The sequence below is a fragment of the Bacillus tuaregi genome (assembly GCF_900104575.1).
Classification (GTDB): Bacteria; Bacillota; Bacilli; order Bacillales; family Cytobacillaceae; genus Bacillus_BD; species Bacillus_BD tuaregi.
Window position 1 is genome coordinate 1 of sequence record NZ_LT629731.1, and the last position, 53,564, is coordinate 53,564.

A 53,564-nucleotide genomic window follows, 5' to 3' on the forward strand; every position below is an offset into this window, starting at 1 on the left:
AAAAAACTTTGGTGAGCCATGAAGGACTCGAACCTTCGACCCTCTGATTAAAAGTCAGATGCTCTACCGACTGAGCTAATGGCTCTAAAGAAATTCTGGTGCCGGCCAGAGGACTTGAACCCCCAACCTACTGATTACAAGTCAGTTGCTCTACCAATTGAGCTAGGCCGGCATTTTACAGCTATTAGTTGTTAGCTGTTAGGGTGAAATGTTCCTTCGAAGCCAATCCAAATTCACTTCATAGACTTACGCAAGACACTAACTAACCAACTAACTACTAATCACTAAAATGGTGGAGGATGACGGGCTCGAACCGCCGACCCTCTGCTTGTAAGGCAGATGCTCTCCCAGCTGAGCTAATCCTCCACATATATACAAGCTTGGCGACGTCCTACTCTCACAGGGGCAAAGCCCCAACTACCATCGGCGCTGAGAAGCTTAACTTCCGTGTTCGGGATGGGAACGGGTGTGACCTTCTCGCTATCGTCACCAAACTATTTGGTTTGAGGACTTGTTCCCTCAAAACTAGATAATGCTGAAGAAAAAGGACGAGTAATCAACATTGTTGAATCGAGCTGCGGCGCCTAGGAGCTCGAGGTCTTAAGCCATGCTGTCAAGAAGGTTAAAGAACAACCTTCTCGACAGCCCGACTTAAGCTTGTCGCTCCTGGCAAGGCGCCTCCGCATCTAAATTTGGTTAAGTCCTCGACCGATTAGTATTTGTCAGCTCCACGTGTCACCACGCTTCCACCCCAAACCTATCAACCTGATCANCGGTGTGTACAAGACCCGGGAACGTATTCACCGCGGCATGCTGATCCGCGATTACTAGCGATTCCAGCTTCATGCAGGCGAGTTGCAGCCTGCAATCCGAACTGAGAATGGTTTTATGGGATTCGCTCGACTTCACAGTTTTGCTGCCCTTTGTACCATCCATTGTAGCACGTGTGTAGCCCAGGTCATAAGGGGCATGATGATTTGACGTCATCCCCACCTTCCTCCGGTTTGTCACCGGCAGTCTCCTTAGAGTGCCCAACTAAATGCTGGCAACTAAGGACAAGGGTTGCGCTCGTTGCGGGACTTAACCCAACATCTCACGACACGAGCTGACGACAACCATGCACCACCTGTCACTCTGTCCCCCGAAGGGGAAAATCCTATCTCTAGGAGTGTCAGAGGATGTCAAGACCTGGTAAGGTTCTTCGCGTTGCTTCGAATTAAACCACATGCTCCACCGCTTGTGCGGGTCCCCGTCAATTCCTTTGAGTTTCAGCCTTGCGGCCGTACTCCCCAGGCGGAGTGCTTAATGCGTTTGCTGCAGCACTAAAGGGCGGAAACCCTCTAACACTTAGCACTCATCGTTTACGGCGTGGACTACCAGGGTATCTAATCCTGTTTGCTCCCCACGCTTTCGCGCCTCAGCGTCAGTTACAGACCAAAGAGTCGCCTTCGCCACTGGTGTTCCTCCACATCTCTACGCATTTCACCGCTACACGTGGAATTCCACTCTTCTCTTCTGCACTCAAGTTCCCCAGTTTCCAATGACCCTCCACGGTTGAGCCGTGGGCTTTCACATCAGACTTAAGGAACCGCCTGCGCGCGCTTTACGCCCAATAATTCCGGACAACGCTTGCCACCTACGTATTACCGCGGCTGCTGGCACGTAGTTAGCCGTGGCTTTCTGGTTAGGTACCGTCAAGGTACGAGCAGTTACTCTCGTACTTGTTCTTCCCTAACAACAGAGTTTTACGATCCGAAAACCTTCATCACTCACGCGGCGTTGCTCCGTCAGACTTTCGTCCATTGCGGAAGATTCCCTACTGCTGCCTCCCGTAGGAGTCTGGGCCGTGTCTCAGTCCCAGTGTGGCCGATCACCCTCTCAGGTCGGCTACGCATCGTCGCCTTGGTGAGCCGTTACCTCACCAACTAGCTAATGCGCCGCGGGCCCATCTATAAGTGACAGCCGAAGCCGCCTTTCAGCTTTCCCTCATGAGAGGAAAAGAATTATCCGGTATTAGCTCCGGTTTCCCGAAGTTATCCCAGTCTTATAGGCAGGTTGCCCACGTGTTACTCACCCGTCCGCCGCTAACCTTCGGGAGCAAGCTCCCTCAGATTCGCTCGACTTGCATGTATTAGGCACGCCGCCAGCGTTCGTCCTGAGCCAGGATCAAACTCTCCAAAAGAATCGTTTGACTGCTCATAAGTTGTCTTTATTAAAAAAGACTAAAAGTTAAAACGTTGACGTTTTTGTTTGTTTAGTTTTCAAAGAGCAATTTTTTGTCGATTGCTGACGACTTAGTTATATTATCAAATACAATTTTAAAAGTCAATACTCTTTTTAAAATTATTTTGAATTAAGCAAATTCCTTCAACAGCGACAGTTATTAATATATCACTATAAAAAATTAAATGCAAATGCTTTTTTCCAAAAGATTATGTTTATAACAATAAAAAGCCATTTTCTTTAAAATACCCTTCGAGAGGAAATTTTATAAAGAAAATGGCTTCCATTCTTTATTATTATCTGTGACGCATTAACGGGAATAATAGGACATCACGAATAGATGGTGAATTGGTTAAAAGCATAACCAAACGGTCAATACCAATACCTAAGCCCCCAGTCGGCGGCATTCCATATTCTAAAGCTTCGATAAAATCATCATCCATCATATGCGCTTCATCATTTCCTTGCTCTCGCTCTACTAGCTGAGCTTCAAAACGTTCACGCTGATCAATTGGATCGTTCAACTCTGTGAAGGCATTCGCATGCTCACGACCTACAATAAACAGCTCAAAACGGTCTGTAAAGCGTGGGTCCTCATCATTTTTCTTAGCAAGAGGCGAAATTTCAACAGGATGTCCGAAAATAAAAGTGGGTTGAATTAATTTATCTTCGACCCTTTGCTCAAAGAACTCATTAATGATATGTCCATATTCCATTGTATCTTTGATTTCAATATTATGTTCCTTCGCTAACTGTCTCGCTTCTTCTACAGTTGCTACATTCCAGAAATCTACTCCTGTATATTCCTTAATGGCATCGACCATATGAAGTCTCTTCCATTGTGGCGTTAAATCTACTTCATACTCGCCGTATTGAATCTTTGTAGTTCCTAATACTTCTTGCGCGACATGGGCAACAAGATTTTCAGTTAAAGCCATAATATCACGATAATCTGCATATGCTTCATATAGCTCAATCATTGTAAATTCAGGGTTATGTCTTGTGGAAACACCCTCATTACGGAAAACACGGCCAATTTCATAAACTTTTTCAAGTCCACCAACAATTAGGCGCTTTAAATGTAGCTCAATGGCAATACGCATAAATAGCTGCATATCCAACGCATTATGATGTGTAATAAACGGACGAGCTGCTGCTCCCCCAGCAATCGCATGCATCATCGGTGTTTCCACTTCTAAATAACCATTTTGATCAAGATAGTTGCGGATAGACCGAATGATTCGGCTTCGTGAAACAAAGGTCTCCTTGCTCTCTTCACTCATTATCAAATCTAAATAACGTTGACGATAACGCTGTTCAACATCTTTTAGACCGTGGAACTTATCTGGAAGAGGTCGTAATGATTTTGTAAGCAAATCAAATTGATTGGCTTTAATTGAAAGTTCTCCAACTTTTGTTTTAAATAGCTTACCAGTGATTCCGACAATATCCCCTAGATCAGCAATATTAAAAATTTCATATTGTTCTTCTCCAACAGCATCCTGTCGAACATATATCTGAATTTGTCCACTTAAATCTTGAATATGAGCAAAGCCTGCTTTACCCTTTCCACGCTTTGTCATGATACGACCAGCAATCGTAACTGAAACTTCCTTTTCATCTATTTCTTCTTTTTCAAGCGTCTCATATTGTTCTTTTAATTCCTTTGCAAGATGAGTGCGTTCAAAACGTTTACCGAACGGATCCATACCTTTATCACGTAATTGAGCGAGCTTCTCCCTTCTAACTTGCAACTGGTCATTTAATTCTTCATGACTCATGATTGTTCATCTCCTATATTAAATCTATTTATGTGAGTATTTATTCTGTATCAGCTCATTTTTGCATACTATACCATTTTACACAAACTATGGCTATCGTAAAAGTTTTAATATGAAACTTAATCAAATTCGCCCGTCGAATTTGCGTCCGGGCTTTTATCGAGCTCGCTCGATAAACTACCTTTAAAAAATCCGTTACATCCGCCGGAGGCTTAACTTCATTCAGCCGGGGTTTGCACCCCACTTATAGAGGTGGAGGACTTCTGTACATGTCGCAAGCTTTCGGTACAAAAAGCATTTGCTGAATGAAGTTAAATTAGTGCAGTCAATCGCCTATTGACCCGCTATGTATAAAAAAACTGCCGGTTTTCTATTCCGACAGTTTTCCTGTACTACTCTTTTATACTACTTGTTGTATCTCGACCTCTTCATTAGGAACTAAACTGTTTAATATTGCAACAAGCTCTTCTCTTGTATTACATTCATTAACAGCATTTCTAGCTTTTCCGTTTCCGGGAATTCCCTTTAGATACCACGCGGCATGTTTACGCATTTCTCTGACCGCGATTTTTTCATTCTTCAAATCGATTAGCCGATCAAGATGAAGAATACATACGTCCATTTTCTCACGAGCAGAAGGTTCATTCATTAGTTCTCCTGTCTCAAGATATTTCACTGTACGATAAATCATCCATGGATTCCCTAACGCGGCCCTTCCAATCATGACACCATCGCAGCCTGTTTCATCAAGCATACGCTTAGCATCCTGCGGTGTTTCAACATCACCGTTTCCAATAATCGGGATCCCGACTGATTGTTTTACCTCACGGATGATATCCCAGTTTGAGGTTCCTTCATACATTTGTATACGTGTGCGACCATGTAATGTGACTGCACTGCCACCTGCACGTTCTACTGCCTGTGCATTTTCAACCGCATAAATATGATCTTCATCCCATCCCATACGCATTTTCACTGTTACCGGCTTTTCAACCGCATCCACAACTGCCGCAACCATTTCATAGATTTTATTCGGATCAAGAAGCCATTTAGCCCCTGCATCTACCTTTGTAATCTTTGGAACTGGACAGCCCATATTAATATCAATAATATCAGCATTTGTATTCTCATCCACAAATTTTGCCGCTGCAACCAGTGACTCTTTTTCACCGCCAAAGATTTGCAGGCTAAGCGGCTTTTCAGCTTCATCCATATATAACATATTCATCGTTTTCTCGTTTTTAAATAAAATTCCTTTATCACTTACCATTTCAGCACATACTAATCCCGCACCGAATTCTTTTACCGTTAAGCGAAAAGCGGAATTGCAGACACCAGCCATTGGAGCTAATACAACTGGATTCTTCATAACAATATCGCCTATTTTCAGCATGTAATACCTCCTGATTTCTAAACAGTACGATTTTCCTCGAGCGGCCTTAGTTCATGATTACTTATATCCAGCACAGCGGCTATTCTTTCAATCATATCTTGTGAAGGCATTCGATTCCCTCTCTCAATTTCCCCTAATACTGAAACCGACACACCTAATTCCTTTGCAAAGCTTTCCTGAGTAAACCCCTTTAGTTTTCGAAATGCGCGAATACGTCTTCCCCATTTTTCTCTTTCCATACCCGTACCCCTTCTTTATCAGATAACTGATCTGCTATTTCATATAAAGGCTGTTTCAAAGTTGGAAGCACGATATCGGGAGTGATTTCTAATAAAGGAATGATAACAAATGACCTCTCATGCATTCGAGGATGCGGAACAACTAGCATCTCAGATATAATATTCTCATCATTATATAATAGAATGTCAAGGTCTATTGTCCTCGGACCCCACCGAATTTCCCTCTTTCTCCCAAGCTCTTTCTCCGTTTGCAAACAAGCTTCCAACAACTGATAAGGCGACAGCGCAGTCTGTACTTGTACTACCATATTTAAAAATTGACCCTGCTCCTCATATCCGACCGGATCCGTTTCATAAATTGAAGAAACATTTACCACAGCAATCGGATAGTTATCCTGCAGCATTTTCAATGCATCTACAAGGTTTTTCTTTCTATTTCCCATATTGGACCCTAGGGAAAGATAAGCTGTTTGGTTCATATTATGGTCGTCTCCTTGTAATTTCAACTGCAACAGACTCATAATGTCCTGGAATTGGAGGATTGGGCTTAATGACTTTAACTGTAGCAGCTAATACCTTTTCATATTTCTCCAGTATTTCACCTGCAATCCTTTCTGCTACTGCCTCAATTAATTTAAACGGTTCACCTTCAACAATCGTTTTGCATTCTTCATAGAGGTCAACATAGCTGATGGACTCCTCCAAATTATCATTTTTACCCGCAAGCTGCAGGTCTGTTTCAACCTTTAAATCGACAATAAATATTTGCCCGAGTCTTGTCTCCTCCGGCAAAATTCCATGGTATCCATAGAATTCCATTTTGTTAAGATAAATTGTATCCAACTACCTCTACCTTTCCCATCATGGCATCCATCATTTTTGCCATTCTGCTGATCTCTTTTACATCATGAACACGGAATATTTGACAGCCCTTTTGAATTCCAAAGCAAACAGCCGCACCTGTTCCCTCAACCCTCTCGTCCACAGGTAGATTTAGAACTCCACCAATCATTCGCTTGCGAGATGGTCCCACTAGGACCGGATAGCCTAATGCAACAAGCTTATCTAAATTTCTCATCATCTCCAGGTCCTTTTGCATGTCCTTTGCAAACCCAATGCCAGGATCGATAATGATATTCTCATCCTTCACTCCGGCCTTTTTCGCAATACTAATACTTTCAAAAAGGTCATTCAAGCAATCGCGGAAAAATGATTGGTAGTTTACATCGACTCGGTTATGCTGAAGAATTATTGGAACCTCTAGCTCTGCTGCAACAGCTGCCATATCTGGGTCTGCTTTCGCTCCCCAAATATCATTAATGATATTTGCACCTGCTTTAATAGCCGCTTTAGCTGTCTCTGCTTTAAAGGTGTCAATGGATAATGGTACTTGAACAGATTTCGAAATGGCTTCGATGACCGGAACGACACGGTCCAATTCCTCTTGAATGGAAATGGGGGTATACCCCGGTCGTGTAGATTCACCACCAATATCAATAATGTCAGCCCCATTCGCTACCATTTCCCGGGCCCTTTCCACCGCTCTATCCATCTCATTAAATTTGCCACCATCTGAGAAGGAATCAGGTGTGACATTCAATACGCCCATAATCAAAGTTTTCCTTCCATAATCAAGCGTATAGGAACCGCATTGAATCGTCTGATTCGACATATAAACACCTCTATAATATAAATATTGGCCATTTACTGCTTATTGGTAAAATTAATTATGATAACAATCTTCTCTTTCATTTTATGATATTATAACCGTGAAAAAAAGAAAAATCAGCCTTTTTAAAGAACGAATCAGAATAAACTGTTCTTTTATGTCGCAAAATGGCTAATAGACATAAAAAAGGAGCTTCCTTTAAAGGTAAGCTCCTTTTTTGAATGGTTTATTATTCAGCATCAAATTGGTACAATGCAGTGCTTAAATAGCGTTCTCCGTTGTCAGGAATAATCGCAACAACCTTCTTACCTTTTCCAAGTTTCTTACCAACCTCTAGTGCAGCATGGATAGCAGCTCCAGCAGAAATACCGCCAAGAATTCCTTCTTGTTGGCCTGCACGACGTGCTGCAGAGAAAGCTTCATCGGTTGAAACCTTAATGATTTCATCGTAAACAGCTGTATTTAAAACTTCAGGAACAAAGCCAGCACCAATTCCTTGAATTTTGTGCGGACCTGGTTTTCCTCCAGAAAGAACAGGTGAATCAACCGGCTCTACTGCATAGATTTTGATATCTTTATATTTTTCTTTCAGTACTTCACCAGCACCAGTGATGGTACCGCCCGTTCCGATTCCAGATACAAATGCGTCGAGTTGATCTCCAAACTGTTCAACTAGCTCTTTACCAGTTGTATTTCTGTGGATTTCTGGATTCGCTTCATTTTCAAACTGCTGCGGTAAAAAGTAACCATGCTTTTCAGCTAGTTCATTTGCTTTTCCGATAGCACCCTTCATGCCTTCAGGCCCTGGTGTTAACACAAGCTCTGCTCCATACGCACGAAGAAGGTTACGACGCTCCATGCTCATCGTTTCAGGCATTACAAGAATTGCTTTATAACCCTTCGCTGCCGCTACCCACGCTAAACCAATTCCTGTGTTTCCGCTTGTAGGCTCAATGATAGTATCGCCTTTCTTCAATTTACCACTTGCTTCAGCCGCTTCAATCATAGCCAATGCAATACGATCCTTTACACTGCTTCCTGGATTCATATACTCTAACTTTAGATAGACATCCGCACTATTTTCATCAACGATGTGATTAAGTTTAACAACAGGAGTTTGACCGATTAATTCCGTTACTGAATTTGCAATACGTACCATTCTCATGCACCCTTTCTTATCCCGAGTAGTTTTATTGGATTAATTAATTTAACTGTAAACCTATTTACACTAAATGTCAACTACTTTTATCGGAATTAAATTAATTTTTGCATTATACTGCTTCGTCCTTTAATGCTTCCAGCTCTTCCGCAGTAAATTGGTATTTTTCATTGCAAAAATGGCAATGTGCCTCTGCCTTACCATCCTCTTCAATCATATCCTGTATTTCTGTTTTTCCTAAACCAACGATGGCATCGCCAAATCTCTCCTTTGAGCAAGTGCATGTAAAGGAAACCGGCATTTTCTCAAGAAACTTAATATTATCTTCGCCCAAAAGTTCAATTAACATTTCCTCAGGAGTCAAGCCCTTATCAATTTGCTTGGAAATAGGAGGTATCTCAGTAAGGCGCTTTTCTATCAGACTGATGGTCTCCTCGGAAGTTCCAGGCATTAATTGAATAATAAAACCGCCAGCAGCCAATATGGAGTTATCAGGGTTAACAAGGACACCAACCCCAACAGCTGAGGGAACCTGCTCTGAGGAGGAGAAATAATAGGTAAAGTCCTCACCTAATTCTCCAGAAACAAGTGGAACCTGCCCAGTGAAAAAGTCGCGCATTCCAATATCCTTTACAACAGTCAAAGTACCCGAAGTTCCCACAGCTCGTTTTACATCTAATTTGCCGTGCTCATTTAAATCGAAGTGGGTTTGCGGGTTCAATACATACCCTCTTACTTCCCCTTTGGCATTTGCGTCGACTAAAATATGACCGATAGGGCCGTCTCCTTCAATTTTAACGGTTAATTTTTGCTCATCTGAAAGCATAGCTCCCATCATCACCGATGCCGTCATCGCTCTTCCTAACGCAGCAGAAGCTGTCGGCCATGTGTTATGGCGGCGCTGTCCCTCACTAACCGTTTCTGTACTACGTACTGCATATGCACGAACCTGACCATTGAAGGCAAGTGCTTTTACTAAATAATCGTTCATTAAAATACTCCTTTTTCCTTTAAATTTTACTTAACTATTTTTTAGATTCTCCATATTTCGTTTATAAATAAGTCGCAAACCCTTTAAAGTTAAAAATGGATCGACAATATCAATAACCGTTGATTCCTTAGATATAAGCGAAGCGAGTCCTCCTGTTGCAATAACAGTTGGCGGCTGTTTACTCTCAGCCTTCATTCTGTTGACAATTCCTTCAACCTGACCTACATAGCCATAAACGATGCCTGACTGCATAGCAGAAACCGTATTTTTACCAATTACTCCATCTGGACGGACAAGCTCAATTCTTGGAAGTTTAGCAGCACGTGTATACAATGCTTCTGTCGAAATCCCAATGCCAGGGGCAATGGCGCCACCAAAATACTCCTTATCCTCGTTAACATAGCAGTAGGTTGTGGCTGTCCCGAAATCAACAATGATTAATGGGCTGCCATATTCATGAATTGCACCAACCGCATTAACGATCCGGTCTGCACCGACCTCTCTTGGATTTTCATATTTAATATTTAAGCCTGTCTTTACACCCGGCCCTACGACCAACGGCTTAATATGGAAGTATTTTTGACACATTCTCTCTAAAGCGAACATAATCGGAGGAACAACGGAAGAGATTATGATGCCGTCTATATCAGAAAACTTAAGATTAACGTGGTCAAATAGATTCTTTATGACCATCCCATACTCATCTTCAGTTCGGTTCCGATGGGTTTCTACTCTCCAATGATGGATGAGCTCTTCTCCACTATATACCCCTAATACAGTATTTGTATTTCCAACGTCAAATACGAAAATCATCACTATTCACCACATTTTCTTTATGATCTTTTATTCTGCAAACATCATATCATAATTATTGTCAAAACTGCGTGTATTCGCTCTGTACAGAGTCATAAAACAACTTCTTCAGCAGGGACTGAGCTAGCTTAAAGACAGAAAAAGACGCTCGTCTAGGAGCGCCTTTTTTTGCAACTTTAAGAACGATCATCTGGATTGTTATTCTGCTCAGCAGGTTTTTCAGCTTCCAGATTCTTTTCCTCTGTTGTTGTCACATCATCTTTTTTGTTGATTGTTACTTTTACATTTTCAGTAGAAGCATCAATCACTTTTCTTTCTGGAAGTGTTCCATGATCAGCTAAATGTTTGATTTGCTCAGCATCCAAGGTTTCCACTTCAAGTAAGGTTTCAGCGATGATATTTAATTTATCACGGTTTTCTGTAAGGATCTTTCTGGCCTTCTCATAGCACTCTTTTATTATACGTTGAATTTCAAGGTCAATTTCATAAGCAATCGCATCTGAATAGTTTTGTTCATTATGGAAGTCACGACCTAAGAATACTTGGCCTCCCTGAGATTGTCCAAATTGAAGTGGTCCAAGCTTATCACTCATACCAAACTCTGTTACCATTCGACGTGCTATTCCAGTTGCACGCTGGAAGTCGTTATGAGCTCCCGTACTTACTTCGCCAAAGACAATATCCTCTGAGACACGACCACCAAGAAGTCCGGTAATCTTATCTAGAAGCTCAGGCTTTGTCATAAAGTAGCGATCTTCTTTAGGAAGCATGACGGCATAACCGCCCGCCTGTCCACGAGGAACAATCGTCACTTTTTGAACAATTTCTGCATCATCCAGTATTAATCCAATAACCGTATGTCCAGCTTCATGGAAAGCAACAATATTTCTTTCCTTTTGGGAAATAACCCGACTCTTTTTCGCCGGTCCTGCAATAACTCGGTCTGTCGCTTCATCGATATCTAACATATCGATTTTCTTCTTATCACGACGTGCCGCCACTAACGCAGCTTCGTTTAATAAGTTTTCTAAATCCGCACCTGAGAAACCAGGTGTACGTTGAGCAATTGCCTTTAAATTCACGTCTTCCGCTAGCGGCTTATTTCTAGCATGAACATGCAATACCGCTTCACGACCTTTTACATCGGGGCGGTCAACCGTAATTTGACGGTCAAAACGTCCTGGACGTAGAAGGGCTGGATCGAGAATATCAGCACGGTTTGTTGCAGCAATAATAATTATTCCCTCATTACCACCAAATCCGTCCATTTCAACAAGCAATTGGTTTAATGTCTGCTCACGCTCATCGTGACCGCCACCAAGACCGGCACCACGTTGACGTCCTACAGCATCAATCTCATCAATAAAAATGATACAAGGAGCATTTTTCTTCGCTGTTTCAAATAAATCACGAACACGCGAAGCCCCTACCCCAACGAACATTTCAACAAAGTCCGAACCACTTATAGAGAAGAAAGGAACTCCCGCCTCACCCGCTGTTGCACGAGCAAGCAATGTTTTACCTGTACCTGGAGGTCCGACAAGAAGAACCCCTTTTGGAATTCTGGCACCAAGCTCAACAAACTTTCTTGGGTCCTTTAAAAACTCAACAACTTCAACAAGTTCTTGCTTTTCTTCGTCTGCACCTGCTACATCCTTAAAGCGAACCTTTTTCTTATCTTCACTGTACAGCTTCGCTTTACTCTTACCAAAATTCATTACCCGGCTGCCTCCGCCTTGGGCTTGGTTTAGCAGGAAGAAGAATAAGATGAAAATAATGACAAACGGTATAATCGACGTAAAGAAGGTTACCCATCCGCTTGTTTCTTTAGCAGGCAGCTTTTCAAGCTTTAAGTCCGCGGCCATGCTATTGATTCGTTCAATTTCACTATCTGTATTGGATACATAAGTGATAAAATATTTGCCTTCTTCATACCCCTTCAGTTGTCCACGTACTTCAAGGACTCCACGCTCAGGCTGCGTAGTTAGAGACGTTACATCACCATTCTCAAGGTGCTCAATAAACGTATCATACGTTATATTATCTGTAGGTTGGTTACCACTATTAAAGAAACTTACTACGCCTATAATGACTAGAAAAATTAATAAATAAAAGATGGTATTACGGAAAATCCGATTCATCCCTTGCCTCCTCCCACGGTCAACAAACTATAGTGTATAGTACCATAGAAAATCATGGTAATACAAGAAATTACACTTCTGAAACCATTTACAAGCATTGTTCTTTCAGATGTCTATATAAAAAAATTATTACCGGTTAATTACTGTATACATGCGGTTTCAACACACCTATATACGGTAGGTTGCGATACTTCTCCGCGTAGTCCAAGCCATAGCCGACAACAAACGCATCTGGAACAATAAAACCTACATAATCTGCTTTAATATCTGCTTTCCTTCCAGTTGGCTTATCAAGCAGGGTAACGATTTTTACTGATTTTGCTTTACGATAATGGAATAACTCTACTAAGTAACTCAATGTTAAGCCACTATCAATGATATCCTCAATAATTAATACATCGCGGCCTTCAACAGAGGTATCCAAGTCCTTTAATATTTTTACTTCTCCAGTGGATACCATTGCGTTTCCGTAGCTTGATACATCCATGAAGTCCATTTCAAGGTGATTATCGATTCGTTTTAAAAGGTCACCCATAAACAGAACAGCACCCTTAAGTACACCAATCGCAAGCGGGAATTTATCCTGATAATCCTCCGTTATTTGAGCTCCTAATTCTTTTATCTTGTTTTGAAGCTCTTCTTCGGATATTAATACACTTTCAATGTCATTTTTCATGTTTAGTATGCCCCCTAGATGATTATTACATAATGAAGTTCTCTATTATTAATTGTATTAGTCAGCCTTTATCAAAAGTTTTCTCCATTCAATATTTGTTTATCCCATTCCTTTTGATAAAAACATTATTCATTTTGCCTTTTATATGTTATAAGAAGATAATTCTCATCCTTATTTACTAATGACGCCTCTCTGCTTTCCTTCAATCCCGGCAGCCACAGAACCCGATTTTGTCCATCTGTTATCACGGGCCAGGTATCTCTTTCACCAAGTGGTACCTTCTCATCAATGAAAATTCGTTTGATTTTTTTTGACCCTTCCATTCCTTTCAGACTCATTCGATCCCCTGGTTTTCTCGTCCTAATGATAATTGGAAGCATAACAGCCTTTTTATTTAACAGGATTGAATCCTTAAGAATTTCCTCGCAGGCTGTATATTCTAATAAAACACTATCACCATTTGGAAGAAAATATTCACCAGGCTGGTTAGCCTCTATACAGAATCCTTCCTCCACACTGTCAGCATTGAAGACAAAGTGGCACATTCGGTAAGACCGCTTTACCTTTAGACCATATGGGAAATCCAAACGACCAGAAGGATTATTTCCCTTTATTAGCGAAAAAAATTGTTCAATATGTACAGCAGATAAGGATGCTGGCTTTTTTTCGTATAGATAGTTTAATATTAGATGAATGCCTCTTCTTTGTAAAGGAATTGGCATTGCTTGGAAAGCATCTATATCAATGGTTATTCTATTAGCTTGTTTATCTTTCCATACTGTATTCATTTTTTCTTTCGTTAATTCCTGCAGCAGCTCTTCGTCCTGCAGCAATTCCTCACTAAATCGTTGAAAATGCTCATGTACTTGCTGGTTTTCCTGCTTTAAAAAAGGAACGACATGGTTTCGAAAACGATTGCGAAGATAGACATCCTTTTCATTACTAGGGTCCCGACGAGGATTTAATTCATGCTCGAGACAATACTCCTCAATTTCCCTCCTGCTCAAAACTAAAAAAGGTCTGACAATAAAGACATCTCCAAAGCGTCTGATAAACGGAATACCGGCTCTTGCCGTTCCTGAGCTTCCACGCGTTAATCGCATAAGAATCGTTTCAATTTGGTCATCACCATGATGCGCTAGCGCGATATGTGTTAACCGATGCTCCCTCACTACTTCAGCAAAGAACTCATAGCGACACTCTCTTGAAGAAACCTGAGAGCTTTTCCCTGTCCTTTCTATGTACTCTGGCACATTCACCCGTTTCATTGCAAAGGGGATATGGCGTTCCTGACAAAATTGCTCGACAAATTTTGCTTCATTATAGGATTCCATTCCTCTGAACATATGATCAACATGAGCCACAACTAGGTAAAAATCCTGTTGCTTTTGTTTTTTCCACAACAGGTGTAAAAGCGCTAAAGAATCTGGTCCACCTGATACACCAACAAGAAGTCGTTTACCTGTTAGTGTGAAATGCTTATGCTTTAAAAAACGATCAACTTTTTCTTCTATCATGACAAGTACATCCCTATCACTAATTTCTTCCTGCAAATCTACTATCCTTATTTATTAAGCATACCATTTTCTAAACATGTAACCAAAGGACAAAACTTATAAATTTCATTATTCTTTTTCCGGCTAGAGGCGAAATGCACTCGCCTCTCTTGTTAAATTAATTGACCGAAAATATAGAAAGCATAAAAAACCAGAAACACCACTGTTAATAACAACGTTTCAACAAACCCGCCCTTTCTCTGCCTTCTTTGTTTTCCCTGCCTGCTGGCACCATTCACCCCAGCTTGTGTGTGAAAAGCCTTAGTTTGGCTAGCACGGCTTCTTGTATTTATAGAGGTTTGACGAGCGCCCTTTTCATGACTAATGGCTTTTAATAAATCTTGACGCATTTCCGTTGCCGAATGATAGCGCCCTTCAAGGGCACGAAGAATGACGAATGCGTATTTTTGCAAAGCTTTGCTTTGTTTTAACTGTTCGCTAAGCTGCGTAATCCCACCAGTCGTTTTCGAGAATCGTTTTGGATAGGCTGTGTGTAACATAATCATCGCTACCGCAAAAAGGTCGTATCCTTCGTCTGCCTTTCTTGAACCAAGACCCCAATATCCACGGTCATAAAATTCAGTAAATTCCTTTATCGCTCTTCCCTTTAACGTTGTCCCACCAACATCAATACATCGTATACGTGGAGATGGACCGGTTACGATTAGATTCTCCGGCTTTAGATCACCAAATATCCAGCCATTCCGGTGAAGCTTCTCCAAATCGGATAGGAGCTGCAGAATTAATACAGGAAGCCAGGAATGGCCTTTCTGTGCTATAAAGGACATAAAATCAGGTCCTTGTATATACTCCATTACATAAAAGGAAATTTGACCAGTCCCCTGCTCCCAATCATCTACATCATACAAAGAAGGTCCTAAGGCAGAGCCCTGGACCTTTGCAAAGGATTTGAGAACATTTACTTCAGAGGTAATAGACATTCCGTTATCGCTCATTTTCAGGGCTACATACTCCTGGTTTCGCTTTGCAAGGTATACGATACCGTTGGCCCCAAATCCCAACTCTTTCACTATGGTATAGGTGTGCCGATGCCATTTGCCTTGAATGATCGCCCCAGGGCTGACTTTACACTGATTCTTCATAGAATTCATCATCACCAGAAAGCAGACTCCTTAGTGAACGTTTTTTCTTAAAGTATTGCAACGCCTCACTAATGGCAGGTCCAGTCGGCGTAATTCCGCCCATCGATAATTTAGAAAAAACACTTGTTAATGATTCGAGCCTTGGTGTCCAATCTAGTAACTTATCGACTTCATTCTTTTTCCCGGGAAATACAAACACTGAAAAGCGATTTTCACCAGAGCGGGCATTTAAACTTAGTGATAGGTCAAGTAAGGCTTCTTTAACTGTCGGAAGCTTTTCCTTCATACTTGCACTTGTATCAACTAGAATCAGCACCTCAAGCTCAACTGACTCCCCAAGCTCATCCACTACCTCCATGACCTCTCCTCTTTTTTCCGGTGGAAGGTCCTCTAATGTATGTGTACGACCGAGAATCTGCTGAAGCTCTTTATTTACAACACCCTGCAGAGTCTGTGTCATCGCCTTTCTTGTCACCATCTGAACCGTTTGTGATAGCTTGTGCGCATAGACCACTTGACTAACACCGCCACCAGCCATCGATATGCCTTCAATTTCCTTAAGTCCCTGGTCATCAATCACATCCTGGTCCATCACGCCTATGACATTAACCGTTATTCCCTGTTCCTTCGCTAGTGCCGCCATAGCAATAGGATCTTCACCTTGATTTGAGCAACCGTCCGTTATCAGTAATATTTGCTTTAACGTGCCTGTCTTCATCAAGTTTCCCTCCAAATCTGAAATGTTACCATTTTCGACGATAAGAAGGGAATTTATACATATTCTATATGAATGGACCAGGATAAAAAATGACCGACAGTAACTCTGCATCAGCATGAGTCACTGTCGGTCATGAGCAGACAGCGAATTGCATAAAAAACGCTTATCCATTAATTTGCCTTCTGATTAAACTGGGGTAAAGGAATAGAAGCCCATTTCGGCGTATTGTGTTTGATCTTTGCTACAACTACCGTCATATCATCCTCGATAAAGCCTGATCTCGACCTGATAACCTCCTCCATAATGACGTCTGCAATCCCTTGCGGCTCTTCTGTTTTTAATTCCTTTATTTTCCGTTTCATCCACAAATCATAGTTTTCTACATGCTTTGGACCTTCAAATACTCCATCACTCATCATAATTAAAAGGTCACCTGCTTTTAGCTGCTCACTGACGACATCCACCTCAAAGTCATCTATAATGCCCATCGGCAAATTGCTTGCCTGTATTTTTAGAACCTTATTGCCTCTTTTAATAAAGCTCGGCGTAGAGCCGATTTTTAAGAACTTTGCAGAGGCATTCTGTAAATCTACCATTGCTAAATCCAGTGTAGAGAAGATTTCATCCGTTGTTCGAAGTGACAATACCGAGTTTACGGATTTGATGGCAACTCTTTCTTCAATCCCAGACTGGAGGATTTTCTGCAGCAGCTGAAGGGTTTCCTGACTTTCTATATGGGCTCTTTCTCCATTACCCATACCGTCACTGATAGCAATCGCATATTTCCCACAGCTAAGCTCAGTAGTAGAATAGCTGTCACCTGAAATAAGACCGCCATCCTTTGCGGCATGCGCTACACCGATTTCCACCGAATAAGCCTTAGCGGAGCGGAAGGTTACATGACAGAAATCATTACCGAAGGGGGAATATTCCTCTGAGTTTACAATAATCGTTTCACCTAATATATCTGAAAGGATCGGAGCAATTAGCTTCTCACATTCCCCATGTCCCTGATAATCTGGTATCGTCATATCTATATCTACATTTCCTTGTTCAAGACTGTAGATCTCCACCTGCTCAACCTCAATGCCAAAGTCCTGCATCGCTTCGAGAATAAGTTCCTCCTGTTTATGATGATTTTCCCTCTCCCGCTGAATCTCCTTCGCAAAATTACCCATTATTTCCGACACACCAAGTAATTGGTCGGCCACCAGCTTTCTTGATTCCTTAACTTGCCTTTTCAGCTTTTGATTTGCCTGATAATAGGTTAATTCCTGCTGCATCGCCTCCACAACTTTTTTTGGCTTCACACAGTGGACACCAAACTCGCGGTATAATTTTTGCGAAACCTCTCCTTCTTTTTGCTCCATATCTAGCATAATTTCCTTCATATAATCATATGTTTCATTAAAGTTCCTTGTCCAGCACTGTTCCTTACGATGACAGAGCTGACAAGTCTTTTCCGTTACATTGCTTAAAAAATAATCAAGCTCTCGGTCATTTTCATCCCATTCCGCAGGCTCACTCTGATTTGAGAAGCTATTAGAAAGGGCCTGAAACACATTAGAAAACTGAGCGACTCTTTGCGAGGTCACATCTCTCATTTTTCTCATGTATTGCTGTTGCTCCTGTGAATGCTCCAATGTACCCGGAATATATTTTGCTAGTTTAGATGTGAATGTTTTTGGGGTAAGGAATAATAGCGCTATGGCAACCCCTGATTCTACAAGTGTCTTAAATAAGGCTGCATTGCCATCTCCGTACATACCGATTAATAGGGTCGCAATTAACAGGCCCACGGAGACCCCAATCTTTTTCCCCTCCTTAAGGAGACCTCCCAGCAGGCCTGAAAAAGCTAATAAACTCATGTGGGAAAAGCTGGAGATGCTTGCTAAACTAAAGATAAGACCTGTTACCACTCCAACGGTCGAACCAACTGTTGCACCAGCCACAAAGGCAAATAACAACACAAGATACCTTGCCAATACGTGGTCAACAGAAATATCATAGATTGTCCAGCCAATGGTTCCAGTCATAACAGATGCCAATAATATAATTAAACAGACAATTTCTTCTGTTTTTAACGATTGTCTACGTTTTGATATAGATAATAACGGAAGCCCCTGCAAGAAGATAAGCGTTAAAATAAAACCTAAACTTGATTCCACTCCGGCCATCATAAGTTCATATAGGCTAAATTTACCCGAAACGATATACCCTTCAGTAAGACTGCCGGCGAACAACACAGAAAATACATAAAACGGAATGATCTTGACCTCATTTTTCAGCCATTTTTTCGTAGCCTTGTAGGAAATCAAGAATAGCAATGTCAATGCAAATGTAGAAACAGCATCAACGATGGAAAGGGTAGCCGCACCCCCAATAAGCCCAATTAAGGCTAATGGTGCCCGATCCTTCCTTACAAGATATACAGCAGCAAAGAAAGGAACACTAAATGGTGTTAATTTAGCTAAGATTAGTGAACGTCCAAGTAAAAAACCTATCAATAAGAGGATATAGCCTTTTTTTAGAAAAAGGGTTTCCATCTTTGCTTGAAGATTAGTAAAGGGATTGGCCAACTTTAATTTCGATTTCGCAAGGCTAACATCCCTGATAGGATCCATGAAATTCCGCTCTACCTTTTCCACGCAGCTTCACACTCCCTGCCTAAGTATTTTCATTCATTATATAGACGTTAGCTATAGAAGTTTGTCAAAATGATGGACATGCCCTTTTTTTTCGTTCGACTCATTTCCACTAAAAGTATAAAAATAACAAAAGATATAAGGGTATTAGGCACTAGAATAGTGGATATATTCCAAACAGCAAAAAATCCTGTCACATAATAAGACAGGATTTTTCTCTCAATTCATGTTGCCTGAAATTATCCATAAAAGAATGGTTTAACTCAAAACAAAAGGCAAATCCTTTTATTGGATTTGCCTTATCTAAAGGGAATATAATCGATACCCTGCTATTGTATAGTAAATCAGCAGCAAGTTACCCTCTTCTGGCGCCTCTTCCCCCACGCTTGGATTCAGTGTGACGCTTTAGAGAAGATAACCGATCTTCACTATCCTTTAAGAACCTTGCCATTTTCATTTCAAAGTTTTCTTTAGGAGCCCGATGGCTGTCGTTCGATCTGCCTTGACCATGACGTGGACGTCCAGAGTGTCCTCCTCTTGAATCGCCTCTATCGTTTCTCACCGGTCTTTCCGGTCTCGCAGGTCTTTCTGGTTTATCTACTGCTTTTTTAATTGAAAGACCAATCTTTCCATCCTTTTCCACATTAATAACCTTGACTTCGACTACATCGCCGACTTTCAAATGGTCATTAATATCCTTGACATAGTTATCTGCAACCTCACTAATGTGAACAAGCCCGGTTGAGCCTTCCGGCAGCTCCACAAACGCTCCAAAATTAGTAATTCCTGTTACCTTTCCCTGTAACTTGCTGCCTACTTCGATTGACATAAAAAGAAATTTCCTCCTTAAAAATATGCAAAATCATACTTATATTATATTATACAAAATAGAAAGAAAGAGTGCAATACAACCTCAATCGGATGATTTTTCCACTTCCTGCTTTTTCGTTTCCGGCAGTGTGAAGATAATTTCATTGTCCTCAGAAAGGAAGTATTCACTTCTAGCCAATTTGGCGATGTATTCATCATCCTGTAATTTCGTTATCTCTTCTTTTAGTAGCTCTTCTTCATGTTGATAGGTGGAAAGCTGTTTCTCCAGCTGTTCTTTCTCCTCCGCCTTTTCTGCCAGCACCGAGTTTTGAGAAATGAGTGTCGAGATCATCAAATAGGATATGATAATAGCAAGCCCAAAAAATAAAGTCAACCTTCTGTATAGGACCTTTTTCCGTCTTGCTACACTGATTTGACTCTCCTCTTGCTGCAATGCATAGTTTGTTTGAAGTTTAGCAATATTCCGTTCCTTAACGGCACCCACTTCCGCAACCCTCCTTACTTATTGCCCTTTTTCCATTTTGCGAACACTTTAATTATAGTATTCTTTATTGTTCTAAATTTTCCTGCCAATTCATTATATAACTTCTCGACGGAATTTTTAAGAGGTTTGGGGAATAGTTTCCAAAAAAGTAACAAAATCCACTTTATTGGCTTGATTAAGATACTTATCAGAACTACAGTACATTTCCAGATGGTTTTAAGCAAAGCTAATAGACCCTTGCCAATCATGATAATCGTTGTGATGAGCATGCTGATAAGCGTCAGGATAGGGTTGTATATAAAAATGCGGAATAGCTTCACAATGAAATGACATACAGAAATAACGAACGAAATGAGCCATTCCAAACACTTTAAGTAAAGCTTTTTACATAGGCTTTGATATGCAGCAAAGCCACATAAAAGGGCTAGAAAAATATAGAATCGTAATTCTCCCTGGTTTACATGAAATAATACATAAAAAATGAATAAACCTTGAAAGATCCAAAATAAAATATCATTGATAAAGATAAGCCAGCTCTTTCTTTTTCTTCTCTGTAGAAAGCGATTATAGGTATCCAGAGCGGCTCCAAAATAAGTCCCCATGCCGATCATAGCCAGCATAGTCATGAACTGAGTCGTTAATGTCATCGAAATAACTTGCTAAAGAAGCCTTTAGCCTTATCTCCATGATGTTCATCAATGTAAACCAGATCAAATACCTTTCCCTTGATGGATACAACCCCTTTATCTACATCGAGGTTTTTCATTTGTAGGTTTTCCCCTTTAATAGCTAAAAATCCCATAACCGTTTCTAATAAAAATTCCTCGTTATCAAAGCTTTCCACCTGTTTAACGCCCGTAATATCCAGCAATCTTCTGCCTCTCATAATCACATCATGCTCCTGGACAGTTCCTTTAGCTGTATTATTATCATAAAATTGATTCATTCCCATCCCTCACAATCATTTTGTACAACCTTTTTGTACATGTTTATGAAAGATAAGAGGATTTAGAACATGAACTCTATCGTTAACAAAGGGAAAGCGGTTTGCCTAAATTAGCAAACCGCTTTCTAGCTTAAAATTCCTCAGGAATTCTTTCATCCTTAATCGTCGTGTACATACTAGCTGCTTCTTCTTTCCTTGTTGTTTCCTGTAGCTTTTCAATTTTGACCGTTACAACCCTTTGTCCAAAACGGACCGTAAGCTCATCACCCACTTTGACATTTGTGCTGGCTTTAGCTTGGATGCCGTTAATCGTAATACGTCCCTGATCAGAGACCTCCTTAGCTAAGGTCCGCCGTTTTATTAGTCTTGATACCTTTAAAAATTTGTCTAAACGCATGGTTACACTCCCTTATCATAGTCCGGCTTTTTTCGCTTCTTCCCAGAAACGATCAAGCTCCTCCAACTGGTAATCTGTAAATGGCCTGTTGCTCTCTGACACCTTTTTCTCTATATATTGAAAGCGGCGAATAAATTTCTGATTTGTCATGAATAACGCTTCATCAGGGTTAATATCATAGAAGCGAGCAATATTCACAAATGCAAAGAGAATATCTCCAAATTCCTTGATAGCCTGCTCATCACGGCCTTGATTTATCTCCTCTTCAAATTCGCCGATTTCTTCCTTCAGCTTTTCCCATGCACCGCTGACATCCGGCCAATCAAAGCCCACCTTTGCTGCCTTTCTCTGCAGCTCAAAGGAACGAAGAAGCGTCGGCAGGGAGGTTCCTACCTCGCCCAGGATGGATTGAAGCTGTTCACCCTTTTCCTCCTGTTTAATTTCCTGCCAATTCTTCACGACATCCTCTGCTGTCTCAGCTATTTTATCGCCAAAAACATGTGGATGACGGCGGACCATTTTAGCTGCCAGTCCTTCAATGACATCATCGATGGAAAAATATCCATCATCCTCGCCGATTTGGGCATGTAAAAGGACTTGCAATAGGACATCTCCCAGCTCTTCAATTAAATGGTCAATATCCTTTTCCTGAATCGCCTCAATTACTTCATAAGCTTCTTCTATCAAATACTTCTTCAAGGATTCATGGGTTTGCTTTAAATCCCAAGGACAGCCATTCGGTCCCCTCAATTCAGCAATAATCCCTCGCAGTTTACTAAAATCTTTATATAACATGGCTTCATCGGTCACAGGCGGAATATAGACAGAGGTCAAATTACTTAGCTCTGTTTCACGATCTAGCTCGACAAGTGGAACCTTCCGAATGCTTTCCTCTTTACTTCCGGCTGCGGTCACTATGTAAACATTATAATCATAGGGAAGTCTCTCCATAAAGGTAAGCTTAACATTGGAGGCCATAAAGGAATCATAGACCTGACCGATAAGCATATGTTGCCGAAGCTGAAGCTCCTCCAGCTTTAAATCGGTAGCATCCAATAGCTGAAAGCCTTCAATCGGATCAAGCTGCAGAGCCGCAAAAATATCATCAAGAAAGCTTTGTCCGCCTATTACCTCCATGGCAATACCCGTTTGTTTACCTCTGCTCAGTAATAGCTGAACGGTTCTTTCCGCTACAAGCGGATGACCAGGTACACCATATATCAGTTCTTCATAGCCCTCCATCGAGAGTAAGGTTTCACAAATCTCTTCATAAACCGCTTCAAACTGTTCATTTTTTTCATAGACACTGTCAAAGGACTGATATTGGAATCCCTCTTTTTCTAATTCAGAGACAACAGGATGCTCCTTTGTCCTTAAAAAAACAGGCTTTCCACTTTTAAGCAGTTTATAGACACCTAATGGAAGCTGGTCTAAATCACCGGCACCAAGACCGACAATATACATTTTCTTCATATTTTTATTCTCTCCTTCTTCTCTTAGGTAAGAACAGGGTAAGCTTACTTCCAAACGGTAGTAAGGAAAGCTCATTTACTTTAAATATATTTGACCTAAGAATGATCAGCAAATACAAGAATCCCCCCAGTACGACAGCGCTTAATGCTTGAATACTAGCTGTGAGCCTGTCTGAAGGATTCAGCTGATACGTAAAGTCTGTCAAATATAAATACAGATTCAATACAATCAGCATGCTGAAGCCTGCAGCAATCATCACCATATAGAAGCGTTTATTAATAATGAATTCTCCCATAATTGTATGCAGCTTTATTATAAATACGATTAAAATCACCGATAAAGAGGCAACAGATGCAATGGCTGCTCCCATTGTCCCGAGCTGCGGAACCAGCATGTGGTTTAAGATATATTTACACAAGAATCCCACAAGAATCGTCACGGCTGGAAATATGGTATGACCTAATCCCTGGAGTATGGCTGTAATAGTCATAATAATAGAGCCCAGCAGGATCAAAGTTCCAAGGACAGCCAGTACATCTGAACCCTCTGAATTCTCAAATAGCATCCTATTTGTCGGCTTTATAATGCCCCATAACCCCATTGTTGCCCCTACCCCGATCAATATACTTGATTTAAGGGCCAACTCTATCTTCTCCTTTAGGACTTGGGCATTGTTTAGCAGCCTTTCCTTCGTAATAAGCGGAACTAACGATAAGCTCATCGATGTTGCCACAACCGTCCCAAGCTGGATAAGAGGCTGTCCGCGGTCATACACACCCTTTAATTCCTTTGCCTGCTGACTTCCTGTACCTGCCTCAACCAAAAGGGAGTACAAATTTAATGAATCGGCCAATTGAAGCAGAATGAGCAGCATACTGCTTATACAAATAGGAAGAGCGTATAGAATAAAAGCTTTAATTATTCTACCGCTTTGCTGAAATATGCCCGACTTATGTAATCCTTCTCGATTCCTTATCCGAAGCCAAAATAATATTAAAATAAGCGCTGCAGTTAAACCGCCTGTAATGGAGCCTATCACCGCTCCACTACCGACGGTATAAAGCGAATACTGAAAATGAACAAGGTAAACAGCAGAGACCAATATCGTCATCACTCTAATCAATTGCTCGCCCACCTGCGAAACAGCAGTAGGGAGCATATAGCCAGAGCCTTGAAAGAAGCCTCTAAACAAAGAGATAGCCGGCATGATTAAAAAAACAACCGCATTTAATTGCAATAACCGGGCAAGCTGAGGATCCTTCATATAGTTCGCTAGCCAATTCGCCCCTGAAAAGAGGATCACAAAACAAAGGAATCCAAACCCGCATAAAAATGACAACGAGACAAAGAATAGCTGCCTGAGGTTACCTTGTTCCTTCTTCATGATTTCTTCGGCATATAATTTGGATATGACTACCGGGAATCCATATGTCGACAAGACAACCGCTATTCCATAAAAGGGATAAACCTGCTGGTAAATATAAAACCCAACATCCCCGACAATATTTTGAAAGGGAATTCGATAGAAGGCACTTAGTATTTTTGTAAAAAGTGCACCAACAGTTAAAATAAGTGTTCCTCTAAATAGATATTTTCCTTGGTCCTTGGGCTGCATGGCCCGTCTCCTTCCAAAATCAAATTCGCCTTGGAGAATTTGAGCCCGGACTATTTTCTAGCATGTCCGATAAACTTCCTTCAAAAAATCCGTGGCATCCGCCGGAGGCTCAACTTCATTTACAGAATGAAGTTGAATTCGACAGTAATTATAGCATAATTTCCCTTTAAGGAGCGCTCACATTGATACCATAAAAAAGAAGCAGCTATACGGCTGCCTCTTTTGTAAAACACTTATGTTCATGTTATGATTCCATTTGTCTAGCCAAAAACCCGGCTGCTGTTTCAACAGCCTTTTGCTCCACTTCACCAAGCGACCCTTCCTTTGAGAAGATAATAACAGCCCCAATCGGGTCGCCATTGGCGATAATAGGTCCAATTGTATAGGAGGAAATTTCCTCGTTGTTACCATCTACAAGCGTGGTTTCACCAGCCTGATTCATGAGGACTGAGGTACGCTCCTCCATCGTTTTTTCGACAAGATTGCTTATATTTTTATTTAAGTAGTCCTTCTTAGAACCACCGGCTGTTGCAATAAAACTATCTCTATCACAAATAAGAACAGGATTTCCTAAACTATCGTATAAAGCTTCAGCATACTCTTTTGCAAAGTCACCTAATTCACTAATCGGGGAATATTTCTTCAAAATCACTTCTCCATCACGATCCACAAAGATTTCCAATGGGTCACCTTCACGAATACGTAATGTTCTGCGAATTTCCTTCGGAATAACTACACGACCTAAATCATCGATTCGACGAACAATACCAGTTGCTTTCATCCAACGTTGCCTCTCTTTCATCTGATGATTTTTTGCATGTGGCAATGATTCATATTCCTCAATATGTAACCTTCGCCATATTTGAACTTAGTATCTTTCATCTGGAAAGTTCTATACACTTACAATGACTTTTTCTTGACATGGTAAAACATTCCATACTAAGTTGAAAAATCAGATGAATGTTGGCTTTCGTCTATTTATAACACAGATGGTGCATTATCCTCTTTTATTTCATGCATTCCCTGCAGGATTTCAAAGATCGCATTTAACCACATTTCTAAGGCTGTTTTCTTGACATGAAGGACCATTTTTAACTTATTGCCTTCCATCCCGAGGCCAACCATTCTGCCGTATTGATTGGTGAGCTGAAAGACCTTATGGCCGTCAATAGAACTACTCTTCTCCTCCGATAAAAGGATTGTAACTTCATCTTTGACTTGTTTAATGGATTCTACACCTACTAATAGAGCAAAAACTTTAATTTCTGCAATTAAAAATAGATAGGATACTTCAACCGGATATTCTCCAAAGCGGTCAATCATCTCATCCTGAAGCTCTTTCACATCATCAAGGTCGCTGATGCCGCGGAAGCGTTTATACATTTCAATTTTTTGCTGGCCATCTGCAATATAGGAATCCGGAATATAGGCGTCAATATCCAAATCAATTTCAACTGTCTGACGCTTCACTTCCTCCGTATTGCCTCTTCTTTCTTCGATTGCTTCTTTTAGCATTTGCGAGTAGAGGTCAAAACCTACTGAGTCAATAAAGCCATGCTGCTGGGCACCTAAAAGATTACCTGCTCCACGGATGGATAAATCACGCATCGCAATTTTAAAGCCTGAACCAAGCTCTGTAAATTCCTTAATTGCCTGCAGACGACGTTCCGCCACTTCCGTAAGAACCTTATCCTTCCGATACGTGAAATATGCATAGGCTACCCGGTTTGAACGGCCTACTCGTCCCCTGAGCTGATAAAGCTGAGAAAGTCCCATTTTATCGGCATCATTGACAATCAACGTATTCACATTCGGAATATCTACCCCTGTTTCAATAATGGTCGTGCTAACAAGTACGTCGCTTTCGCCCTCTAAAAAGCTGAGCATGACAGATTCCAGCTCGTTCTCACTCATTTGGCCATGAGCATAGGTTACCTTAGCATCCGGCACAAGCATAGAAATTTCCTCTGCCTTCCTCTCGATATCTTCGACTCGATTATATAGAAAATACACCTGTCCATCCCTTGCAAGCTCACGCTCAATTGCTTCTCTAACCAAGGCACCATTGTATTCCATTACATAGGTTTGGACTGGAAAGCGATTTTCCGGCGGTGTCTCAATAACCGACAAATCCCTAACACCAAGCATCGACATATGAAGGGTTCTTGGAATTGGTGTTGCGGTTAACGTCAGAACATCTACATTCGTCTTCAGCTTTTTTATCTTTTCTTTATGGCTGACACCAAAACGCTGTTCTTCATCAATAATTAGCAAGCCTAAATCATGGTATTGGACTTCCTTCGATAATAGTCGATGGGTTCCTACTACGACATCAACGGTTCCATTTTTTAGCCCTTTAATCGTTTCCGTTTGCTGCTTTCTAGTCCTAAAGCGGCTCAGAAGACCAATTTTCACAGGATAATCCTGAAACCTTTCCAGCATGGTTTGATAATGCTGCTGGGCTAAAATCGTGGTTGGTACAAGAATAGCCACCTGTTTGCCATCTGCAACTGCCTTAAAGGCAGCACGAATCGCTACTTCTGTTTTCCCATAGCCAACGTCACCGCAAAGAAGACGGTCCATCGGCCGTTCCTTTTCCATATCCTTTTTAATTTCCAGAATCGAACGAAGTTGGTCCTCTGTCTCCTGATATGGGAAGGATGATTCAAATTCACGCTGTAAATCACCATCAGGACTAAAAGCATAGCCAACAGCGGCTTCACGCTCTGCATAGAGCTTGATTAAATCCTCGGCAATATCTTCAACAGAGGATTGAACCTTTTTCTTCACCTTTTTCCAGTCACTGCCGCCTAATTTATAGATCTTCGGCTCTTTTCCCTCTGAGCCAACATACTTTTGCACCAGGTTGATTTGGTCAACAGGCACATAGAGCTTATCACTGCCTTGATAACGGATATGCAAATAGTCTTTATGAACGCCATTAATCACAAGGGTCTCTATACCTAAGTATTTTCCAATTCCATGATTAACATGGACAACATGATCGCCTACCTTTAATTCAGAGTAGCTTTTAATTCTTTCTGCGTTAGAAAGCTTTTGGCGGCGCGCTGTTCGCTTTGCCCGTTTTGTAAAGAGCTCTTCCTCAGTTACAACGGCTACCTTTTGCAGGGGCAGCTCAAAGCCTGTGAGAAGATCCCCCCGTACAATCTGAATCTTACCACTTTGAAATCGATCATCCGGATTGGAAACGACTGCATCAATCTCATAATCTGACAGGATTCTTTCAAGCCTGTTAACCCGCTCTTCATCTGAGCCCAAAAAAACGACTGAGTAATGATTTTTCACCCAGCGCTCAGCTTCGCCCTTTAATACATTCATTTGCCCATGAAAGTTTTGCATCTGCTTACAGGTCATATTCATAATGTTTTGTGGGTTTGTATTTGGCACATGGCGTAGAAAAAGGGATAAATAGACAATCGAGTGCCTAGATCGAGACGTTAATTCTGCTAATTGATGAGACATTTTAATACCATGAATGATATTTCCCTCACTTAGGAGACCTGTATACCATTCTGCCTCTTCCTTTTCCAGCGACTCATTCATTTCCTGAACTCTACTGATTTCATCGATAAAGAAAATAGCATTAGGATCGCAATAGTCTACTAGACTACTAGCATAGTCATAGACAAGCGAAGAATATTTAAAAAGCTGTTCAGGCTTTTGTTTATTTCTCAGTCTTTCAAGCTCGTAGCCAATATTCTGGACAAGCTGCGTCTTGACCTTTTCATCTTTAACCTTTTTTATACTGTCCTTTAAGCCATTCTCAAGCTTTTCGACTAAATTGGCATATTGTGTATCCTGCAGTGGAATTTCTGTTGCAGGTCCAATCGTTACCTCCGCCAGTTTATCAATCGAGCGTTGATCCTCTAAGGAAAAAGTACGGATGGAATCAACTTCGGTATCAAATAGCTCGAACCGGATTGGGTTCGCTTCTGTTAATGGAAAAATATCAATAATTCCGCCTCTTACGCTAAATTCACCCGGAGCCGCAATCATATCCGTTCGTACATAGCCCATTTCAACAAACTGAATAAGCTGTTCATCAATATTGATTTCGTCACCGACTCGAACATTTAATTGATACTGCTTCCATATGCCAGGTGGCGGGACAAGCTTCCGCAGCCCGGCGATTGGAACAATAACAATACTCTTCTTCTTATTACTTAATTGATTTAGGACCTCTATCCGTTGTGCGCGTAATTCCGGGCTGGCGACACTAATCTCTGCTCCAATGAGTTCGTTTGCAGGATATAAAAATACCTCCTCTTCACCAACCACCGAAACAAGATCATCAAACAGCTTTTGGGCCTGTAATAAATTATGAGTGGCAATAAGGATTTGCCTTTTCGTCTTTTCATAAACAGAAGCAATAAACAACGTTCTAGCTGAACCAGACAGCCCTGCAACCAGCTGCTCATGGAGGCCCGCATCGATACCTTCAATGACGTTTCCTATATCCTCCTGTTGATTAAAAAGCCTCTTTAGTCCTAACATCGCAGCCCCTCCCTCCAATTTTGATCCCGTTCACACCCTCCGAATTTTTCGTTTGGCCTGATTAGATCTTTTATTGATACTATATTTTTATTTCAAAGCTATTTTTTTGTGATTTAAGTAAATAGAAAAATGCTTTGGAGTATGTTCCAAAGCTTTTAATGGATTAAGAAGTCATTTTGATAATATTCGGGGTTTTTTTCAAGTGATTCTTGACAATCTTCACAAATGGATTTGATTTGGATATCACCTTTTGAATTATAGGTTACCATATCCTGTCTTTCCTCGTCAGATAGTGTATGTAAACCGAGCCGCTGTGAATCAACAGCCACTTGATCAAGAGACCCAAGCTTGACTCCACAATGTCGACAATGGTAATGAATAGCCATTCCTTACCTCCTAATAACGTTCTATTACTTATTTATCCTAGTCGTTATTATTGCCAAATATTGCAGAAATCATTCGATTAATTATACGTATTCATCACTTGTAAAAAAGGCTTCTTAATCCATTCCCGACAGGCAGCAACACTTTGCTCTACTGCCTCCTGAACCTGCTCTTGCTCCTCCTTTGTAAAACGACCAAGAACATAATCAGTAATGGACATTCCATTGGATGGGCGGTTAATCCCTACCCGGATTCGATTAAATTCCTGTGTTCCGAGATGAGCAATAGTTGACTTAATCCCATTATGGCCGCCGGCACTTCCCTTTTGACGAAGACGTATTTTGCCAACTGGCAGGTCCATGTCATCGTATATCACAAGAAGGTCATCTATATCGATTTGAAAATAGTCCATCATCGCACCGATTGATTCACCTGATAGATTCATGTAGGTTAAGGGTTTTAATAAGAAGACCTTCTCACCATCTATCATGGCCTTACCGTATATCCCCTTAAACTTAGCCTGGTCAAGAGAAATATGCAGGCTCTCTGCTAAGGCATCCATTACCTCAAAGCCAATATTATGCCTCGTTTTGTCATACTGTTTCCCCGGGTTGCCTAAACCGACAATCAGCTTCATATTTCCCACCCTCTGCACAAAATAATTACAGCAAACCTTATTTATTATAGTAGAGTTACTTAAAAAAAGTGATGATTATAGGATATGAAGGAAGATACAGATGAATAAAAGCGTGGTGTAATCTTTAGGAGAGTATAGAGAGGCTGTCCAAAGGGGCAGTCAGCCTCCATAAAGAAGCCCCCCTTCAATTCCAACAACCTCTGAATATTTCAATAGACAAAGATATTGTCCAATAGTTCTCCTTTATTCTTCAGCGCTATTTGCTGGAGTTTCCTCCAAATTATCATGCGGCGCATCACTCTGCTTTTCACCTGTATCAATAACCTCTTCCTGACGCGGAGCAAGAATAGAACAAATTACCTCGTCCTCTTCATGATTAAAGGTAATCGAAGCATAAGCTCCCTTTATATCCGCGATGGTCACCTTTTCTTCAACCTGTAAATTGGTTACATCGACATCAATAGACTGTGGAATATTGGTTGGAGTGGCTGTCACGGAAACCTCATGTAAGGATTGCTGCATGACACCGCCTTCCTTTACACCAGCAGCATCGCCTATTAATGTCACTCTTACATTCGCATTCAACTCTGTTGCCATATCAACAGCACGAAAATCAACATGAACCAAAACGTTTTTTAACGGGTCTGCCTGATAATCTGTCAATATAACATTTTGTTTGTTCCCGTCAACATCTAAAGAAATAATTCCGTTTCTTCCTACATCCCTGATTGTCTTAATGAGATCCTTTTCACTTAAATAGATAGACTTATTCTCCGTTTTCGACCCATAAATCACACCCGGAATATTCCCTTCCTTCCGAATGCTTTTTAAAACGGAATGACGAAGAACCTTTCGTTCCTTTGCTTGTAAAACTGAACTCATATTGATTGTCCCCTTCCAATGTTTTAGATCTTTTAGTTCTTTAATAAAAATTCCCTAAAACAGGAAGGTCTAAACATGAAAATAGAAAAGAAATAGGCTATTGATTTTACCTATTACTAAATAGTTTAAATTTTCAAAACAAAACATTCAAGCAAAACCTGCTGCATCTGCCGAAAATTACATATAAGGCTTGCCGAATAGCAAGCCTTATAGCTAGTTATTAGTCAAATAAAATACTTACAGATTGTTCTTCATGAACACGAATGATTGCTTCTGCTAGTAAGGACGCAACAGAAAGGTTTTGGATTTTGCTAATTCTTTTTTCTTCTGGAAGAGAAATAGAATTTGTCACAACAAGCTCTTTAATCTTTGAATTCTCAATTCTTTCAATTGCTGGACCAGATAGTACCGGATGCGTACAGCAGGCATATACTTCTGTAGCGCCGCTTTCCACTAAGGCGTTAGCTGCTAGCGTAATCGTACCAGCTGTATCAATAATATCATCAATTAAGATACAAACCTTGCCTTCAACATTACCGACAATGTTCATAACCTCTGCCACATTCGGTCTTGGACGACGTTTATCGATAATAGCAATCGGCGCTTTTAGACGGTCAGCTAATTTTCTAGCCCGTACCACGCCGCCGTGGTCTGGAGATACAACAACAACGTCACCGTTGTATTCACGATTTTGGAAATGCTCAGCTAAAATCGGTACACCCATTAAGTGATCAATTGGAATATCAAAAAATCCTTGAATTTGCGGTGCATGAAGGTCTAAAGTGATGACACGTGTTGCACCTGCAGTTTCAATCAGGTTTGCTACTAATTTAGCCGTAATGGGCTCACGTGCACGTGCTTTACGATCCTGACGGGCATATCCATAATATGGCATCACAACATTAATCGTTTTAGCTGATGCTCGCTTTAAAGCATCAATCATGATTAATAGCTCCATTAAGTGCTCATTAATTGGCGTGTTTGTTGATTGAATCACAAACACATCACAGCCGCGAATACTCTCTTCAATGTTGATCTGGATCTCTCCGTCACTGAATCGGGAAACCGAACATTTTCCAAGTTCAACGCCAATTACCTCTGCAATTTGACTAGCAAGCTCCCGATTTGAGTTTAAAGAAAATACTTTTAAATTAGGGTCCAAATACTGATTAGACATGGCAACCTCCAATGGTTATTTATTTACATTAAGCTTTTGCACATAATTCTCTTTATTGACTTGACGCGAGCGGGCTACTGCAAGTGCTTCGCTAGGTACATCTTTTGTAATGGTTGAGCCTGCTGCTACATAAGCACCCTTCCCAACCGATACAGGGGCGACAAGGTTTGAGTTACAGCCAATAAATACGCCATCCTCTATCTTTGTCAAATATTTATTTTTTCCATCATAATTAACTGTTATGGATCCGCAGCCAATATTAACATCTCTTCCTACCTCTGCATCACCAATATAGCTTAAGTGTGAAGCCTTGCTGCCTTTTCCAAATACCGCCTTTTTGATTTCCACAAAATTCCCTATCTTCACGTCATCATTGATAGCTGAATCAGGTCGAATATGGGCAAAAGGACCAATATTGACATGAGAGCCAATTTGGCTGTCATGTGCAACAGATTGTCTGATGACTGTAGCTTCACCAATTTGACAGTCCTTTATTTCACTATTTGGACCGATTACACTATTAGAGCCAATAATTGTTTTACCGCTAATCATGGTACCCGGTAAAATCACCGTGTCAGAACCGATTTCAACATCTGCTCCAATGTAAGTGTTTAATGGGTCGATTATCGTGACACCATTTCTCATATGCTGACGATTGATTCGTTGTTTCATGATTTGTTCTGCTTCTGCAAGGGCAACGCGATCATTAACGCCAAGAGTTTCAGCAAAATCTGCTGTTTTGAAGGCAGTCACCACTTCACCTTTGCCTTTAAGAATTTCTATCACATCTGGTAAATAATATTCACCTTGAACATTATCATTTGTGACTTCATTTAAAGCCTCGAACAGTGACTGATTATCAAAGCAATACGTGCCTGTGTTAATCTCGGCAATTAATCGCTCCTCATCAGAGGCATCTTTATGCTCGACAATTTTTTCAACTAGACCTGCTTCATTTCTCACAATTCGGCCATAGCCGGTTGGATCATTTGCTTGAGCCGTTAATACTGTGACCTTCGCTCCTTTTTCCTCATGATGCTTAAATAGAGCTTCCATTGTTTCAGCTTTAATTAGAGGAGTGTCACCACATACAACAAGAGTAATTCCTTGTTTCCCGCTTAGTAATTCCTTTGCCTGCATAACAGCATGCCCGGTTCCAAGCTGTTCCTCCTGCAGAACATAATCGCTTTGATTCCCGAGCTGTGCCTTTACCATCTCCGCTCCATGGCCAATAATCGTAACAGTTTTATCTATATGAAGCTTCGATATTTGATCAACGACATGTTGAACCATAGGTTTGCCGCAAACAGGGTGAAGAACCTTATATAGCTTCGATTTCATTCTAGTCCCTTGACCTGCGGCTAATATGATTGCATAACGAGTAAGCATGAACAGGCCTCCAATTACCTTTTTATCCATTTAAAAATATATCTTAAATATCGCATCATTTCAAGGTAAGAAATATTAGATCGTTTCTTTTTATGAACAAAAGGAAGAATTGCTGCTTGAGGGAGAGAAATAGGACTAATTAAAATGTATCAGGAGAGCGGTGATAAAAGGACCATTTTGAAGGGAACAAAAAAAAGAGCCTCTTATTATGAAGAAGGCTCTAGATGTTTAATTATTCTTACTTTCTATGAAGCTCCAGCTTCTTCAAATTCTACTTCCACTTCGCCTAAGCGATGATACTCAGCTAAAACAGCTTCCTGTATCTTACCACGTGTTCCCGAGTTGATTGGGTGGGCGATATCGCGAAATTCTCCATCTGGTGTACGTTTACTTGGCATGGCTACAAATAATCCATTGTTTCCATCAATGACGCGGATATCATGAACAACAAACTCGTTATCCAACGTAATAGATGCGATCGCTCTCATGCGTCCATCCGTATTAACACGGCGTAATCTTACGTCAGTTACTTCCATTTTGTTCACCACCTTTGCACAAAGATAAATTAACTAAGATATAGATTCAACAGAATTTTCTTAATTCCTGCTAAGTTAATTATTTTTTTGAAAAAAAGAGGAAAATATTTCAACTTATCATAAAAATTCCATCTTTTGCTGTGATGAAGTTAACATTACAAGAAAAAACGCCCGTCTTATTTGACGAGCGCTATCACTTCGATTTCTACTAATGCATCCTTCGGTAAACGCGCAACCTCCACACAAGAACGTGCCGGCTTGTGGGTGTTGAAATATTCACCATATACCTCGTTTACAGAACCAAAGTCATTCATATCCTTAATAAAAACGGTTGTTTTTACAACTGTTTCTAGCGAAGCTCCCGCCTCTTTCAAGACTGCCTGCAGGTTTTTGAATACTTGATGTGTTTGTTCCTTAACATCACCAGTAATCATTTCACCGGCAGCGGTTAATGGAATTTGTCCTGAGCTGTAAAAAACATTATTAACCATAATCCCCTGTGAATAGGGTCCAATTGCTGCTGGTGCTTCATTTGTGCTTATTACCTTCATTTGTCATCCTCCTAAATTGGTTCTAATCTAGTCTTTATTTCGAAAATAATTTCCTTCAATTACCTTAATTTGCCTTTGCTTTAAATCCACCTCAGACAGCTTAATGAGCGAAAGATAATTATCAACTAAACGTTCGTCTGCTTGCTCTGCTTCAACTAGCACAGCAATTCCAGCGACATTGGCGCGAAATTCTTCCAGCATGGAAATCATTCCATTCACTGTACCGCCAGCCTTCATAAAATCATCAATGATCAATACATTTGATCCTTCCGCAAGACTTCGCTTCGAAAGAACCATTGTCTGAATTCGCTTCGATGAACCAGAGACATAGTTAATGCTGACTGTCGGGCCTTCCGTTACGATACTATCTCTTCTGACAATCACTACTGGTACATTTAAATAATTCGCCACTGCATAGGCGAGCGGAATCCCTTTTGTGGCAACGGTCATGACAACATCAATCGTTGTATTCACATAGGCTGAGGCAATCATTCTCCCTACCTTTTGTACAACAGCGGGATTTCCCAATATGTCTGTCATAAACAAATAACCGCCTGGAAGAAGCCGGCCTGGGTCCGTCATAAGATCACACAGCTCCCTGATAAATTGCTGTGCTTCCTCCTGATTAACTTGAACTTGAAACTTGACTCCTCCAGCTGCGCCTGCAACCGTTTGCAAAGTTCCAATTCCTCTTTCTTCGAACACCTCTTTAATAATGGCTAAATCCTCACTAATGGAGGATTTTGCCGAGCTGTAACGTTCTGCAAAAACAGTAAGAGGAACTAACTGGCGAGGATGAGTTAATAAATAATCCGTCATATCAATTAGTCGCTCACTTCGACGAAACTTCATCCCGAATACCCCCTTAAAAAATCCGAATAATTTAATGTTAATATAACACTAATATACGGATTTAATCAAGGGTATGTTGTTCCCCAAGCATTCGAACAGCAAAAACCTGATCACAAAATCCTCTTAACCCGTTATATACCCGCTGCATTCTTGAATCATGCTGAACCAGTCCAAAAACAGTCGGACCGCTTCCGCTCATTAATACGGCATCAGCACCAAACCGCTTCATTTGGTCCTTTATTAAGGCTACCTCTGGGTGAAGCTTTAAGGTTACATCCTCAAGTACATTCCCTAGGTTTGCACAGACACCTGAAAAATCATTTGCTTCAATTGCCTGAATCATAGCCTTTGTATCGGGATGGGTAATTTTAGGCAGTTCTAAGCGGCGATATACATCTGCTGTTGAGACTCCGATAAAGGGCTTAGCCAAAACAACCCAACAGGTAGGCGGTGATGGTAAAGGCGTAATCACTTCTCCTCTTCCTCGTGCTAATGCTGTTCCTCCGTACACGCAAAAGGATACATCTGAACCAATTTCCGCTCCCAGCTCTGCCAGCTCCTTCATCGTCAGACCTAAGTCCCAGAGCTTATTTAGGCCTCTTAGAGCCGCTGCTGCATCACTGCTGCCGCCTGCTAAGCCAGCTGCAACCGGAATGGTCTTTTCAATTGCAATCGCTACTCCTTTTCGAATAGAAAAGCGTTCCTTCAACAAGCGGGCTGCCTGATAGGCTAAGTTTCTTTGGTCATCTGGAACAAATCGATTGTGTGAAATGATACTGATTTCATCACGCTCTAATAGCGATAATTCCAAACGGTCCGCTAAATCAATCGTGGTCATAATCATTTCAACCTCATGATAGCCATCGGAACGCTTATGTAAAACATCTAATGACAAATTAATTTTTGCCGGCGCCTTTACTAAAAGCTTCAAAAACTCCACCAACCTTTATGTAGAAAGCTACCATCAGCTGCTATATGTAGACAGGCAAAAATTCCTGCCTTATGCTAGTTAGTCAGCTATGGTTAGACGAATTTTATACAGACAAAATTCGACGTCTTCAGTTTTTGTCCTATTTTACCATAAAATAAGGAATGTAAGAAATTACATCCATATATTCTTTTCATAATAGTGAAGTTTCTGTGATATAAAGGTGAAAAAGCTGGAGTACCTTTCTACTCCAGCTAACCGCGATGAATCCATTTTAGTTAAAATGTCCGTTACTGAATTACTGTAACCTATGGCATTGAAAAGAGTTAACGTCGATTGTTTAAAAGATTCTGTTCGGCTATTTCAATAGCTCTTTTGACCATATTGCCTGCATCACGGGCTTTAATGCCTCCCCAGCCTTCCTTTTGAACGACATCATAGAAGCCAAGCTCTTTCGCAAGCTCCTCTTTTAATCCCTCTGACATAATTCCTCTTCTTCTGCCCAACCTTAACAGCTCCTTTCATCATCCCGGCATTTGTAGTATAAGCCGCACTATGGCAATTATAAATGCCTTTTTTTGAAAGAAGGCAAAAATAAGATGAGCCGATGAGAAGAAAAAAAATAAAGCCTTCTCATCGGCTCATCTTACGCTTACCGAAATATAACACTGCCATCACTTTACTAGATTAACTTAAAGCGGCGTGTCCTGATGTATCTTCATAAAACGTAATTTGTACCGTTTCTGTTAGTACATCCGCATAACTATATGAAACACGTTCAAAAGCATTCTCTTCCTGATCAAGTTCAATAACAAACACAGAAGGATATGTTTCCGCTAAAACTCCCGAACGCTCAATTGTTTTCCGTCTTCCACCGTTTGCCTTGAGCAAAAGTCTTTTTCCTAGATTTGAATCAAGAGCCTTTTTTATATCCGTTAAAGTTTTTGCCATTTCGGTCCACCTCACTATGGAAAATTATACAACAAAGCAGATAAAAAGTCAACCAAAAATATAAATTATAACAGTCTTTAAAAATAAATGTCAATAACTATTGTTAGACAAATTACTTTTTTTTCTACAATAGTATCGTTCCCCATTTAGAACCAATTATGTATCGGCCTGAAAATGCATTTCTAGCTGTTTTTCTGGTTATATTATAAGGTTATCTCGTTTTCGCTTGGCTAAGGGTGCATATATAGTTCAAGCTTTTATGTTATTGTAAATTCAATTATATCTGCCTGTTTATTATCGTAGACACTTCACTTTCTGCCTATTCTCCGCAAGAATCTATTGAGTTGGAACAAAACTAATGTATGAATCCAAAAAATGAATAAGCCGTTTTCTAGCTAAGAACGGCTTATTCGACTTGATCGACACTCCCGTTAAACGGCATTCCAGTCCTTAAAATCCCTCTTGTTTCAATACCGCCAAGCCCCTTTTCACCTGTTAATGTATTCCGCAGTACATCCCAGACATTGATTCTTTCCATAAATGGGGTAAAGCTAATTTTTGCAACAATATAAACCGGGTCAAGGGCATGAATATTCACTCTTGAGGGGGAACTGGCAAAGTTTGCACCTGCATGAATTAATGACTCAAAATGTGACTGACATGCACCTGCAAAAATGACGAGCTGGTCTAATGAGGGGATTTTTTTACGAGCTTCCCGAACCGTTTGAACAAAATCCTTAGAATGTCGATAAGAATTTATATTTCCAGGATCGCCCTTTGCTTTCGAATAGGCGTCATGTCCTGTAATAACTAAAATGTCTGGACGATAGTGGTCGATTAATTGACCTACCTTAGCGGACATTTCCTTTTCATTACAATGAATACCATTTACCGGGATACCGATTTTTTCATAAAGAGTTAGACACTTTTTTAAATAAATAGGATCTCCATCTAAATGAAGGACCCTTCCGGGAATTTGGAAATAATTTAGGGTCTTTGCATAGCCTCCTGTTGTCTCATATTCATGCTTTTCTTTTAAAAGATCAATATCTTGACGAAATAGCTCGAAGGATTGCTCCTCCAGTGAGCGAAACTGAATCGACTTTTTCGTCCGTTCAGATTGATTAACCACCACTAAATCCTCAAAAGGAGCGTCAGCAATTAAACGATAATCTTGGCCATAGAGAATGGCAACCTTATTATAGCCGTCTCCTTTAATATCAATGACGCGAAATAAAATATCACAATGATATGATTTCCTGCCAACAATGTCCATTTTATTAATACTCATTGGCATCACTCCATTTGCCAGCATACAGATAAACAGCGTTTGCACTGTTTTTCGAAATGCACTTCTGACATAAAATATGCAGTTATCCTGATATCTGTGATTCAATAAAAAAGAAAAGCTGATAGGTAGGAGGGTTCCACAACAAAAAAACACCCCCAATAGGGTGCTTTAGTTGAAATGAGGATACAGACAATCACTTAGGCGGGCAAATTCTTCAATCGATAGGGATTCGCCCCTTCTCCCAGGCTCAACCCCAGCCTCCTCTAATGCAGACAGAATCATTTCCTTTTTTAATTTTCCATCTGGAAGCTGACTCATTAGATTATTTAAAATCGTCTTTCTTCGCTGGGCAAAGCTTCCTCTTGTAACCGTGAAAAAGAAATCCTCACTGATAACAGGAAATAGAGGCTCTTTTCGTTTCGTTAATCGAATAACGGCAGAATCTACATTCGGCTGCGGAATAAATACAGTCTTCGGTACAATCATGACTGTTTCGGCCTCTGTATAGTACTGTATGGCTATTGATAGGGACCCATAGTCCTTTGTCCCCGGTTTTGCAGAAATCCGATCAGCTACCTCCTTTTGGAGCATGACGACAATACCGCGAATCGGGAGCCGTTCCTCTAGCAGCTTCATAATAATCGGTGTCGTTACATAATATGGCAGGTTCGCTACAACCATAACATCATCAATTCCGGCGAATTCCCGCTCCATAACCTCCTGAACATTGGCCTTCAGAACATCCTGATGGATAATGGTTGTATTATTGTAGGGTTCTAAGGTCTCCTCTAAAATAGGGAGCAGTCGCTGATCAATTTCAAACGCAACAACCTTTTTGCATTTTTTCGCAAGCTGCTCGGTTAAAGCACCTATTCCAGGCCCTACTTCAATCGCTGCGGAATTTTCCGTTAAACCAGCATGATCAACAATATTTCTTAAAATATTCGTATCAATTAAAAAGTTCTGCCCCAGACTTTTCTTAAAGGAAAATCCGTATTTATCTAGGATTTCCTTCGTTCTGCCGGGTGTTGCAACGTCTCTATGCATTTTGTTCCTCCTTGCGGATAACCTCGACGGCTTCAATGAATTTCTGCTTGCTTATCTCAAAGACCATTAGCCGTTTATGAAGTTGTTTTCCATTTGTATAACCGATTTTAAGCAGTCGACCGAGCTTTTCCCTTCTCACCTTTGCGCCGTCCCCGCCAATTAAGCCAGCTGTTATTAAATCCTCGTGCGTTATTTCCTCTTTTGCTTCCTCCTGCATGAGCTGAGCATCCTCTAAAGCCCTTCTGATGGTTTCAGCTGAAGCATGTTCAACCCCTACACCTTTACCACGCTTATGTATCGCCATATCCTTTGGAATAAAGGCATGCTTACAGCCTGGAACCCGCTCCGCGATGATATTGCGGATTTTTTGCCCTGGAAAATCGGGATCTGTTAAAACAATTACGCCTCTCGTTTTCTGAGCCAGCTTTATTTTCTCAATGGTCTCATCATTTATGGCAGATCCATTCGTCTCAATCGTATCGGCATTCACCGCCTGCTGCACCGCAGTCGTATCATCCTTACCCTCAACAACGATAATCTCTTTAATTTTCATTGTGCCTCCAAAAAAATAAAATAAAAATGCAAAAAAAATGAAACATTTTTGTAACTTATACGTCTATATATATAAAGAATCCTGAAATGGAATAAACACAGTCTTTATTATAGCTCAAGTATCACAAAAAAGAAAAAAAGCAGGGGAAGAAATCCCCTGCAAGACTGGTTAATCAAGCACCTTTATTTTCACTGTCTTTCTTCCCCATTGGTAAGCAGCCTGCTTAGAGGAAATGAACACGTCAATTTTATTTCCTTTTATGGCTCCGCCAGTGTCAGCCGCAACTGCATAGCCATAGCCTTCAACATAAACCTTTGAACCAAGCGGAATAACTCTTGGATCAACCGCAATAACCTTTGCACCTGGATTTGCATGCAGATTAACTCCAGTAGCTGTAATACCGGAACAGCCGCTGCAGCTTGCCGTATAGGCAGTTGCCGTCACGTACATCTCTCTGCCGCTCTCTGAGCCGCGTGAAGCAAGTGCCGTGATTTCCTTTGCACCTACAGCCACAACTTGATCCACTTTATCTTTAAGCACAGTCTCGTTTAACACAACACGAGACACCTCTTGACCGTTTTCTTTCGTTACTTCATACTCTCTTGAAACGAGTCCTTCCTGACCAGGTGTCAGGACCTTTTCTGACCCTTTATCTAAATTTTCATCCTTCTGAGTGACTACAGCAAAGCTTAATGGTTCTTCCACTACATCGGTGACTTTTTCTACTCTAATGACATTCACGATGCCATTTTCTGAAACAGTATTCTCTAGACCTGGTTCTACTCGGTCTAATTCAGTTAGTGTTATTCCCTGTTGTTTTAAAAAGTCAGCGACCGTAGTCGAAGTGGACCATACTTCCTTCACGACTCCACCATCGTTAAATGTGAGTGGGAATGCTTTATTGACTACAACATTCATGCCTGTTTTCAGTGCTGCGTCTGATTTAGGCTTCACATGATCAAACTCATTAATTTCGATATTTTGCTCTGCTAGGAACTCATCAACCGTAATGGCTGTCGTCCAAAATGTCTTTTCTTCGTTAACTGTTAAAAGTTTCACCTGTTTTGCCGATTTCCAAACAACTTTTAAATTGTCCGTTATCCCTGTATCCTTTGCGGGCAACAAATAGTCTTTAGATTGCAATGATATATCTGCTTCTTCAAGTAATTCTTGAACGGTAGCTGCATGTGTTTTCATGACTTTTTCTTTCCCCTCAAGGGAGAGAGTCACTGATTTCTTCGTGGTTTCATATGTAACAAATCCTGCTGAAAACAGCAAAACTATGAAACTCGCAATAATAATAGACCAGTTCTTGGTGTTAAGCTTGGAAAACAGGTTTTTCATGTCCAGAATCCCGATGAAAAACGCCTCCTTTTCTCTTCGAGTGATTATATAAACATTCTTACCTGCTGTCAACCCCACTACTTCCTCAAGGTTAGTTCCTATTATGCTGAAGACCTATTGAAAAAGTAAAGCGTGAGTTATCGACATGCTATTCTCTCGAGGGTAAGGAGACGTGTAGAACTTTAAAGAAATTAGTAAAATTTGGACAAGTAATCACCAAAATCGACAGCAAAACGTATCAGTTTATGTCGAATAATTTTTTTGCATTTTCCGTTGTCATTCTTTCAACCTCTTCTACTGAAATTTCCTTCAGTTCGGCGATTTGTTCCGCTACAAGACGGACATATGCAGGTTCATTTCTCTTGCCTCTATAGGGGTGCGGAGCTAAATATGGACAGTCTGTTTCAATCAAAAGCTTATCGATTGGAACCTCTTTTGCAACCTCTTTTGGTTTTTTAGCATTTTTGAAGGTAACCGGGCCGCCAAGGGAAATAAGGAAATTTAATTTAATGCACTCCAATGCTGTTTCAGCACTTCCGCTGAAGCAATGCATAATACCGCCCACCTCCTGGGCTCCTTCTTCCTTCAGGATCGTCATAATATCGGCCGTTGCCTCACGATTATGAATGACAATCGGCAGCTTTACCTTCTTAGCCAATTGAATTTGCCTTCTAAAAACATCCTGTTGTACTTCCCTTGGTGACTTGTCCCAATAATAATCCAAACCCATCTCGCCAAGTGCGACAACCTTTGGATGTGCTGATAATTCCTCAATCCAAAGCAAATCCTCATCTCTCATATCAATTGCATCAACCGGATGCCACCCGATACTCGCGTATAGAAAATCATACTCCTCGACGAGCTCCATTGCCTTTTCAATCGTTGGACGGTCAAAACCAACAACAAGCATCCGTTCAACACCCGTCTGTCTCGCTCTTTCTATTACCTCTATGAGGTCCTCTTCAAATTGCTCTGCATTTAAATGGACATGTGTATCAAATAGCATGATAATCCCTTCCTTATCATTATTATTTTTTCATTACATTTGTATCAAATATGTATCTATATAATAGAAGAAACATGTATAGACAATCTATTCTTATAGAATCTAACAGAATAACTTATAGTTTTATTCAATAAAAACCACGGTGATTAATTGGAAGTTTAAATAAAAAAGGTTTCACAGAATGTTCCACGTGAAACAAAATTCGACAATATTACCATAGCTTTACAAAGATTACAGTTTCTTTGCTTAAATACACGCTCTTTTAAAATGAACAGCGGGGGAAATCCCCCCGCTTACTCATATCATTTATTTTACTTTTGATCCAAGCGGTAAGCTTTCTGGAACAGTAGCTAAGGCTAACTTTCCATCCTTGCTTCCTGCCAAGATCATTCCTTGTGATAATTCGCCTCTTAGCTTAACCGGCTTTAGGTTTGTTACACAAATTACTCTTTGTCCAACAAGCTCTTCCGGTTTATAATATTGGGCAATCCCCGATACAACCTGACGCGTTTCATAGCCAAGGTTTAGCTGCAGCTTCAAAAGCTTATCCGCCTTTTTTACAGGCTCCGCTTCTATTACTTCTGCAACTCGTAGGTCTACCTTCATGAAATCATCAATTGTGATTTCATCTACTTCCGGTACAGCCTCCGCCTTATTTTCCTTTACTTCAGCCTTAGGCTCGGTTCCCTGCATTTTCATTTTGATGTAATTGACTTCGTCTTCCAAATCAAGGCGAGGGAAAATCGGGTCACCCTTCATCACCTTAATGCCTTCTCCGATTTGACCAAACTCTGCTAGACTATCCCATGTAGTATATGCCTTCTTATCGATACCTAACTGGGCAAAAATCTGTTTTGGTGCCTGTGTCAAGAATGGCTGCAGCATGATAGCTATCCTTCTTAGAGACTCGGCTAAGTGGACCATGGCATCTGCAAGCTTGGAATGATTTTCTTCATCCTTCGCCAGCTGCCACGGCTGTGTTTCATCAATATATTTATTTGTACGGCTGACAAGCTGCCAGAGAGCCGTCAAGGCTACTGAGAATTCCATTTTTTCCATCGCTTCTTCATACTTTGTAACCGTCGCTTGATTTGCTTCGAGCAGCTTCTCTTCAAATTCACCAGTTGACCCGTTGTAGACAGGAACAACACCATCAAAGTATTTATTGATCATAGCTACCGTACGATTTAAGAGGTTTCCTAAGTCATTTGCAAGGTCAAAGTTTAGACGCTCAACAAAGCCTTCCGGCGTAAATACACCATCCGCTCCAAATGGAACTTCCCTTAGTAAGTAATAACGTAGCGCATCCAATCCATAACGGTCAATTAGGGTCACAGGATCCACAACGTTGCCTTTGGACTTCGACATTTTCCCGTCCTTCATTAGCAGCCATCCATGGGCAAAGACCTTTTTCGGTAATGGAAGGTCCAATGCCATTAACATAATTGGCCAGTAGATGGTATGAAAGCGGACAATTTCCTTCCCTACTAAATGGACATTTGCCGGCCAATATTGCTTGTATTTTGTTTCATTCTCTGTCCCATAACCAAGTGCTGTAATATAATTTGAGAGCGCATCAATCCAAACATATATAACATGCTTTGGATTGCTTGGAATTTTTATGCCCCAGTCAAAGGTTGTCCGTGAAACAGCCAAATCCTCAAGGCCTGGCTTGATGAAGTTATTGATCATTTCATTTTTCCGTGATTCTGGCTGAATAAACTCAGGATTTTCTTCATAGTATGCTAGCAGGCGGTCTGCATATTTGCTTACTTTAAAGAAATAGGATTCTTCTTTTACTTTTTGGACAGGCCTTCCACAGTCAGGGCAATTCCCTTCATCTGTTAACTGTCTTTCGGTAAAATAAGACTCACAAGGGGTACAATAGGAGCCTTCATATTCACCTAAGTAAATATCACCCTGTGCTAACAGTTTTTCGAAAATATCTGCTACAACCTTTTTATGACGCTCTTCTGTTGTACGGATAAAATCATCATATGAGATATCAAGCTTTTGCCAAAGATCCTTAATCCCTGATACAATTTCATCTACATATTGCTGCGGAGTAATTCCCTTTTCCTGTGCCTTTTGCTGTATTTTTTGTCCATGCTCATCTGTTCCAGTTAAGTACATGACGTCATAGCCACGCAGGCGCTTATATCTTGCCATTGCATCACCAGCAACTGTTGTATAAGCATGCCCTATATGTAGATTTCCACTTGGATAATAGATAGGAGTTGTTAAGTAAAAGGTTTTTCTCTGTTCTCCCATTCTTTTTGCCTCCTTTATTTTTACCTCTGTCTAATATACCATCTTCCATTATATCGCTTTAATTAGTACCCGCAAAATATTTTCAGAATGAATATTTATATTATTTTTGGCTCTGTTAAGCTAAAAAACCAACGATGTACTTCAACATAGCCTTATTTTTAAAAGTATTGACAGCAAGCACCTAAACTAATCTGTCTATATTACAAAATTAATACAATATTAATTTATAGATAAAATCAATAATTCCCCCTGAAGTCCAAGAGTTATTTTTTGTAAAATAGCAATGGTGCTGATATAATCTAACATAAACCTATAATAAATAGTAATAAGTCACACTGGGAATAATTTCAATATTATAGGAAAATAAAGTAATTGACGATTTTTGGAATAGTTGCTATGATGAAAAAGTAAGAAAATTGTCGAATCTTGACGAAAAAAAACAAATAATAGATAGATAAAATCCTAGATTGGAGTGGAGTGGGAAAATGAAATCTACAGGTATTGTTCGTAAGGTTGATGAGCTTGGACGCGTTGTAATTCCGATAGAACTTAGACGTACACTGGGTATTGCTGAAAAAGATGCATTAGAAATTTATGTCGATGATGATCGTATTATCCTAAAAAAATATAAGCCAAACATGACTTGCCAGGTTACTGGTGAAGTGTCTGATGACAATTTACAATTAGCAGGCGGAAAGCTTGTTTTAAGCCGTGAGGGTGCAGAAAAGCTTCTCAAGGAAATCAAGGATAATTTAGATCCTGCTAATCATTAATATCTAACATTGAAAAAGCTTCTCAATAAGAGAAGCCTTTTTTTGTTATTTTTATCAGCAACAACTATTTCACATGCTTAAGATTCCAACAGACGTATCCATTTTCCTATTCAACTTCAATATGATACATATGGTAGACATCCCGTTTGTTCATACTGCGATCCTTTGCTGTCTGTTTAATAGCCTCTTTGGAGGTCAGTCCCTTCACTGCCATATAGTGCTTTACATGCTCTTCAACAGTGAGCTCCTCCCACCATACACCAGATTCCTCATTTGAAGCCGGTTCACCTGCTTCAATGATTAAGCAAAATTCACCACGAACTTCTCCTTTTGTAGCCCACTCCAATAGCTCTGATACATCTCCACGAATAAATTCCTCATATCGTTTAGTTAATTCACGGCATATGGACATTTTTCGATTTCCAAGTACCTCATGGATCAAGGTGAGAGTTTCCTTTAATCTGTGCGGTGCCTCATAAAGAATCATCGTTGCTGGAATGTTTCGTAGCTCCTCAAGCTGCTTACGCTTTTCCTTCCTTTGTCGATCAAGGAAGCCATAAAAATAAAACGAACGGGTGGAAAGCCCTGATGCAATCAGCGCTGTTAACGCCGCATTCGCACCCGGGAGCGGTACCACTGTAAGCTGCTCTTCTACCGCTTCCACAACTAGCTCATAGCCTGGGTCAGAGATAGTCGGTAATCCGGCATCACTGATAAGCGCTACCTTAGCGCCTTCCTTAAGCAGATTAATAATTTTCCTTCCACCCGTTTCTTTATTATGCTCATGATAGCTCATAAGCGGTGTCTCAATTTCAAAATAATGACAGAGCTTTTTTGAATTACGTGTATCTTCTGCGGCAATATAGTCCGCTTCCTTTAAAATTCTAATCGCTCTGTAGCTCATATCCTCTAGGTTGCCGATTGGTGTCGGTACGAGATATAAGATTCCTTTCCTATCCTCTTGTTCAAAGCTTTTCTGCTGCCACATATGTACCCTCTTTTATTAGATATTGTATTTTCCTTTTCCGATGTTACTGCTTGAAGGCTTATTCTCCATATAGAATCGTCCTCATCTCAGGAGTATATTCATTATCCTCCTGATACACAACCAATGGTGGCAGGATTTTCAAGTCCGGCTTGCCATGCTTGATTGCTTCGATTAGTAATGTGTTTGCTTCCTTTCCTGCTTTCGGATAGACAAATTGTAGTCGCTTTGGCTCAAGCTTATATTTACGCATCAATGTCATCATATCCATGAGGCGACCTGAACGATGGACAAAGGATACCTTCCCTCCCTGTCTTACAAGCTGACTGGCTGCAAGAATAGCATCCTCCAAGGTACAGAGGATTTCATGACGAGCAATCGCTAAATGTTCATTTTCATTGATTTCCTCCTGTGAAGGAGTAGTAAAATATGGCGGATTACAGGTCACAACATCAAATTTCCCATATCCAAGCTGTTTCGGCATTTCCTTAATATCACCATGAATCATATGCAACCGATCGCTTAGTCCATTATATTCAATACTACGAACGGCCATATGGTAGAGACGTTCCTGGATTTCAACTCCAGTAATAGTACCCTTCGTTCTTAAACTGAGAAATAAAGGAATCACTCCATTCCCGCTACATAAATCAAGCAAATTCCCCTTTTGAATCGGAACATAGGTGAATTGGGCCAACAAAACAGCATCAAGGGAAAAAGAGAAAACAGAAGGACTTTGAATAATTTTCATCTTTTCTGCGAGTAAATAGTCCAGCCTTTCATCCCCAATCAATTCAACCATAGGTATGGCAGCCCCCTCTCTTAAAAAATAGCCTTCCCAAAAAGTTAGGAAGGCTGTCCATTATTTTTTATTTAAAAAGGATAAGCAAAAGATACAATCTCCCTCCGTCCGAGGGCTCCCAAATTGAAGGTTACAAATATGAAATCCCTCCTGATAAAGACGGGCCAGGTTATCGTATCCTTCTCCAATATCCATAACTCCAGAATCAGTAGACTCCGTTTTTTTCTTATCCTTCTTACTGCTTTTATTTGACTCTTTATTTTCTGTGATTTCTTCTAAACGACGTCTAATATGCTCGTTTTCCAGCTTCAAAGAGTTATTTTCTTCCAGGATTTCCGCTAAGTGCTGCTTTAACTCACCAAGCTGTTGGTACAAATGTCCAATTTGCTTTTCCATATTACTTACTGAATCAAATATTTCTTTTTTATCCACTGGTTCCACCTCATCAGTCTGTGGATTGTACCGGTACAGCACCTTCTTTAATAATTTCATCCAACGTATATTCTAACACACGTTCAAGCTTTGGAACTTCGACCTGAAGCACCCGCTCAAGGATATTTAGTCCTACGACTTTCCCAGAACCAACAGGCGTTTCAATCCATTGGCCAAGGTCCGGCAGTAATTCCTTAGCCGTCTCGTATTCGTCATTCTCATATTTCAAGCAGCACATCAATCTTCCACATAACCCTGATATTTTTGTTGGATTAAGAGATAGATTTTGATCTTTTGCCATTTTAATAGAAACAGGTTCAAAATCACCTAAAAAGGTCGAACAGCAAAGCATTCTACCGCATGGTCCAATCCCGCCCAGCATTTTCGCCTCATCTCTGACACCAATTTGACGAAGCTCAATCCTTGTGCGGAAGATAGCTGCTAAATCCTTTACAAGTTCACGAAAATCAACCCTACCATCCGCTGTAAAATAAAAAATGATTTTGTTACGATCAAATGTATATTCCACATCAACCAGCTTCATATCTAATTGATGAATAGACACTTTTTCATTGCAAACATCATAAGCTTCCTTTGCCGCTGCCCTATTTTCCTCAACTATCATGCGATCCTTTTGATCCGCAATTCTGAGTACCTTTTTTAAAGGAAGAACAACATCATTTTCGTCCACTTGTTTTGGGCCGATGACCACCTGTCCGTATTCAACGCCCCTTACAGTCTCAACGATAACGAAATTATTCTTAAGAATTGGCAGATCACCGGGATCAAAATAATATATTTTACCCGCTTTTTTAAAGCGTACGCCAACTACATCATACAACTGTAGATCCCTCCTGCAACCGAAGCACAAGCTCCTCCATCAATAACTGTGGATTCATATTAGCCTGTAGCTTTTTCTTTGCCTCCAATATTATGGACATTTGATCCGCCAGACGCCGCCCAGAAGTTTGTAAGGCATACTGCTCAAACTCTTGTGCCTTACTTACAAAAACAGCCTGCCGTTGCTTACCAAACTGTATATATAATAAATCCTTAAAAATAAGAAGTAAAAGATCTAATCCACGATCGATTTGTTCTTTATCTTTAAAATGTAAGAACCATTCCTCTTGCAGATAAACCATTGCTTCAAGGGAATTCTTCTTAAGCACTTCATATAATTTTACCACTATCTTTTGTGCTTGTGCAAACCATTCATCATTGTTTAGCTCTAAAGCTTCATCCAAATTATTGGTAAGCTGGGCAAGTATAGGCGCTTTATGCTCCTTAACTCCTATTTCAACCAACTTATGAATCATATGTTCATTTGATAATGGCTTAAAGGATAGGGTTTGACAGCGCGATAGAATGGTTGGCAGCATTCTTTGAACCTGCTCTGTCATTAATATAGCATAGGTCTCTCGAAAGGGTTCCTCTAGAAACTTCAATAAACTATTAGCCGCATTTACTGTCATCCGATCAGCATGAATAATCATATAGAGCTTTTGCTTTGATTCGACACCGGTCTTGGAGAACTCCTCCTGAAGCAGACCAATCTGTTGCTTCTTAATGGACAGTCCGTCAGGCTCTATAATATGGATATCAGGATGATTGCCATGATTGATTCTTTTACAGTTATTACAGTTCTCGCAGGGGATGACTGCTTCTATAGGAGAAAGACAGAAGAGACTTTTTGCTAGCAGAAGTCCCATTTCCCGCTTTCCTGTTCCCTTCATCCCTTCAAATAAGTAGGCGTGGGCAAGCCGCTTTTTTTCCATACTATTTTTGATCATTTTTAATACGACAGGTTGAATTTCCTCAAGCTCTTGCCATGTTTTTGCCAAAGCCATCACTCACTTACTATAAATATTAATAGAATTTATATTCTATTGTATAATCCGTAATAATTTATCCTCTACGTTCTGAAACACAGCCTCCACTGATTGAGAGGCATCAATTTCAACGATTCGACCTGGAAATCTTTTACACAATATCTGATATCCTTCACGAACCTTGCGATGGAATTCAAAGCCTTCGAGGTCAAGTCGATTAATTTCTCTCCCTTTATCACGATTTATCCGTTCCAAGCCAATCTCCGGATCAATATCAAAATAAAAGGTCGCATCCGGCATCATCTCGTCAATGGCAAATTGATTAATAGAAAAAACCTCATCAATTCCTAAGCCTCTTGCATGACCTTGATAGGCAAGTGAGCTGTCGATAAATCGGTCACATATCACAATATACCCATTCTCAATAGCCGGCAATACCTTTTCAACAAGATGCTGCCTGCGGGCAGCGGCATAGAGAAGCGCCTCCGTTCTTGCATCCATCGCTTTATTTTCTTTATCTAAAATAACACTTCTTATTTTTTCTGCAATTTCAATGCCACCTGGCTCTCTTGTGCTTACCACAGAGTATCCTTCCGAATTTAACTTATCCATCAGCATCTCTATGATTGTTGTCTTGCCGGCTCCCTCAGGACCCTCTATTGTAATAAATACACCTTTTTTCACAATAAACCTCCAACCTTTTACTACTTCTTTGTAAAAATTGTAATGGTATGATCAAATATATGCTTTGTACCCTGGAACCTTGCTCCTGAGTCAACTAACGCTGCTAATTGCTCTACTGTCTCTGCTGTGATAAGTTCACCGGGAAATAAAATCGGGATACCCGGGGGATAAGGAATGACCTTCTCCGCACAGACTTCACCAACGGCATCTATAAAAGATACTTTTCTACTCTGAAGCTGTTTCATTTCCTTATCAGCAAGAACTAATTTGGATATTACTGGAATATATTCTATCACTTTTTCCACTCTATTGATAATTCTTGCATCCTTTAATGAACGATGTATACCCTCTACTATTTGTTGAAAGGGAAATGGAGTGTTTTCCTTAAGTAAGGGTAAAACAAGTAAAACATTATGTGGGTCTGCAAGCTCTGTATATATTCCTTGCTGCTCAAAAGCAGTCTGTAGCTGAAACCCATTGTACTGACTCAGCGTTTGTAATGTAACCTTCAATAAGTCACCCTCGTCATCATATTCTAAAACCCTGATGCCGTCTAGTTGCTTTAGCCTCTCCCTAAATGTCTTTATTTGCTCGCTAAGATACAAATGGTCTTCAATTGTATAGGTTCCTAAATAGCTTCTAGCGAGATCTAGCGAGGCCATAATTGGGTAAGATGGGCTGCTTGACTGCAAAATGTGAAGGTACTTTTCTAGAGCTACAATTGAGATTCGCTCACTATTAAAGTGAAGAAAAGACCCCATCGTCATGGCAGGCAATGTTTTATGAGCAGATTGTACGACAATGTCTGCTCCTAGCTGTACCGCAGACCTTGGAAAGCTGCCCCCACTAATAAAATGAGTTCCATGTGCTTCATCTACTAGCACCGACATATTCCTACTATGCGCTAGTTTAATGATTTCCTCCAGTTCATTTACCATACCGTAATAGTTTGGATAGGTCAGGATAACTGCCTTGGCTTCTGGATAAGCCTTCATTGCCTTTTGTATGACCTCTGAAGATACTCCGCCTAACACTGCCCATTCAGCGTGATAATCAGGACCTAGAAATACAGCCTTTGCACCTGTTAATTCAAGACCGTTTAAAATAGATTTATGACAATTTCTCTGGACTAGGACGGTATCATTAGCTGTTAATGTCGCCATAATCATAGCTAAATTGCCAACCGTCGAACCATTTACTAGGAAGTAGCTTTTTTTCACTGCATATAATTGTGAGAGCAGTGTCTCGGCCTCTAGGATGACTCCTTCTGGTGAATGAAGGTCATCAAGGCCTGCTAGTTCAGTAGCATCCAATTTTAATAGTTCATTATAGAATGGCTTTGCAGACTCAGGAAAAATTTGGCCATACTTATGTCCTGGCACATGAAGAGAAATACGATGTTTGTTACTATGGAAAGCAAGCTGATTATATAAAGGAGTCTTTGATTGGTCCATTTTCACCTTACTCCCAACTATAGTTATTTATTACCGAGTGAATTATGCATGTATTTGCCGTATTTCAGCATCTCGTATCTATTGTACCAAACCGTATCAGGCAGCTAAAGAGGTAGCCTAGTTTCCTGCATTTTTAGTCATCGGACTTTTTTAACGTATTTGAAATGAAAAGATTCAATAAGACATACAAACAATGACTGCGGATTACATACAATATTAATCAGTTAACCTACACAAATGAATTTTCTTAATTTTGTATACAAATATTAAGATCTGGGAAGTATAGTGGTATGGAGGTGAGTGTATTGGATTCATTAGCAAGAGAGCAAATGGAAGAAAAGTGCGTGATTTGTGAAGAAGAAAAAGGTAAGGGTATTCATCTTTACACCTCATTTATTTGCATGGATTGTGAAAGGGATATTATCATCACCGATACGAGCGACCCTAAATATAAGTATTATTTGAGTAAGCTAAAAAAAATTACCACACCGGAGATTTTTTCATAAAACAAAAAGGGCACCTGCTATAGATGCTCTTTTTTATATGGGTATTTATAATAATACATATCTGCTGGAGGAGCTTGTAGACTTTATTGGCGATCGCGAACATGGCTCATCTGTCTGGTTTCGGTAGCTTATACGCCTTATAGGCGACCCTACTCGGCTTTTCTCCTCGGTTTCGGTAGCTTATACGCCTTATAGGCGACCCTACTCGGCTTTTCTCTTCGATTTCGGTAGCTTATACGCCTTATAGGCGACCCTACTCGGCTTTTCTCTTCGATTTCGGTAGCTTATACGCCTTATAGGCGACCCTACTCGGCTTTTCTCTTCGATTTCGGTAGCTTATACGCCTTATAGGCGACCCTACTCGGCTTTTCTCTTTGGTTTCGGTAGCTTATACGCCTTATAGGCGACCCTACTCGGCTTTTCTCTTTGGTTTCGGTAGCTTATACATATCAAAGGCAGGTCGATTCAGCCTTTTCGAAGGCTAGATAATAATAACTGAAACACAATCAAAAAGGAGTACCCATTTGGATACTCCTTTGCTTGGCGACGTCCTACTCTCACAGGGGCAATGCCCCAACTACCATCGGCGCTGAGAAGCTTAACTTCCGTGTTCGGGATGGGAACGGGTGTGACCTTCTCGCTATCGTCACCAAACTATTTGGTTTGAGGACTTGTTCCCTCAAAACTAGATAATGCTGAAGAAAAAGGACGAGTAATCAACATTGTTGAATCGAGCTGCGGCGCCTAGGAACTCGAGGTCTTAAGCCATGCTGTCAAGAAGGTTAAAGAACAACCTTCTCGACAGCCCGACTTAAGCTTGTCGCTCCTGGCAAGGCGCCTCCGCATCTAAATTTGGTTAAGTCCTCGACCGATTAGTATTTGTCAGCTCCACGTGTCACCACGCTTCCACCCCAAACCTATCAACCTGATCA

50 protein-coding genes, 3 tRNA genes and 3 rRNA genes are annotated in these 53,564 nt (G+C 40.6%); 2 read left to right on the forward strand and 54 right to left on the reverse strand.

Annotated features, from left to right (window positions below):
• Positions 1-9 precede the first annotated feature (9 nt).
• The 46 genes from BQ5321_RS02355 to metG all read right to left on the reverse strand — a co-directional run bounded on the left by BQ5321_RS02355 (position 10) and on the right by metG (position 45,167).
• A tRNA-Lys gene (locus BQ5321_RS02355) sits at positions 10-85 on the reverse strand.
• A gap of 11 nt (positions 86-96) precedes the next feature.
• Positions 97-172 (reverse strand) — tRNA-Thr (locus BQ5321_RS02360).
• A gap of 118 nt (positions 173-290) precedes the next feature.
• Positions 291-366 (reverse strand) — tRNA-Val (locus tag BQ5321_RS02365).
• 12 nt (positions 367-378) lie between these two features.
• Positions 379-494, reverse strand: a 5S ribosomal RNA gene (rrf, locus tag BQ5321_RS02370).
• Positions 495-758: 264 nt separating this feature from the next.
• A 16S ribosomal RNA gene (locus BQ5321_RS02375) occupies positions 759-2,182 on the reverse strand.
• Between the two features lie 337 nt (positions 2,183-2,519).
• Entirely contained in the window at positions 2,520-4,004 is a 1,485-nt protein-coding gene (gene lysS, locus BQ5321_RS02380) for a lysine--tRNA ligase (RefSeq protein WP_071393044.1), read from the reverse strand.
• A 400-nt stretch (positions 4,005-4,404) separates the two neighbouring features.
• Entirely contained in the window at positions 4,405-5,397 is a 993-nt protein-coding gene (dusB, locus tag BQ5321_RS02385; RefSeq protein WP_071393045.1) for a tRNA dihydrouridine synthase DusB, read from the reverse strand.
• 17 nt (positions 5,398-5,414) lie between these two features.
• Positions 5,415-5,636, reverse strand: a complete 222-nt coding sequence (locus BQ5321_RS02390) for a helix-turn-helix domain-containing protein (protein WP_071393046.1) — start codon at positions 5,634-5,636, stop codon at positions 5,415-5,417.
• On the reverse strand, positions 5,588-6,115 hold the full coding sequence (gene folK, locus BQ5321_RS02395; protein WP_071393047.1) for a 2-amino-4-hydroxy-6-hydroxymethyldihydropteridine diphosphokinase: 528 nt from the start codon (positions 6,113-6,115) through the stop codon (positions 5,588-5,590). The genes BQ5321_RS02390 and folK overlap by 49 nt, the downstream gene beginning before the upstream one ends.
• 1 nt (position 6,116) lies before the next feature.
• Positions 6,117-6,479 (reverse strand): dihydroneopterin aldolase, encoded by a 363-nt coding sequence (gene folB / locus BQ5321_RS02400; protein WP_071393048.1) that lies wholly within the window; start codon positions 6,477-6,479, stop codon positions 6,117-6,119.
• Complete coding sequence (folP, locus tag BQ5321_RS02405) at positions 6,460-7,308, reverse strand: dihydropteroate synthase (protein ID WP_071393049.1); 849 nt, start codon at positions 7,306-7,308, stop codon at positions 6,460-6,462. The genes folB and folP overlap by 20 nt, the downstream gene beginning before the upstream one ends.
• Positions 7,309-7,534: 226 nt before the next feature.
• On the reverse strand, positions 7,535-8,464 hold the full coding sequence (gene cysK / locus BQ5321_RS02410) for a cysteine synthase A (protein ID WP_071393050.1): 930 nt from the start codon (positions 8,462-8,464) through the stop codon (positions 7,535-7,537).
• A gap of 112 nt (positions 8,465-8,576) precedes the next feature.
• Positions 8,577-9,455 carry an Hsp33 family molecular chaperone HslO gene (gene hslO, locus BQ5321_RS02415; RefSeq protein ID WP_071393051.1) on the reverse strand — a complete coding sequence of 293 codons (879 nt, stop codon included), beginning with the start codon at positions 9,453-9,455 and terminating at the stop codon, positions 8,577-8,579.
• Positions 9,456-9,485: 30 nt separating this feature from the next.
• The gene (locus BQ5321_RS02420) at positions 9,486-10,268 is read right to left on the reverse strand and encodes a type III pantothenate kinase (protein ID WP_187143715.1); all 783 of its coding nucleotides are present in this window, start codon (positions 10,266-10,268) and stop codon (positions 9,486-9,488) included.
• A 176-nt stretch (positions 10,269-10,444) separates the two neighbouring features.
• Entirely contained in the window at positions 10,445-12,409 is a 1,965-nt protein-coding gene (gene ftsH, locus BQ5321_RS02425; RefSeq protein WP_071393053.1) for an ATP-dependent zinc metalloprotease FtsH, read from the reverse strand.
• A gap of 136 nt (positions 12,410-12,545) precedes the next feature.
• Complete coding sequence (gene hpt / locus BQ5321_RS02430; protein WP_071393054.1) at positions 12,546-13,085, reverse strand: hypoxanthine phosphoribosyltransferase; 540 nt, start codon at positions 13,083-13,085, stop codon at positions 12,546-12,548.
• Between the two features lie 125 nt (positions 13,086-13,210).
• Entirely contained in the window at positions 13,211-14,602 is a 1,392-nt protein-coding gene (gene tilS, locus BQ5321_RS02435; protein ID WP_071396746.1) for a tRNA lysidine(34) synthetase TilS, read from the reverse strand.
• Positions 14,603-14,754: 152 nt separating this feature from the next.
• Positions 14,755-15,759 (reverse strand): serine/threonine protein kinase, encoded by a 1,005-nt coding sequence (locus tag BQ5321_RS02440; RefSeq protein ID WP_071393055.1) that lies wholly within the window; start codon positions 15,757-15,759, stop codon positions 14,755-14,757.
• A complete protein-coding gene (locus tag BQ5321_RS02445; RefSeq protein ID WP_071393056.1) occupies positions 15,728-16,462 on the reverse strand; it encodes a vWA domain-containing protein in 735 nt (244 codons plus the stop codon). The genes BQ5321_RS02440 and BQ5321_RS02445 overlap by 32 nt, the downstream gene beginning before the upstream one ends.
• 170 nt (positions 16,463-16,632) lie before the next feature.
• Positions 16,633-19,110, reverse strand: a complete 2,478-nt coding sequence (gene spoIIE / locus BQ5321_RS02450) for a stage II sporulation protein E (RefSeq protein WP_071393057.1) — start codon at positions 19,108-19,110, stop codon at positions 16,633-16,635.
• A 352-nt stretch (positions 19,111-19,462) separates the two neighbouring features.
• Complete coding sequence (locus BQ5321_RS02455) at positions 19,463-19,936, reverse strand: S1 domain-containing RNA-binding protein (protein WP_071393058.1); 474 nt, start codon at positions 19,934-19,936, stop codon at positions 19,463-19,465.
• 84 nt (positions 19,937-20,020) lie between these two features.
• Positions 20,021-20,422 carry an FtsB family cell division protein gene (locus BQ5321_RS02460; RefSeq protein WP_071393059.1) on the reverse strand — a complete coding sequence of 134 codons (402 nt, stop codon included), beginning with the start codon at positions 20,420-20,422 and terminating at the stop codon, positions 20,021-20,023.
• A gap of 14 nt (positions 20,423-20,436) precedes the next feature.
• The gene (gene yabQ / locus BQ5321_RS02465) at positions 20,437-21,069 is read right to left on the reverse strand and encodes a spore cortex biosynthesis protein YabQ (protein WP_071393060.1); all 633 of its coding nucleotides are present in this window, start codon (positions 21,067-21,069) and stop codon (positions 20,437-20,439) included.
• On the reverse strand, positions 21,066-21,368 hold the full coding sequence (gene yabP / locus BQ5321_RS02470; protein ID WP_071393061.1) for a sporulation protein YabP: 303 nt from the start codon (positions 21,366-21,368) through the stop codon (positions 21,066-21,068). Before yabP ends, yabQ begins: the two co-directional genes overlap by 4 nt.
• 130 nt (positions 21,369-21,498) lie before the next feature.
• Complete coding sequence (locus BQ5321_RS02475) at positions 21,499-21,765, reverse strand: RNA-binding S4 domain-containing protein (protein WP_071393062.1); 267 nt, start codon at positions 21,763-21,765, stop codon at positions 21,499-21,501.
• Between the two features lie 15 nt (positions 21,766-21,780).
• Entirely contained in the window at positions 21,781-23,238 is a 1,458-nt protein-coding gene (gene yabN / locus BQ5321_RS02480) for a bifunctional methyltransferase/pyrophosphohydrolase YabN (RefSeq protein ID WP_071393063.1), read from the reverse strand.
• A gap of 4 nt (positions 23,239-23,242) precedes the next feature.
• Positions 23,243-24,853, reverse strand: coding sequence for a putative polysaccharide biosynthesis protein (locus BQ5321_RS02485; protein ID WP_071393064.1), 1,611 nt, complete (start codon positions 24,851-24,853; stop codon positions 23,243-23,245).
• Between the two features lie 244 nt (positions 24,854-25,097).
• Positions 25,098-25,634 carry a stage V sporulation protein T gene (gene spoVT / locus BQ5321_RS02490; RefSeq protein ID WP_071393065.1) on the reverse strand — a complete coding sequence of 179 codons (537 nt, stop codon included), beginning with the start codon at positions 25,632-25,634 and terminating at the stop codon, positions 25,098-25,100.
• A 197-nt stretch (positions 25,635-25,831) separates the two neighbouring features.
• The gene (gene mfd / locus BQ5321_RS02495; RefSeq protein ID WP_071393066.1) at positions 25,832-29,368 is read right to left on the reverse strand and encodes a transcription-repair coupling factor; all 3,537 of its coding nucleotides are present in this window, start codon (positions 29,366-29,368) and stop codon (positions 25,832-25,834) included.
• 155 nt (positions 29,369-29,523) lie between these two features.
• Positions 29,524-29,754, reverse strand: a complete 231-nt coding sequence (locus tag BQ5321_RS02500) for an anti-sigma-F factor Fin (protein ID WP_071393067.1) — start codon at positions 29,752-29,754, stop codon at positions 29,524-29,526.
• A 77-nt stretch (positions 29,755-29,831) separates the two neighbouring features.
• Positions 29,832-30,389, reverse strand: a complete 558-nt coding sequence (pth, locus tag BQ5321_RS02505) for an aminoacyl-tRNA hydrolase (RefSeq protein ID WP_071393068.1) — start codon at positions 30,387-30,389, stop codon at positions 29,832-29,834.
• A 243-nt stretch (positions 30,390-30,632) separates the two neighbouring features.
• Positions 30,633-31,271, reverse strand: coding sequence for a 50S ribosomal protein L25/general stress protein Ctc (locus BQ5321_RS02510; protein ID WP_071393069.1), 639 nt, complete (start codon positions 31,269-31,271; stop codon positions 30,633-30,635).
• A 220-nt stretch (positions 31,272-31,491) separates the two neighbouring features.
• Positions 31,492-32,448, reverse strand: a complete 957-nt coding sequence (locus BQ5321_RS02515) for a ribose-phosphate diphosphokinase (RefSeq protein WP_071393070.1) — start codon at positions 32,446-32,448, stop codon at positions 31,492-31,494.
• Between the two features lie 15 nt (positions 32,449-32,463).
• Entirely contained in the window at positions 32,464-33,837 is a 1,374-nt protein-coding gene (glmU, locus tag BQ5321_RS02520) for a bifunctional UDP-N-acetylglucosamine diphosphorylase/glucosamine-1-phosphate N-acetyltransferase GlmU (protein WP_071393071.1), read from the reverse strand.
• A 245-nt stretch (positions 33,838-34,082) separates the two neighbouring features.
• The gene (spoVG, locus tag BQ5321_RS02525) at positions 34,083-34,373 is read right to left on the reverse strand and encodes a septation regulator SpoVG (protein WP_071393072.1); all 291 of its coding nucleotides are present in this window, start codon (positions 34,371-34,373) and stop codon (positions 34,083-34,085) included.
• Between the two features lie 176 nt (positions 34,374-34,549).
• A complete protein-coding gene (gene ridA, locus BQ5321_RS02530; protein WP_071393073.1) occupies positions 34,550-34,924 on the reverse strand; it encodes a 2-iminobutanoate/2-iminopropanoate deaminase in 375 nt (124 codons plus the stop codon).
• A 27-nt stretch (positions 34,925-34,951) separates the two neighbouring features.
• Positions 34,952-35,776: a pur operon repressor gene (gene purR / locus BQ5321_RS02535; protein ID WP_071393074.1), complete on the reverse strand. Its 825-nt coding sequence runs from the start codon at positions 35,774-35,776 to the stop codon at positions 34,952-34,954.
• A 61-nt stretch (positions 35,777-35,837) separates the two neighbouring features.
• On the reverse strand, positions 35,838-36,707 hold the full coding sequence (gene ispE, locus BQ5321_RS02540) for a 4-(cytidine 5'-diphospho)-2-C-methyl-D-erythritol kinase (protein WP_071393075.1): 870 nt from the start codon (positions 36,705-36,707) through the stop codon (positions 35,838-35,840).
• Positions 36,708-37,030: 323 nt separating this feature from the next.
• Positions 37,031-37,210 carry a small, acid-soluble spore protein, alpha/beta type gene (locus tag BQ5321_RS02545; protein WP_071393076.1) on the reverse strand — a complete coding sequence of 60 codons (180 nt, stop codon included), beginning with the start codon at positions 37,208-37,210 and terminating at the stop codon, positions 37,031-37,033.
• Positions 37,211-37,391: 181 nt separating this feature from the next.
• Positions 37,392-37,655 (reverse strand): biofilm formation stimulator Veg, encoded by a 264-nt coding sequence (veg, locus tag BQ5321_RS02550; protein WP_071393077.1) that lies wholly within the window; start codon positions 37,653-37,655, stop codon positions 37,392-37,394.
• Between the two features lie 406 nt (positions 37,656-38,061).
• The gene (gene yabG, locus BQ5321_RS02555; RefSeq protein WP_071393078.1) at positions 38,062-38,946 is read right to left on the reverse strand and encodes a sporulation peptidase YabG; all 885 of its coding nucleotides are present in this window, start codon (positions 38,944-38,946) and stop codon (positions 38,062-38,064) included.
• Positions 38,947-39,114: 168 nt separating this feature from the next.
• Positions 39,115-39,993 (reverse strand): 16S rRNA (adenine(1518)-N(6)/adenine(1519)-N(6))-dimethyltransferase RsmA, encoded by an 879-nt coding sequence (gene rsmA, locus BQ5321_RS02560; protein WP_071393079.1) that lies wholly within the window; start codon positions 39,991-39,993, stop codon positions 39,115-39,117.
• Entirely contained in the window at positions 39,986-40,546 is a 561-nt protein-coding gene (rnmV, locus tag BQ5321_RS02565; RefSeq protein ID WP_071393080.1) for a ribonuclease M5, read from the reverse strand. Before rnmV ends, rsmA begins: the two co-directional genes overlap by 8 nt.
• A gap of 168 nt (positions 40,547-40,714) precedes the next feature.
• Positions 40,715-41,890: a G5 and 3D domain-containing protein gene (locus BQ5321_RS02570; protein WP_071396747.1), complete on the reverse strand. Its 1,176-nt coding sequence runs from the start codon at positions 41,888-41,890 to the stop codon at positions 40,715-40,717.
• 238 nt (positions 41,891-42,128) lie between these two features.
• Positions 42,129-42,896 carry a TatD family hydrolase gene (locus BQ5321_RS02575; protein WP_071393081.1) on the reverse strand — a complete coding sequence of 256 codons (768 nt, stop codon included), beginning with the start codon at positions 42,894-42,896 and terminating at the stop codon, positions 42,129-42,131.
• 306 nt (positions 42,897-43,202) lie between these two features.
• On the reverse strand, positions 43,203-45,167 hold the full coding sequence (gene metG, locus BQ5321_RS02580; RefSeq protein WP_071393082.1) for a methionine--tRNA ligase: 1,965 nt from the start codon (positions 45,165-45,167) through the stop codon (positions 43,203-43,205).
• A 485-nt stretch (positions 45,168-45,652) separates the two neighbouring features.
• On the opposite strand from metG, the gene BQ5321_RS02585 reads away from it, so the two are divergent.
• The gene (locus BQ5321_RS02585) at positions 45,653-45,940 is read left to right on the forward strand and encodes an AbrB/MazE/SpoVT family DNA-binding domain-containing protein (protein WP_071393083.1); all 288 of its coding nucleotides are present in this window, start codon (positions 45,653-45,655) and stop codon (positions 45,938-45,940) included.
• A 106-nt stretch (positions 45,941-46,046) separates the two neighbouring features.
• Here BQ5321_RS02585 and rsmI read toward each other — a convergent pair whose 3' ends face one another.
• From rsmI to BQ5321_RS02620, 7 genes are read right to left on the reverse strand one after another with little or no spacing between them, the layout of a single operon-like run.
• The gene (rsmI, locus tag BQ5321_RS02590; protein ID WP_071393084.1) at positions 46,047-46,928 is read right to left on the reverse strand and encodes a 16S rRNA (cytidine(1402)-2'-O)-methyltransferase; all 882 of its coding nucleotides are present in this window, start codon (positions 46,926-46,928) and stop codon (positions 46,047-46,049) included.
• Positions 46,929-46,986: 58 nt separating this feature from the next.
• Positions 46,987-47,727, reverse strand: a complete 741-nt coding sequence (locus BQ5321_RS02595; RefSeq protein WP_071393085.1) for a tRNA1(Val) (adenine(37)-N6)-methyltransferase — start codon at positions 47,725-47,727, stop codon at positions 46,987-46,989.
• A 60-nt stretch (positions 47,728-47,787) separates the two neighbouring features.
• Entirely contained in the window at positions 47,788-48,159 is a 372-nt protein-coding gene (gene yabA / locus BQ5321_RS02600) for a DNA replication initiation control protein YabA (protein WP_071393086.1), read from the reverse strand.
• Positions 48,160-48,172: 13 nt separating this feature from the next.
• Complete coding sequence (locus tag BQ5321_RS02605) at positions 48,173-49,000, reverse strand: PSP1 domain-containing protein (RefSeq protein ID WP_071393087.1); 828 nt, start codon at positions 48,998-49,000, stop codon at positions 48,173-48,175.
• Complete coding sequence (gene holB, locus BQ5321_RS02610; protein ID WP_071393088.1) at positions 48,993-50,000, reverse strand: DNA polymerase III subunit delta'; 1,008 nt, start codon at positions 49,998-50,000, stop codon at positions 48,993-48,995. Before holB ends, BQ5321_RS02605 begins: the two co-directional genes overlap by 8 nt.
• A gap of 42 nt (positions 50,001-50,042) precedes the next feature.
• Positions 50,043-50,672: a dTMP kinase gene (gene tmk, locus BQ5321_RS02615; RefSeq protein ID WP_071393089.1), complete on the reverse strand. Its 630-nt coding sequence runs from the start codon at positions 50,670-50,672 to the stop codon at positions 50,043-50,045.
• Positions 50,673-50,692: 20 nt separating this feature from the next.
• Complete coding sequence (locus BQ5321_RS02620) at positions 50,693-52,126, reverse strand: aminotransferase class I/II-fold pyridoxal phosphate-dependent enzyme (RefSeq protein ID WP_071393090.1); 1,434 nt, start codon at positions 52,124-52,126, stop codon at positions 50,693-50,695.
• A gap of 290 nt (positions 52,127-52,416) precedes the next feature.
• On the opposite strand from BQ5321_RS02620, the gene BQ5321_RS02625 reads away from it, so the two are divergent.
• The gene (locus BQ5321_RS02625; protein WP_071393091.1) at positions 52,417-52,632 is read left to right on the forward strand and encodes a sigma factor G inhibitor Gin; all 216 of its coding nucleotides are present in this window, start codon (positions 52,417-52,419) and stop codon (positions 52,630-52,632) included.
• A 538-nt stretch (positions 52,633-53,170) separates the two neighbouring features.
• Here BQ5321_RS02625 and rrf (BQ5321_RS02630) read toward each other — a convergent pair.
• Positions 53,171-53,286, reverse strand: a 5S ribosomal RNA gene (gene rrf, locus BQ5321_RS02630).
• Positions 53,287-53,564: the final 278 nt, after the last annotated feature.

Excerpts from the sequence above, each read along its gene's own strand:
- lysS (WP_071393044.1), bottom strand. The coding sequence starts at position 4,004 with ATGAGTCATGAAGAATTAAATGACCAGTTGCAAGTTAGAAGGGAGAAG.
- dusB (WP_071393045.1), bottom strand. The coding sequence starts at position 5,397 with ATGCTGAAAATAGGCGATATTGTTATGAAGAATCCAGTTGTATTAGCT.
- BQ5321_RS02390 (WP_071393046.1), bottom strand. The coding sequence starts at position 5,636 with ATGGAAAGAGAAAAATGGGGAAGACGTATTCGCGCATTTCGAAAACTA.
- folK (WP_071393047.1), bottom strand. The coding sequence starts at position 6,115 with ATGAACCAAACAGCTTATCTTTCCCTAGGGTCCAATATGGGAAATAGA.
- folP (WP_071393049.1), bottom strand. The coding sequence starts at position 7,308 with ATGTCGAATCAGACGATTCAATGCGGTTCCTATACGCTTGATTATGGA.
- cysK (WP_071393050.1), bottom strand. The coding sequence starts at position 8,464 with ATGGTACGTATTGCAAATTCAGTAACGGAATTAATCGGTCAAACTCCT.
- hslO (WP_071393051.1), bottom strand. The coding sequence starts at position 9,455 with ATGAACGATTATTTAGTAAAAGCACTTGCCTTCAATGGTCAGGTTCGT.
- BQ5321_RS02420 (WP_187143715.1), bottom strand. The coding sequence starts at position 10,268 with ATGATTTTCGTATTTGACGTTGGAAATACAAATACTGTATTAGGGGTA.
- ftsH (WP_071393053.1), bottom strand. The coding sequence starts at position 12,409 with ATGAATCGGATTTTCCGTAATACCATCTTTTATTTATTAATTTTTCTA.
- hpt (WP_071393054.1), bottom strand. The coding sequence starts at position 13,085 with ATGAAAAATGACATTGAAAGTGTATTAATATCCGAAGAAGAGCTTCAA.
- tilS (WP_071396746.1), bottom strand. The coding sequence starts at position 14,602 with ATGATAGAAGAAAAAGTTGATCGTTTTTTAAAGCATAAGCATTTCACA.
- BQ5321_RS02445 (WP_071393056.1), bottom strand. The coding sequence starts at position 16,462 with ATGAAGACAGGCACGTTAAAGCAAATATTACTGATAACGGACGGTTGC.
- BQ5321_RS02455 (WP_071393058.1), bottom strand. The coding sequence starts at position 19,936 with ATGTCAATCGAAGTAGGCAGCAAGTTACAGGGAAAGGTAACAGGAATT.
- yabQ (WP_071393060.1), bottom strand. The coding sequence starts at position 21,069 with ATGACATTAACGACTCAGTTCATGACTATGCTGGCTATGATCGGCATG.
- yabP (WP_071393061.1), bottom strand. The coding sequence starts at position 21,368 with ATGAATCAATTTTATGATAATAATACAGCTAAAGGAACTGTCCAGGAG.
- BQ5321_RS02475 (WP_071393062.1), bottom strand. The coding sequence starts at position 21,765 with ATGCGTTTAGACAAATTTTTAAAGGTATCAAGACTAATAAAACGGCGG.
- yabN (WP_071393063.1), bottom strand. The coding sequence starts at position 23,238 with ATGAAGAAAATGTATATTGTCGGTCTTGGTGCCGGTGATTTAGACCAG.
- BQ5321_RS02485 (WP_071393064.1), bottom strand. The coding sequence starts at position 24,853 with ATGCAGCCCAAGGACCAAGGAAAATATCTATTTAGAGGAACACTTATT.
- spoVT (WP_071393065.1), bottom strand. The coding sequence starts at position 25,634 with ATGAAAGCAACTGGTATTGTTCGTCGAATCGATGATTTAGGTCGTGTA.
- mfd (WP_071393066.1), bottom strand. The coding sequence starts at position 29,368 with ATGTTAGGACTAAAGAGGCTTTTTAATCAACAGGAGGATATAGGAAAC.
- BQ5321_RS02500 (WP_071393067.1), bottom strand. The coding sequence starts at position 29,754 with ATGGCTATTCATTACCATTGTCGACATTGTGGAGTCAAGCTTGGGTCT.
- pth (WP_071393068.1), bottom strand. The coding sequence starts at position 30,389 with ATGAAGCTGATTGTCGGTTTAGGCAACCCGGGGAAACAGTATGACAAA.
- BQ5321_RS02510 (WP_071393069.1), bottom strand. The coding sequence starts at position 31,271 with ATGAGTTCAGTTTTACAAGCAAAGGAACGAAAGGTTCTTCGTCATTCC.
- BQ5321_RS02515 (WP_071393070.1), bottom strand. The coding sequence starts at position 32,448 with ATGTCTAATCAGTATTTGGACCCTAATTTAAAAGTATTTTCTTTAAAC.
- glmU (WP_071393071.1), bottom strand. The coding sequence starts at position 33,837 with ATGCTTACTCGTTATGCAATCATATTAGCCGCAGGTCAAGGGACTAGA.
- spoVG (WP_071393072.1), bottom strand. The coding sequence starts at position 34,373 with ATGGAAGTAACTGACGTAAGATTACGCCGTGTTAATACGGATGGACGC.
- ridA (WP_071393073.1), bottom strand. The coding sequence starts at position 34,924 with ATGAAGGTAATAAGCACAAATGAAGCACCAGCAGCAATTGGACCCTAT.
- purR (WP_071393074.1), bottom strand. The coding sequence starts at position 35,776 with ATGAAGTTTCGTCGAAGTGAGCGACTAATTGATATGACGGATTATTTA.
- veg (WP_071393077.1), bottom strand. The coding sequence starts at position 37,655 with ATGGCAAAAACTTTAACGGATATAAAAAAGGCTCTTGATTCAAATCTA.
- yabG (WP_071393078.1), bottom strand. The coding sequence starts at position 38,946 with ATGAGTATTAATAAAATGGACATTGTTGGCAGGAAATCATATCATTGT.
- rsmA (WP_071393079.1), bottom strand. The coding sequence starts at position 39,993 with ATGCATAGAGACGTTGCAACACCCGGCAGAACGAAGGAAATCCTAGAT.
- rnmV (WP_071393080.1), bottom strand. The coding sequence starts at position 40,546 with ATGAAAATTAAAGAGATTATCGTTGTTGAGGGTAAGGATGATACGACT.
- BQ5321_RS02570 (WP_071396747.1), bottom strand. The coding sequence starts at position 41,890 with ATGAAAAACCTGTTTTCCAAGCTTAACACCAAGAACTGGTCTATTATT.
- BQ5321_RS02575 (WP_071393081.1), bottom strand. The coding sequence starts at position 42,896 with ATGCTATTTGATACACATGTCCATTTAAATGCAGAGCAATTTGAAGAG.
- metG (WP_071393082.1), bottom strand. The coding sequence starts at position 45,167 with ATGGGAGAACAGAGAAAAACCTTTTACTTAACAACTCCTATCTATTAT.
- BQ5321_RS02585 (WP_071393083.1), top strand. The coding sequence starts at position 45,653 with ATGAAATCTACAGGTATTGTTCGTAAGGTTGATGAGCTTGGACGCGTT.
- rsmI (WP_071393084.1), bottom strand. The coding sequence starts at position 46,928 with ATGTGGCAGCAGAAAAGCTTTGAACAAGAGGATAGGAAAGGAATCTTA.
- BQ5321_RS02595 (WP_071393085.1), bottom strand. The coding sequence starts at position 47,727 with ATGGTTGAATTGATTGGGGATGAAAGGCTGGACTATTTACTCGCAGAA.
- BQ5321_RS02620 (WP_071393090.1), bottom strand. The coding sequence starts at position 52,126 with ATGGACCAATCAAAGACTCCTTTATATAATCAGCTTGCTTTCCATAGT.
- BQ5321_RS02625 (WP_071393091.1), top strand. The coding sequence starts at position 52,417 with ATGGAGGTGAGTGTATTGGATTCATTAGCAAGAGAGCAAATGGAAGAA.